Source organism: Jiella marina (genome assembly GCF_024359545.1).
In the GTDB taxonomy this organism is placed as follows: Bacteria; Pseudomonadota; Alphaproteobacteria; order Rhizobiales; family Rhizobiaceae; genus Jiella.
On sequence record NZ_JAKQZG010000005.1, the window covers coordinates 284,123 to 336,990 of the forward strand.

A 52,868-nucleotide genomic window follows, 5' to 3' on the forward strand; every position below is an offset into this window, starting at 1 on the left:
GATTCCAGCTGCGATCCGTCAGGCGGGCGGCGATGTCGACTACCTTGGGATGCCCGTCGATCCCGGCAATCTGCTGCTTCTCGGACAGATCGAGGGACGTTCGGTGCTCGGCGCGCCGGGCTGCGCCCGCAGCCCGAAAGAAAACGGCTTCGACTGGGTTCTCAACCGCTTGCTGGCCGATCTTCCGGTGACGGGTAAAGACATTCGGAAGATGGGCGTCGGCGGTCTATTGATGGAGATCGCCTCGCGTCCGCAGCCGCGCGAGGCCGACGGCGACGACGCGGCCGATACGGGCGACCCCATCGTTGATATTGTCGTCCTCGCCGCCGGCCGGTCGAGCCGCATGGGCGGGCCGAACAAGCTGCTTGCGACCTTTGAAGGCGTGCCCCTGATCCGCCGTTCGGTGGAAACGGCGCTTGCGGCGAGGAATGCCGAGACCGTCCGCGTGGTCGTCGGCCACATGAAGGACGAGATCGTCGCTGCGCTCGAAGGGCTCGCCGTCGAGATCGTTGAAAACCCGCTTTTCGCTGATGGTCTCTCCACTTCGCTCAAGGCCGGCTTTGCGGCCTCGGAACAAGCCGACGGCGTGCTCGTCATGCTGGCTGACCAGCCGCTTCTCACGCCTCAGGACCTCGACCGTCTGATCGCGGCCTTCACGGGCGAGGGGCGTGGCGCGATCGTCGCCGCGGCCGATCGCGGCAAGCGGCGTAATCCCGTCATTCTCTCGACCGGGTTTGCCCCGGCGATTCACGCCTTGGTCGGCGATGTCGGAGCCGCCCGCATCATCGCGGCCCATCCCGACGCGCTGACCGAGATCGATATCGGCGTGGCCGCTAGCACCGACGTCGATACGCCCGAGGCCCTGGAGGCGGCTGGCGGCAAGGCGGGGCAGGACTGATCTTCCCTGGGGACCACTCGCGCGAATGTTTTTGCGAGCCTTGGAGGGCGTATGGAACGCTCGGCCCGTTTCCGGCCTTGTCCCGCTGGGGTTCGGTCGCGGAAGGCTGGACGTCCTGGCAAGAAACTCTGAACGAAATGGACTGCCCGCATGGACACTTTCGTCCGCACGATGATGGAAAACTTCGGCGTTTTCGGCATCGGCTTTCTGATGTTTCTGGAGAACATCTTTCCGCCCATGCCCTCCGAACTGATCATGCCTCTGGCCGGCTATCAGTCGGCCCAGGGGCAGATGTCGCTCTTCGCGGTGATCGCGTCAGGGACCGTCGGATCCCTTTTGGGGGTGATCCCGTGGTACTATGCGGGCCATTATCTTGGAAAACGCCGCATGAAGCGTCTGGCGAGCCGGCACGGCCGCTGGCTGACGCTCTCCCCGGATGATGTCGAGAAGGCCGACGCCTGGTTTCGCCGGCGCGGTCCGATGGCGGTCTTGTTCGGCCGCCTCGTGCCGACGGTGCGCACGCTGATTTCGGTCCCGGCAGGCATCGCCCACATGCCCATGACCACCTTCGTGGTCTATTCTGCCATCGGGGCCGCGATCTGGACCGCCTTCCTGACCGTCGTTGGCTATCTCCTCGGGCAGCAATACGATCTCATCTCCGACTATGTCGGCCCGGTGTCGAACGCCGTCATCATCCTCATCGTCCTCTACTACATCTACCGCGTCGTCACCTTCGATGGCGACCGGAATCAGGAGGGCGACGCGCGGGAGCAGGAATAGGGAGGAAGGGCCTGGCCCCGGGGTCCGCGCCGCCGGACCCGGAGCGGGCAGGCATTTTCCGGGTTGCCTGGCATCCGCCGGCGAGCGACAAGCTTGGGGCGACAACCAAGAGGCGCCCGATGAGCCAGACGACCCTGCCGGTCTTTCAGGGACCCGTGATTCACAGAGCGAGGCGGCTGGAGGGCCGGCTTGCCGGTCTCTTTCGCACGACGGACGAGGGCTTTCAGACAAGCCCCGTCGAACGCCTCGAATTGTCTTTCGGCGGGATTCCGGGTGATCGCCATGGCGGCACCACGCGCCTGAGCGGTGGACGCGAGCCTTGGTATGCCCGCGGCACTGAAATGCGCAACGAGCGCCAGCTCTCGATCCTTGCGCCAGACGAACTGGCCGCCGTCGCTGCGGATATGGGAATTGCCGAACTGCGGCCCGAATGGATCGGCGGCAATCTTCTGGTCGAGGGCATCCCGCAGCTTTCCTTCTTGCCGCCACGGACGCTTCTGTTCTTCGAGCGCGGCGTGACGATCAAGATCGATGGCGACAATGCACCCTGCCGCTTCGCCGGCAAGGCGGTCGCAGAGCATGCCGGCGGCGGCGTCGACACGGAGCTTGGCTTCGTCGCAGCCGCGAAACGCCGCCGCGGTCTGGTCGGCTGGGTGGAAAAGCGCGGAACGGTCACGATTGGGGAGCGTTTCGAGGCACGTATTCCGGAACAATGGATCTATCCCGGCTGACGCAGGGCCACGCCTGGAACGGGGCGGCTCCCCGTAGCGGGAAGGGGAGGCGGCCCTGACATTTGGCGAGCGACTGTCTTCCCTCTGGCGCGAGGTCTTCACCCTCTCGGGCGACCCCATGCCATGGCGCGCCGTGGGGGCGACGCTTCTCGCCGTGGCCTTGCCGCCGGTCGTTTGCGGCGTGTTCTTCGGGCGCGAAGCGGTGGTCGCGCTGATCGCCGCCATGTCCGCCTACCTGGCCTCGAAAGATGTACGCAGCGGCGCGGCCGGCCTGATCGTCTTTTCGACGGGCCTCGCCGGCTTCGTCTGCCTCGGTGCGCGGGAGATGACGCTTCTCGTCACGCCCATGGTCGCGCTGGCGGCGGCCACTGCCGGCCATTACGGGTATGCCCGGCCGGTCATTCGCGGCCTGATCTTCTGGACGATCTTCACGAGTTCGCTTCTGCCAGCCGACCGGCCCGAAGCGCTTTTCGTCGTCTACTGCCTCTCGATGATCTGGAGCCTCGCCGTCACCCGGTTCGCGGGCCTTTCGGCTTCCATGCCGCCGGAAGAGAAGGAAACCACCCGCTATGCCGCCGTGTTCGGCGTCGTCTTCGCAACGGGGCTGACGGCGGCGGTTTATGTGGGTCAGCATTATTTCGGCCGCCACGGCTTCTGGTTTCCGCTGACCTTCGTGGCGCTGTGCCTCCCGCCCCATGGCGCGCTGTTCTCGCGAACCTTTCAGCGCGGGATCGGCACGGTCGCCGGCACGCTGCTCCTGTTCGGTCTCGGGATCGCGGTGCCCGATCCATGGTGGACCGTCCCCATCGGCGTTCTCGCCCTGCCGATCGGCTTTCGCATCTTGCCGATGAGCTATACCGGTTTCATCACCTGTCTGACGGTGGCGGTGCTGGCCTTCCTCAACATGGCGTCCGACATCGACACGCTGGCCTTCGAGCGTCTGGGAACGATGGCCGCCGCGGCGGCAATGACCGTCGGGCTGGCGGGGTTGGGCGCGCTGGCTCTCTACCTCATCGAGCCACGGGCCCTGCGTTCGCTGCAACGGGGGTAGGATTAGCGCTCGCCCCGATCCGTGGTGCTTTCGAGACCTTCGTCTTCGGCTTCCGGATCGACGTGGCGTGTCGCGCCCCAGCGATCGAGCACCGCGTTTATGTCGTCCGCGACGAAGAAGCGGGCCGCATCGCGGTCGTAGCCGTCGTCGAGCAACACGTCGTAATCCGTATGGACATGGCGGATATAGGCAACGGCGGCGAGCCACAGGGCGTTTTCCGGCGTCAGGCTGCGCATGTGCTTGGCACGCGCCGCCTCCCGGATCGCTTCGGCGTCGATGAAGGGTGCACGGGGGATCGTCGCCGTCAGGGCCCGAGCAATGCGCTTCTGCCGTTCGGTCGCCATCAGGCCGTCCTCAATTCTCGTGCGGCATATCGACGGAGGCATAATAGGGCTTGATGTCGAGAAGCGGCGTGTTGTCCAGCACATCGACGGCGTCGAGCTTCACGTGCCCGGCGGCGATATCGATCTCCTCGATCCGCGCGAGATGCATGCCGATCGGATTGGGCCGCACAGGTGAGCGCAGCGAAAACGTGCCGCGCGGCTCGTCGAGATGCCGCGGCTTCTGAAGAGCGAGATCGCGCTCCGCCCGGTCCAGCCAGGTCAGGCAGAAGACGTGGTCGCCGACCTTGAGACCTTGCAAGGCAGGCCGGAACCGCGGGGCGATTTCAAGGCTTCCGGTCGCTTTCACCTCGCGTGCAGCACGCCGGTTCTTGGCGCATCCCTCACGCGTCACGAAAGGCGAGCGGACGCGGCCAATGAACACCAGGCCTGCGTCGTCATAGCGGGGGGCGGGACCGCTGAATGCCTGCTCTCCCGGTCTGGTGGCGGTTCGTTCGGACATGAGGTCTTCTTTCATCGGCAGTTGCTGGTTCGGAGGTCTGGAGTGAGCCGGGTCGATATTCGGCTTGCCCTGGCCGGTCGGCGCGAGCCGAAAAAACGCCCTTCGGCCCCAAAAGAGGGGCTTGCTCGCTTCGCCGTTTCCATATAAACATATGTTTATATCGTGATTGAGTGTGGTGATGCTGGATACCCGGAAATTCCGTTTCGAACCGTTGGTGGATGCGCTGCGTGCCGTGGCGGAGCCGACGCGTTTGCGGCTTCTGGTGCTGCTCTCCCATGCCGACCTGACAGTGAGCGAGCTTACGACGATTCTCGGCCAGTCGCAGCCGCGGATTTCCCGGCATCTCAAGCTGCTCGCCGAAGCAGGATTGATCGTGCGCTATCAGGAAGGGTCCTGGGCCTTCTTTCGCCTGGCCGACGATGCGACGAGCCTCGGACTGGTCCGTTCGGTTGCGGGCTGGGTCGACCGTGGCGATCCGGTGCTGAGCCGTGATGGCGAGCGGCTGGACGAGATTCGTTCCCGCCGTGCCCAGCGTGCCGCGGACTACTTCGCCCGCAATGCCGGCGAATGGGACCGTATCCGGGCGCTCCACGCAGCGGACGCCGATATCGAAGGCGCGCTGATCGAGGCGCTGGGGCGCAAGCGCATTGGCACGCTGCTCGATGTCGGCACCGGTACGGGGCGCATGCTGCAGGTGCTGGCCCCGCGCTGCGAAAAGGCCGTCGGCATCGACAATTCCCGCGAGATGCTGGCCGTCGCACGTGCCAAGCTCGACGAGAGCGGCGTCGCCAACGTGTTCGTGCGGCTCGGCAACATCTATCATCTGCCGGTCGATCGCGGAGCGTTTGACCTCGTGCTGATTCACCAGGTCCTCCACTATCTCGACGATCCGGCGGGGGCGGTGCGCGAGGCTGCGGCAGCGCTGGCGCCGGGCGGGCGGATGGCGATCATTGATTTCGCACCCCACACGCTTGAATTCCTGCGTTCCGAACACGCACATCTGCGGCTCGGCTTCTCCGACGATACCTTGAAGACCTATGTCGAAGAGGCCGGCCTCGAACCGGTCTCGCTCACCCATCTCAAGGCGAATGCCGAGGGAACCGGGGAACTCACCGTCACCATCCTCGTCGCCGAGGACCAACGTCGTCTCGTTGCCGGGTATGAAGCGGCAACGTCACAAACTGCAAACTGAGGAAACAGTCCCATGAGCCAGACCACCGGCCCTTCGAATTCGGGTATCGACGTTTCGTTCGAGTTCTTTCCGCCGAAGACGGAAAAGATGGAGCAGAACCTTTGGCGCTCGATTGAGCGACTGGCGCCGCTGCAGCCGAAATTCGTCTCGGTGACCTATGGCGCCGGCGGCTCGACCCGCGAGCGGACCCACCAGACCATCGCGCGCATTCTCAAGGAGACGGATCTCGTTCCGGCGGCCCATCTGACCTGCGTCGACGCATCCCGTGAAGAAGTGGACGAGGTGGTGCGGCAGTACCGCGATACCGGTGTGAAGCACTTCGTGGCGTTGCGCGGTGACAGCCAGAGCGGCGTCGGCGAGGCCTACATTCCCCGCGCCGACGGCTATCGCAACGCCGTCGAGCTGGTGGCCGGCCTGAAGGCCATCGACGATTTCGAGATCTCGGTGGCCGCCTATCCCGAAAAGCACCCGGAGAGCTCGGACTTCGCCACCGACATCGACCTGTTGAAGCGCAAGGTCGACAATGGCGCCACCCGCGCCATCACCCAGTTCTTCTTCGAGAACGACGTGTTCGAGCGCTATGTCGAGCGCGCGCGCCGGGCGGGCATCTATATCCCGATCGTACCCGGCATTGCGCCGATCCATGACTTCACCAAGATCGCCCGCTTCGCCGGCGCTTGCGGCGCAAGCATCCCCTCCTGGATGGCCGAACGCTTCGAGGGGCTGGAAGAAGACGAGATGACGCGCTCTCACGTGGCTGCAGCGCTCTGTGCCGAGCAGGTGCTCGACCTCAAGCAGCGCGGCTTTTCCGACTTCCACTTCTATACGATGAACCGGGCCGATCTCGTCTACTCGATCTGCCACATCCTCGGCCTGCGCGGGCGCAAGCCGGGTGCAGCCGACGCCGAGGCGGAGTCTTCTGCCGCTGCCGCGTAACGGCAGCAAGTCCGATCACGACCGCGTCGCCAGACAACTCGGCGATGCGGTCCGTTCGATCGAAAGATGGGACAGGCATCGGTCGGGGTCATAGGCCCCAGACAAGAAAAAGGCCGGGATTTGCCCGGCCTTTTGTCTTTCCTCCCGCCTTAACGCGGAACTTGTTGTCCCCCGCCTCTCAGGGCAGGTAGCCCGCCACCATCGCGGCGAGAAATGCGAACGAACCACAAATCATGATGAAGTTCAGCGGACGCGTGAGTTCCATTGCTAAAGGCTCCTCCTTGCATTCCGAGAAGCAGAGTATTCATCATGAGAGTCCCGTAAAGAGACAATCGTTGTTGCATTGCGGGATCGAAATCGGCGGACCGGCCGCAACCCCAATGAAACGAGGCGATGCGGCTGCGAAAACGCAGTGAAATTTTTTGAAATCTGGCGTGATGGATCGGGCTCGGCCCTGCTGTTCGGGTGAAAAATCTCGTTCGTGGTGAAAAATCACGCAGCCCGAATGAGCGCTTCCAGAGCCGAAGCGACTGCAAGCGCGCGGGCATCGCGGCCGAATCGCGCGATGATCGACAGGCCGAGTGGCAGTCCGTTCGAAGCGGCCAGTCCGGGAACGTTGACGACGGGGTTGCCGGTCAGCGTCCACAGCTTGTTCATCAAGGGGTCACCGGTGCTTTCGAGGCTCTCCGGCGCCGGACCCAGCGCGGAGGGCGCCAGCAAGACGTCGGCCGTCTCGAACAGCGCCGAAGCCGCCTTGCGGCCGATGCGCGCGACACGGCGGGCGTCGTCGTACGACGCCGGTTCAACTTGCGCCGCCTCGTCCAGGATCGCCGCCACTTTCGGGCCGAGAAGCGAGCGGTGGGTGCGGTATTCGTCGGCGAGCGCCAGGGAAGCCTCGAAGCCCTGGATCGTCCCATGTGCGTCGCGGGCGGCGGCGAGTGCAGCGGGCTCTTCGACGTCGACGAGGCGGGCGCCCGCCCGCTCCAGGAACCGCGCCGCTTCTTCCCATGCTGCGCGCATCTCCGGATCCAGCCGATTGTCGATATGGCTGCGATAGAGGCCGACGGTCAGCCCGCTTGCCTCGGTCCTGCCGTCGACGGCAAGCGGCCGGCGGGCGAGAGCCTCGCCGGCAAAGGCGACGTCGGCGACGCTGGCTGCGAACAGGCCGGGCGTGTCGAGCGTATAGGCGAAGGTCTTCATGCCGACGGTCGGCAGCAGGCGAAAGCTCGGCTTGAACCCCGCGACGCCGCAGAAGGAGGCGGGCCGGATCACGGAGCCGCCGGTCTGCGAACCGCAGGCGAGCGGCACCATGCCGGCGGCGACGGCCGCCGCCGAACCGGCCGACGACCCGCCCGGCGTGTGCCCGAGATTGTGCGGATTGCGCGTCACCGTCGGGTCCATCGAGGCAAATTCCGTCGTCGTCGCCTTGCCGATGACCGTCGCGCCAGCGGCCCGCGCCATGGCGACGACCGCCGAATCGGCCACCGGCCGGTGATCGCGATAGATGGCGGAGCCGTGTTCGGTGGGCATGTCGCGCGTGTCGAAGATATCCTTGACGGCGAAGGCGATTCCGGCGAGCGGCCCGCTCGCCGCCTTGACGGTGGCCCGATCCGCAACACGGGTGAAAGCCTTGATCTCGCCGTCCGTTGCCGCGATCCGGTCGAACGCTGCGGCGATTTCACGGTCCGGGTCGCTGCGCCCATCCGCTATTGCTTGTAGTATGTCGAGGATGGAGGAGGGGGCATGCGAGTGACGATTCATTGCTTGAAGGCTCCAGGGCAAGACCGCGCCCACAGCGAACATCGGTGAAGCGGCGGGACAGACATTGCGGCCAGCCTTAGCGGCTCTCCCGACCTTCCTCCAGCCCGTGTGTCCAAATCGGCTGAGCGGAGACGATCGATAAGCGTCGCGCGTGCCGATGCTGGAAAGCGGCGATTGCATCGTCCTGCGCTATCGCTCGGCACTGACCGGTCGACGGCTGCGCCCTTTGCTCCATTTTTCGGATCGGCATTTTGCGGGGAGACGACAGCTTGCAGACATTTGCGACCGCCAGGGACGCGGCTTTGACGCTGCGACCCGACGCGCCGATCTATTGTTTTCGCCCATCGGTGCTCACGGCCGATGCAAAGGCGTTCCTCGCCGCCTTTCCGGGCGAGACCGCCTATGCGGTGAAGACCAATGGCGAGCCGATGGTATTGGAGACTCTCGCTGGGGCGGGTGTTTCGATCTTCGACGTCGCGTCGCCGGGCGAGTTCGCCGCGGTCAAGGCGGCAAAGCCCGATGCCGAGATGCTCTACATGCACCCGGTCAAGGCCCAGTCCGACATTCGGCTGGCGCTCGAGACCTACGGGATCCGCGTCCTCTCCCTCGATCACGAGGATGAGGTCGCCAAGATCCTGCGGATCGTGCGGGCGCTCGACATCGATCCGGGTACCATCACCCTGTTCATCCGCATCCAGACCAAGGGCCATGCGGCCTATGAGCTTTCGAAGAAGTTCGGAGCCGCGCCCGCCCACGCGGTCGAGCTCCTGCAGCGCTGTCACCGGGTCGGGTTCAAGGTCGGCATCTGCTTCCATGTCGGCTCGCAGATCGAGGACCCGGACACCTACGAGCGCGCGCTTGCCTCGGCCGACTGGGTGCGCAACCGGGCCGACGTGCCGCTGGCCGGGCTCGACGTCGGTGGCGGATTTCCAGCCGAATACGGCCACGACCCGCGCCGCAAGAGGCGGGAGATGCCGGGTTTTCCTGAAATCATGACCCGGCTGAAGGCCGATATCGACGAATGGGGGTTCGGCGATCTGCCGCTCGTGGCCGAGCCCGGACGCGTGATCGTCGCGCGGGCCTTCTCGCTGATCGTCCGGGTGCTTCTGCGCAAGGGCCGACGGCTCTACATCAATGACGGCATCTGGGCGTCACTGTCGGATTCCTGGACCGGCAAGATCACCCTGCCGGCGCGCTTCATTCCCGATCCTGCGCGCACCACGCGCAACGGCGATCCGCAGAAGATCGGTGCGTTCAAGGTCTGCGGAGCAACCTGCGATTCCGTCGACATCCTCTCGCGGCCGTTCTGGCTGCCGGAAACCGTCGACACGGGCGACTGGATCGAAATCGGCCATATCGGAGCCTATTCGCTGTCCCTCCGCACTCGCTTCAACGGATTTTACCCGGACACCTTCGTCGAGGTGACAACGCCCTTTGACGACGGCGAAGCCGCAGAAGGCTATGCGAGCCTGGAGACCATGGCGGATTGAGGCTGCAGCCGGATTTGCGCGGTTATGCAACCCATGATGTAATTCTGCTTCGACATCAGTGCGGGAAAAACGCATGCCTGTTGGAGCAGATCGGCACAATGGATCGGACGGAGAAGCCCAGCGCTTCTCCCGACTTGTCGAATGGTTGGACAGCAACGCTGACCTCCTGCTCGACAATCCCGACAACAATCTCGTCGCCGTCGGGATCGGCAAGAAGAGTGCTGGTCGTATCGACGATGACTCGCCATTCTGCATAACCGGTTTCGTCGAGGAAAAGCTTCCGAAGAAGGTGATATCATCGCGGCGTTTGTCGCTGTTCGCCGAAGCGGCTGCCGCCGTTTCTCACGTCGGCAGGCCACAGGAGCTGGATTTCGAGATCGATGTGGTCGAAACGGGCTCGCCTTTCCGGGCGCAGCCGGGGCTGAAGCTTCCTTCGGGCCAGCGAGGTCTGCACGGTGGTCCATTGCCGACCCTCAACCTCCAGAAGCGGTTCGAGGCCGTACGCAAGGGGATCGGCATCACCAATCCCCACCGCGCCTACCCCAATCAACTCTCCGTCGGGACGTTGGGTTTTTTCGTGAGAGATGACGACGGCCGGACATATCTCGTCTCGAACAATCACGTGATTGCCGATGGAAACAAGGGCAGGAAGGGAGATTCCATCGTCCAGCCCGGCACGCTTGACCTCACTCAGAGCGAACTGAACCTCATGCCGACTCTCACCAAGCTCAAGGCCGAGCTTCAGATCGCCACCCTCTCGGCTTTCGTCGACATCCAGTTCCACGATACCCGGGGGATCCCGTTCAACGAGGTCGACTGTGCGGCCGCCGAGCTCACGGACGGCCGGCGCGATTTTTCCGAGATTGCGCGTGTGGGACTCGGGGGGAATCTGAACGGCGTTGCCACCCCCTTTGCCCTGGATCCTCTGACCGGGAAAATCACGGGCGACACCCGGGTCTACAAGGCCGGGCGAACAACGGGCTGGACGGAGGGTGAAATCACGCAGCTCGCCGTCGTGACCGATGTCAGGTTTGGTACCAATCTCGCCCGGTTCCGCAATCAGCTTGGCATATTCGCCTCGCCGGACAATAGCGGCGCCTTCAGCCGTGCCGGTGATAGTGGCAGCGCAATCGTCAACAGCCGACAGGAAATTGTTGGCTTGCTGTTTGCCGGAAGCGAAAGCCGGACTTTGGCAAATCCCATCCAATCTGTCCTCGATGCGTTGCGAGGTCAGCTGGGGGTGCAGTCATTGACCGTGATTTGAAGGGAGCCTTAGCTGGATTCGTTGGCCAATCATGCCAATCTATTTCATTGAAAAGAGTAGCTGGATGGAACTGGCGCAGCCGGTTCCAGACGTCAGGAGGACGAGACCATGTCGAAGACGGCAGACTATGGTGACGTTCAGAGGGCCTTGCAGGCGGAAACCGAGCAGATTCTGAAGCAGATCCCGGTTTCGCCCGTCACCCTGTCCATGCCTGTCGACGGGGCAGGGCCCCGGATATGCGCCAGCGTTCATGACGCCGACGCGGGGAAGGTTCCCCGTTCAGTCAGTGTCGTTCACGACGGACAGACGGTCGAAATCCCGGTCGAGGTCATTGGGAGCTACGAAGAGTTCAAGGCACTCTGATTGCGAGCCGGATAATGAGGAATTTACTTGGCGGAGCGGTGGCAGCACCGGAATAGGCAGGCGTAATCGACCCGCATGCCCCCGGCCTTTGCTATCGCTTCGGCGTGATGTCCTTCATCGGGCGGATGTCACCGCGCTCGTCGATCAGCCCGTCCTCGTCGAAATGCTCGAGGATGATCGCGAGGTTCTTTCGGTTGGCCTTGAAAAAGACGTCGAATACGTCGCCCACGAGCGGAACCGTGCCGACCGCGACGTCGATGCCGAGATTGGCCAGCATTTTCGCGATCTTGTGCTGCGGCATGCCGAGGCGTCGGGCCTCATTCACGATCCAGAGAGAAACCACCGCGGCGCCGGCGTCGCCGACGCCCGGGATGAGACCGACGATCGAGTCGCCGCCGAAGCTGATACCCGTTCCCGGAATGCGGACGGCCGTGTCCATGAGCCGTGCCACCCTTGCTACGCGCCGCAAGCGGCGGACGTGGTCGATCTCCGCATAGGCGCCGGCGTCGGTGGTGCTCATCGGTTCTGGTCTCCTCGAGAATGGTGGTGCAATCCCTTGATCGCGTCGAAACTGCATATGGTGTTCGAGGCGGGGTATAAAAAGGCTCGGCGAGGCAGAGGGTTATCTGGCTCGCCTCCGCGTGCCCGGACCGGAGCATGTGCGAAGCTGGCGAATCCCTGAAAGTTTCGGTTTTCCCGGCGTTCAACAAAACCCGACCAAACTTCTCCCCCTGTATGGCAGGCGAACGATTCGCAGCGACTTGAGGGGACGGGGATTGGAAGAAGCCGCAGCCGGACACGCCACGGACCTTACGGCGATCGCCTTCGTCATTCTGGTCGCCGTTCTGGCGGGGCTGGGACTCATGCGCCTGCGGCAACCGCCGCTGGTCGGCTTCATCCTGGCCGGCGTCCTGCTCGGGCCCTCCGGGCTCGGCTTCGTCTCGACCTCCGACGAAAACGTCACGATGCTGGCGGAGATGGGCGTGCTGATGCTCCTGTTCTTCATCGGCATGGAGCTGTCTCTGAAGGCGTTCGTCGCGATGTTGAAGCCCGCCGTTCTGGTGGCGGGCGGGCAGCTCGCATCCGCCATGGCGATCACCTTCGGCCTGAAGCTGATCTCCGAGGCCACCTATGCCGAGGCGATCATCCTTGGCTTCATCATCGCGCTCTCGTCCACCGTCGTGGCGATGAAGATGCTGGAGGATATCGGGGAACTGAGAACCGAGCCGGGGCGGATCGCCGTCGGCGTCTTGATCGCGCAGGATCTTGCGGTCGTTCCCATGCTGATCATCGCGACCTCGCTCGGCGGCAGCGAGGAGATCGCCTGGACGGGCCTGATCGTGAAGATCGCCATAGCGGTCGCGGTGCTCGCCGGACTTCTGTGGTATCTCGGCCGCCGCCCCAAGCTGAAGCCGCGCTTTGCAGCGGCGGTCGAGGACAATGTCGAGATTCTCGCCCTCGGCTCGCTTGCCTTCTGTTTCGCCGCCGCGTCCCTCTCGGGCCTGATCGGCCTCTCTCCCGCTTACGGCGCCTTCATCGCGGGACTGGTCGTCGGGGCATCGAGCCTGCGCTCCCCAGTCATTCACGTGGTCGAGCCGATTCAGTCGATACTCCTCGTGGTGTTCTTCCTGTCGATCGGGCTTCTGATCGATCTGACCTATATCGTCGAGAACTGGGAACTCGTCCTGGTCGCCGCGTTCTTCGTCGTCATCGCCAAGACCATTCTCAATATCCTCCTGATCCGGCTCGCCGGGCTACCGCACAGAACGGCGGTCGAGGCCGGACTGTCCATGGCCCAGATCGGCGAGTTCTCCTTCGTCCTTGCTGCAGCGGCTTTCGCGTCGGGAGCCATCGGCGCGGATGTCTATCGTCTCGCCCTTGCGGTCACCGCCATCACGCTGCTCGTGTCACCGGCCTGGATGGTCGTCACCCGGCATATCGAGGGTGAAGCGCGCTTCGGCTACGAGGAATTTCGCAATGCCCTCACCGAGCTCTACGAGGGGCAGGTCGAGAATGTGGAGGATATGGGGTTCTGGCTGCGGGTCCGGGCCCGGGCGCTGCGCCGGGCCTTGCGGCAACGGCGTGATGCCAGGCGCTCCGCTGCCGATTCAGGAGCCACCGTCGCGCCGAGCCCGGATAAGAGGGTGGTCGAAGGCCGGCAGCCTGGCGAATAGCGCGCCCGCCCTGATGCTGCTCGGCAGGCGCGGATCGACGTGGCAGCATTGCCACACAGTGTTGCCACAATTGGCCGATGGCGACTTGAGCAATTGCTGCGCAAGGGTGGCAAGACTAAGCTGGCGGCGATCGGCAATGCAGCGTCTGCAGTCTCCAGCGATACGAGGCACGGGTTCCTATGAAGTTTCGTCTTTCCGCGCTTACCGCTCTGTTCCTGAGTGCGGTGACGGCACTTCCGGCTGCCGCGAAGGACACCTGGCCCTACGATTGGCTGGAATGGGACCGCAACGCCGATCTTTGGGAGATTCGGCTTGGCGCCGGCGCTTACGACACGCGCTTTTTCAGCGGCAAGGACTACGCGCCCGATGGTGTCGTCGTGAATGGCGAAGTCGTCGCGCCATCGCCGGAGGCGCTGCGCATCATTGGCTCGCCGCGCCCCTATATCGGTGTCGAAGGGGCGTTCGCGGACGACCCGATCCACGTCTTTTACGGTGGCCTGACTTGGCAGGCCTACTTCCTGGACAATGTGTACTACGGCTTCGGCCTCGGCGGTTCCGTAGTGTCCGATACCGACGTGACCTCCGATCGATCGCTCGGTTCGAACGTGCTGTTCCACCTGCAGTTCAATGCCGGCATCGACATCACGCCGCAGCACAGCGTGCAGTTCTTCATGAACCACTTCTCGAACGCGAACCTCGCCGACGACAATGAAGGGCTCGACACGACGGGCGGCCGTTTCGTCTATCGGTTCTGATTGTTCCTTCGCGGGGCGGCTAACCCCTGTCTTCTCTCGCCCGGAGAGGCGACGACACATAGGACGAAAGCGAACGTCGGATCATAGCGGCGATCCAGCTGGTGCGAGTTGCCGTCGCCCATCTTCCTTTTTCATTTCCAGTGCCTCAAACCGTCGGTGTGAGGCCGGGCTTTCGACTCTTTCGAACCGATCACTCGGCCCGCCGTCATCAGAACGAGCGTGAGAGCCGATGAGCCAAGATTTCCGTCCCGTGCTGCCGGAAGCTCTGGACCAGCACCCCAAACCGATCGACCGGATCCGAAAGCGTCTGCGCTCCAGCCTCGGCCTTTTCCTGAAAGGCAGTTACGGCTTCATCGGCGTCAGCCGGCATGCCATCCCGACCATGCCGCCCTGGAAGAAGCGGGCGATGTTCTTCGTCCGCGAGCCCGATCTCATCCGGGAGGTCCTGGTTCGTCGCCCCAGCGATTTTCCGAAGGGCGGCGTGATGGATGCAATGCTGCGCAAGCTCACCGGCTATTCGATCTTCGTCAGCAATGGCGAAGCATGGGCGCGTCATCGTCGCATCATCGACCAGGCGTTCACTCACGCAGGGGTGCGGAACGTGTTCTCGCTCATGCGGGACGCCAGCGACGCCAGCATCGTTCGGCTCTCCGCCCAAGCCGACACGAACGAAGCCGTCGCCATGGATGAGGAGATGACGCATTTTGCCGGCGACATCATTTTCCGCACCATCTACTCCGAGCCACTGACTTCCGAAGACGCCCATCGCATCTTCTCGGCCTTCGAGACCTTTCAGGGCATCGCCTTCGCGCAAGGGATGATCGGGCTAGCCGGCATTCCGACCAACTGGATCTGGTCGAACCGCCGGGCCAAGAAGATGGCTCGCGAGATCCGCGATGTCCTCAATGGCCCGCTGCAACGACGCATGAAGGCCGTCGCCGCCGGTGAACCGGTCCCGGACAATGATATCCTCTCCGCCCTGATGACTGCGGTCGATCCCGTGACCGGGACGCGCTTCGAAGGGGACGAACTGCTCGACCAGATCGCCATGCTGTTCCTCGCAGGGCACGAGACCTCGGCGGCCGCCCTCGGGTGGGCGCTCTACCTGATGTCCCATCGCCGCGACATCCAGGACGAGATGCGAAGCGAGGCGCGTGCGGCCCTTGGCGACAGGCCGCCGCAGTTCCAGGACATGAAGCGGCTGGAAAAGACGCGGAATGTCTTCCGCGAAGCCCTCAGGCTCTATCCACCCGTGGCGTTTTTCTCCCGCGACGCGGTGAAGGACGAAAGGCTCGGGGACCAGGACATCGCCCCCGGTGAACCGGTGGTCGTTCCGGCCTGGCTCATGCATCGTCATACCGAATACTGGAAGGACGCGAACGGGTTCGATCCCGCGCGCTTCTCTTCGCCCGAAACGCGGGACGCGCAACGCAACGCCTACATGCCCTTTTCCATGGGCGCACGGGTCTGCGTCGGAGCAGCCTTCGCGCTTCAGGAGGCGACGCTCGTGCTGGCCGAGATCATCCGGCGCTTCGAGGTGCTGCCGGTCCCCGGACACGAACCGCAACCGGTCTCCCGCCTGACCGTTCGCTCGGAGAACGGGATTCGGGTCTACCTCCGGTCGGTCGATTGAGCGTCACATTGATGCGGGTGTCAGGCGCGGCTCAAGCCCTGTCCCGCATCTCTTTTGGTTCTTTGATCCTGGTCCGCAAGGTGCCATGCCTCACCGCTTCGCGCCGGTAGGTAGTTGACGAACCATTAAATCCTGCCACCATAGCTGAACAGAAGTGCATGCCTTTCGTTTGAGCAGCGAGGCAGTGTTCGTTCAGCGTCAATGGGCGCCGTTCGATTCGGATGTCCCGGTCTTCTCGTTGCGATCATCTCCGTGCCTGACGACGGTCGGGCCGATCGGTCGGGAAAGGACCTCGCATGTCTCTCACCATGAAGATCCTCGTGGGGATGCTGGCCGGCCTCGTCGTCGGTGTCTTCTTCAACATGATCGACGTTGCCTTCATCAACGAGCACATCGTTGGTGGCCTCTTTGCCATGATCGGCACGATGTTCGTCAACGCTTTGAAGATGCTGGTGGTGCCGCTGGTGGTCTTCTCGCTCCTGTGCGGCGTGACAGGAATCGGCGATATCCGGCTGCTCGGCCGCGTCGGCGGCAAATCGTTCGGCCTCTATCTGATGACGACCGCCATCGCGATCGGCACGGCGATCATCCTCGCGCTGCTCATTGGGCCTGGTCAGGGCTTCGACATGCAGGGCATCGACGCGAGCGGTATCGAGGCGAAGGAAGCGCCCTCGGTCTGGAGTGTCTTCGCCAGCATCGTGCCGACCAATCCGATCCAGGCCTTCGCCTCGGGCGAAATGCTGCAGATCATCTTCTACGTCATCGTCGTCGGCATCGCCGCGGTGATGCTCGGCGATCAATCCGCGCCGTTCGTCCGGGCCTGCGAATACATGAACGAGCTGATGATGAAGATCGTCTCCATCGTCATGGCCGCAGCTCCCTATGGCGTCTTCTGTCTCATCGCGAAGACCTTCGCGGAGCAGGGGATCGAACTGTTCATTCCGGTGCTTGCCTATGTCGTCACCCTGGTGGGAGCGCTGCTCCTCCATCTCTTCGTGACGCTGATGCTGCTGCTCAAGGTGTTTTCGGGCCTCAACCCCTTCACCTTCATCAAGAAGATGCGGCCGGCCCAGATCTTCGCCTTCTCGACCGCAAGCTCCAATGCCACCATCCCTGTCACGCTGCGCTGCGTGACGGAGCGGATCGGCGTCAACAATTCGGTCGCATCCTTCACCGTGCCCTTCGGCGCCACGATCAACATGGACGGCACCGCGATCATGCAGGGGGTGGCGACGGTCTTCCTCGCCAATGTCTACGGCATCGAACTCGGCATCAGCGGCTACCTCATGGTCATCGCCATGGCGGTGCTGGCCTCGATCGGCACAGCGGGCGTCCCGGGCGTCGGCCTCGTCATGCTGACCATGGTGCTCAATCAGGTCGGCCTGCCCATCGAGGGCATCGCCCTGATCCTCGGCGTCGACCGGCTGATGGACATGATCCGCACGGCCGTGAACATCACCGGCGACGCGGTGGTTTCGACGATCGTTGCCAGCCAGGAAGGCGAGATTGATCGAACGGTCTTCGAGGATCCGAATGCCGGGATGGCGGAAGACGAGGATCTCCACATCGACACGGCCGCCGAAGGACGGCTGGCCGAGGAAGTCCGCCATCGTCCGCATCCGGCGGAGTAGAAACCGGGTCGGGGCGTGCAGCGCCCCGGCGCCTGCGGCCTATCGCACAATCAGCGTTCCGGCGCCGTGCTCGGTCAGGAGTTCCAGAAGCACGGCGTGGCGGGTCTTGCCGTTCAGGATGACGACGCCTTCGACGCCGCGGTCGATCGCCTCGATGCAGGTCTCGACCTTGGGGATCATGCCGCCGGAGATAGTCCCGTCGCGGATCAGGGCGCGGGCTTCGGCGACGGAGAGCTCCTTGATCAGTTCCCCGGACTTGTCGAGGACGCCCGGCACGTCGGTCAGGAACAGGAGCCGCGACGCCTCAAGGGCGCCGGCGATGGCGCCGGCGAAGGTGTCGGCATTGATGTTGTAGGTCGCGCCGTCGCGGCCGGGGGCGACCGGCGCGATGACCGGGATCATCTCCGAGCGGGCCAGAAGATCGAGCAGCGTGCGGTCGACCTCGACGGGCTCGCCCACGAAGCCGAGATCGAGCACGCGTTCGATGTTGGAATCGGGGTCGAGAATGGTCTTCTTGGCCTTTTCGGCGAAGACCATGTTGCCGTCCTTGCCGCAAAGGCCGATCGCCCATTCGCCCTCGGCATTGATCAGGGCGACGATCTCCTTGTTGATCGAGCCGGCAAGCACCATCTCGACGATCTTCACCGTCTCGGCATCGGTGACCCGCAGTCCGCCCTCGAAGCGTGACTCGATGCCCATCTGATTGAGCATCCGGCCGATCTGCGGGCCGCCCCCATGGACGACGATCGGGTTGACGCCGGACTGTTTGAGGAGAGCGACGTCGCGCGCGAAAGCCTGGCCGAGGGTCGCGTCCCCCATGGCGTGGCCGCCATATTTCACGACGACGGTTTTGTTCTCGTAGGCCTGCATGAAGGGCAGGGCCTCGGCGAGCACGCGCGCGCGAGTTTCGCCGTTGTCGGGGGTCCCATTTTCCGTCGTCATCGGCAGGTCGGGCATCAAGGGTCTCCGGCTGGGCGAGAGTCGATCCTGTTCGGTTTCGACGGCTTCTAGCGGGAAACGTGGCGAAGCGGAACCAGGAAGCATGGGAGAAGTCGGGCGGGCTTCGCGTTTGCTTCCTCACGCCCCGCCTCACGGCATTGTTGGCATGCCTGCAGTGGGCGGACGGGACTCCTGACTAAATTTGAACGCCGTGAGACAAAGCGCGGCGCCCCCTGCCGCCCAATGACCGGAGATGCCATGTTTCGCGACTTCATGCGGGTTTGTTCCGTCGCCGCCTTGTGGATCGGCCTTGCGGGCGCGGCCGCGGCTCAGGATGCCTTCGAGGCGGCTCGGGCGGATGATACGCATATCCTGATGCGCCATGCGATCGCGCCGGGCACGGGGGACCCCGCCGACTTTGCGCTGGATGATTGCGCCACGCAGCGCAACCTCTCCGACGAGGGGCGAGACCAGGCACGACGGATCGGCGAGCGCCTGCGCGAAAACGGCGTGGAGATCGATGTCGTCCTGACCAGCCAGTGGTGCCGGTCGCGCGATACGGCCGAACTCCTCGGCTTCCAGCCGGTCGAGGACGAACCGGCGCTCAATTCCTTCTTCCGGAACCGCGGCACCGCCGACGAGCAGACCGCCGCGTTGAAGGCCCGTATCAAGGCTCTCGACACGGCCGGTCGGAAGGCAGCGCTGGTCAGCCATCAGGTGAACATCACCGCCCTGACCGACGTCTTCCCTGCTTCGGGCGAGATCGTCGTCATCGCGCTGGGCGACGACGGCGAAGTCTCTGTCGAAGGGCGCATCAAGACGCAATAGCGCCGATAGCCTGGCGCTGCGGGTCAGCGCCCGGCGACGATCGCCTTGATCTCGTCGAGGGCAGCCGGATCCTCGATCGTGGCCGGCGTGTCGAAGGGCTGGTTCTCGACGATCGCCTTGATCGTCCGCCGCAAGATCTTGCCGGAGCGGGTCTTGGGCAAGCGGTCGACCACCATTACCGAGCGAAATGCCGCAACGGGGCCGATCTGGTCACGGACCATGGCGATCAGCTCCTTTTCGATGGTCGGCCGATCGGTCGTGGCGCCTTTCTTCAGCACCACGAAGCCGCAGGGAATTTCGCCCTTCACCTCGTCGCGCATGCCGATCACCGCGCATTCGGCCACTGCCGGATGGCCGCCGACGGCCTCCTCCATCTCGCCGGTCGACAGCCGGTGGCCGGCGACGTTGATGACGTCGTCGGTGCGGCCCATCACATAGACATAGCCGTCCTCGTCGATGAAGCCGGCGTCGGAGGTAGAGTAGTAGCCCGGGAACTCGCTCAGATAGCCCGATCTGAAACGCTCCTCCGCGTTCCAGAGCGTCGGCAGCGCTCCAGGAGGCAGCGGCAGCTTGATGGCGATGGCGCCCATCTCATTGGCCTTGAGGGGCTTGCCGCCGAAATCGAGAACCTGGATGTCGAAGCCCGGCACGGCAACCGTCGGGCTGCCGCGCTTGATCGGCAACAGGCCGAGGCCGAGCGGATTGGCGGCAATCGGCCAGCCGGATTCGGTCTGCCACCAATGATCGATCACCGGGCGGGAGAGGGCGTTTTCCGCCCAGATGATCGTCTCCGGGTCGGCGCGCTCGCCGGCGAGGAACAGCGCCTTGAAACGGGAGAGATCGTAACGGCCGGGGAATTCGCCTTCCGGATCCTCCTTGCGGATGCCGCGGATCGCCGTCGGGGCGGTGAACAGGATCTTCGCGCCGTGCTCGGCGACCACGCGCCAGAAGGTGCCGGCGTCGGGCGTGCCGATCGGCTTGCCCTCGAACAGGATCGTCGTCGCCCCACGCAGAAGAGGCGCGTAGACGATGTAGGAATGGCCGACCACCCAGCCGATGTCGGAGGCGCAGAAGAAGACCTCGTCGGCGTCGGTGTCGAAGATCGCCTTCAGCGACCAGTGGAGCGCGACGGCATGGCCGCCATTGTCGCGTACGACGCCCTTTGGCTTTCCGGTCGTACCGGAGGTGTAGAGGATGTAGAGCGGATCGGTTGCCTTGACCGGGATACAGGGGCTGTCCGTTCCCGCCTCGAGCTTCGCGATGGCGCCTGCGCGCAGCGTGTCCCAGTCGTGGTCGCGGCCTTCGACGAGGCTCGCCTCAAGCTCCGGACGGGCGAAGATGATCGTCGCGTCCGGCTTGTGGGTCGCGAGTTCGATCGCCTTGTCCAGAAGCGGCTTGTACTCGACCTTGCGGGTCGGCTCGATGCCGCAGCTTGCCGAAAGCACGAGCTTGGGCGCGGCGTCGTCGATCCGGGCCGCAAGCTCGCGCGCCGCGAACCCGCCGAAGACGACGGAATGGATCGCCCCGATCCGCGCGCAGGCGAGCATGGCGAAGACCGCCTGGGGGATCATCGGCATGTAGATGATGACCCGATCGCCCTTCGTCACGCCCTTTTCGGTCAGGACAAGCGCGAGCGCCTTCACCTCCGTCAGAAGCTCACCATAGGTGATATGCCGCTTGGCCCCCGTCACCGGCGAGTCGTAGATGATCGCCGGCCTGTCGCCGGCGCCATGCTCTACATGGCGGTCGATTGCGTTGTAGCAGGTGTTGAGTTCGGCGTCGGGAAACCACCGGCCATAGACCCCGGCTTCGGCGTCGAAAGCCTTCGAAGGCGGCGTCGCCCAGTCGATGCCCTTGGCCGCCTCCAGCCAGAATCCCGCCGGATCCTCGCGCCAGGCCTGATACGTCTGATGGTAGCGGCTCGTCGACATCTCATCCTCCCCGATGAAGCTCCCTTGCGCCATTCAGGCGCTTATCTCCTGACAATACTCGGCGCAATTATCCTTTATGACCAGAGCCGCAGAGAACTCGTGCCGAAAGTCCGTGTCTGGCCGGGTAAATCTTGAACTGGAAGGAAGGGTGGCGCTCGCGCGCCTCAAGCCGGGGGGCTGCGTTTCAGCAGTCGGGCAATGGAGTCGGCCAGCGTGTCTTCGTTGTAGGGCTTCGGCACATAGGCGTCGAAGGGGGCGTTGGTCCGGCACGGCAGCTGGCCCTGGGGAATGGCCGTGGTGACGATCGCCGGAGCCTCGTTTCCCTCGGCACGAAGCGCCGTCAACATTGCGATTCCATCCATTTCCGGCATCATGAAATCGGTGATGATCACGTCGATGGCCTCGGCACGAGCCTTCGCCAGACCTTCCCGGCCATCCGCCGCCATCACGACTTCATGGCCGTAATCCTCCAATGCGAGCGAAGCGAGCATGAGGATCACCGCTTCGTCCTCGACCAGGAGAATCCGGGCCATTAAACCGGCCTCCCCGGACGTGGCTTCAGGCCGTTGATGGTCCGTGTCGGTCTCATGAACCGTTGTCGCCCCCTCGGACTTAGTCGCTGCCGCATGGGCAGAAATCACCTGACGCAATGAGATTGTGAGGAAACTGTGGTCGCGTTAGGGCCGCACCCGCAAATCCACAAGTCGACGCGTTCGTCTTTTCAGAATTGCTGAGGTCGAAAACCAGGAAAGACTGCTCAACCCGTTGATACAAAACTGAAACCACACTCGCGCAGATCGGCAGCAAGCTTTGCGGAATCCTGAAAGTGAATCCCTTGCCAGCCAGCGGCCACGGCACCCTCGATGTTTTTCTTCGAATCGTCGGTGAATAGTGTCGAAAAGGGATCGAGGTCGAACCGGGCCACATGCAGGTCGTAGATCGCCCGGTCCGGCTTGAGGAGGCCGACTTCGCCCGAGACGGTGACACCGCGCGTCTGAGTAAGAAACGGATAGAGGCGCTGGGCTTCGCGAAACGTGTCCGGCGCGAAATTGGTCAGAAGCGTCACGTCGACCCCGGCCTCGATCAGTTGAATCATGATCGCGACGCTGTCCTCATAGGCGTGGGAGACCATGCGGTGCCAGTTCCGGCGGAAGGCCCGGATCTCGGCCTCGCGCTCGGGATATCGCGCGATCGCTTCGGCTTCGGCTTCGGCCCAGGAGCGGCCGCGATCCTGTTCGAGGTTCCACTCGTGGGAGCAGACTTCCGACAGAAAGAAGTCGCGTTCCGCATCGTCTGGAATGATCTCGCGGAAGGGAATGTGGGGGTCGTAGTGGATGAGCACGCGGCCGATGTCGAAGACCACGTGCCGGGGAGGATTGCCTGTCATGTTCGCGGGGTTCCTTCTTTGATCGTTGCACGCGGCGCATTCCGCACGCCCTGGACTCCGGCGGCCGCCAACACTTTACGCATCAGGGTCGGCAGGGCTTCCGCTTGGATCGCCTCGGGCGTCGACCACCATCCCTCGATGACGGTCTCGCCATCATGCTCGCAGCGCCAGACTTCGAGGTTGATGCGAAAATGGGTGAAGCCATGCTCGACTTCGCCTGCGCGCCGCCATGGGGCGGAAAAGGGTGCGGCTTCGAGGCCGGTCGCCCCATCTTGCCGGGCCGACCAGTCACTGGTCGGCGGCTCGCTCATGCCCGCGAGCATTCCCGCGCCAGGTCGTCGCCGCAGGAACACGGCGCCATCGGGACGGACTGCCACGAAGGCGGCGCCGCGGCGCTCCGGCACGGCGGCCTTCTTGGCCTTGACGGGAAAGCGCTCGGGATCGGCTGTCCTGGCGGCGGCGCAGAAGTCCCTGACCGGGCAGATGCCACAGGCCGGTTTCCTGGGCGTGCAGATCGTCGCGCCCAGATCCATCATCGCCTGGGCGAAATCTCCCGGGCGGCCATTCGGCGTGAGTTCCGCCACGCGCTCGCGAATGTCTCGTTTTGCCTGGGGCAGTGGCGTGTCGATCGCATGAAGCCGGGTGATGACCCGCTCGACATTGCCGTCGACGACGGGCGCCGCTTCGTCGAAGGCGATCGCGGCGATCGCGGCCGAAGTGTATTCGCCGATCCCGGGAAGTGATCTGAGGCCCCCTGCCGTCTCGGGAAACCGGCCGCCATGATCCGCCTGGACGGTACGGGCACAGGCGTGAAGGTTGCGCGCACGGGCGTAGTAGCCAAGCCCCGCCCATTCGGAGAGGACCTCGCTTTCGGGCGCGTCGGCCAGGTCGGTGACGCTCGGCCAGCGCTCGAGAAAGCGCGTGAAATAGGCCTTCACCGCAGCGACCGTCGTCTGCTGCAGCATGACTTCGGAGAGCCAGACCTGGTAAGGGTCCGGCCGTTCGCCGGCCTTCCGCCGCGCTGGCGGGATGCGCCAGGGCAGGTCGCGGTGGTGGCGATCGTACCAGGAGAGCATCGTCGAGGAGAAGGAGGAGGGATCGATCATTGGCAACCGATCTACTCGCCGGCTCGAGAAAATGCGAGGGGCGCGATATCAAACGGGCGGGGAGGGGGGCGGACGATCTCCATACCTGGCCTTCACCCACTCCCGAGAGATGATGAAAAGTGTTAGGCGGATGAGAATTCCAGGCATATCGCGCACTTGCCGAAACATGCGGACCTCGAGCACGAGACGGAACAACAAGCGGATGGACGCAAGGGCGACGTCGGATGAGTGACTGGAAAGCCAACAGTACGGGCAAGCCGCGGGCGACAAGCCAGCGCCGCGGCCCCCGTCCGCTGGCCGAACTCAGCGGCGAGGTGGTCGATCCGATCCTGCGGCGCAAGGCGGGCATGACCACCGGGCTCGTTGCTGCCTGGTCGGGAATCGTCGGTGATCGCCTGGCGCAGGCGACGCGACCGGAAAAGCTGCTCTGGCCCCGCGATCGCGGCAGCGACACCCCCTTTGAACCGGCGACGCTGGTTGTCGCCGCAGAACCGAAAGCGGCCCTGCGCCTCCAGCATCAGACGAGCGAGGTGCTTTCGCGGGTGAACGCCTTTTTCGGATTCTACGCCGTGGCGAAGATCAAGCTCGTGCAGAAGGCGGTTGCGGTTCCTGAGATCGATCGCCGCCCCAGGACCCGGCCCTTGAACCAGGGCGACCACGTCCGCATCGCCGAGATGGTCGATCGAATCGAAGACCCGAAGCTGAAGGCGGCGCTCGCGGCGTTCGCCGAAGCGACGCTCAGCCGTCTGCCGGCAAAATGACCTGTGGCCGTCAAACGTGGGACACATCCTCGTCAGCACGCGTCCGTTTGACGCCATAAGCCTTTAAAAATCCCGCCTTGTCCCGTACATCGCGACCGATACGCCCGAGCCGGAACCGAAGAGAGACCTCATTCATGTCACCTGTTCAGCCTGCCACCCGTCGCACCACGCGTCTTCGTCTCACCGTCATTGCGGCCGCCGTCAGCGGTCTCGCCTTGGCCGCCTGCTCGGATACCGAGGAAAACAGCGCAAACGCGCTCGTCAACGCAGAGCAGCCGATCAAGCTCGCCCAAGCCTCGTTGTCCGACAGTGCGACCTCGGAAACGGCGAGCACGGTCGAGGCACCGGCGTCCGAAGGCTCCGTCGACATGGAAGCGCTGATGGCCGAGGGACCACTGCCCGACATCGTGATCGGTGACGAGGACGCACCCGTGACGATCGTCGAATATGCCTCTATGACCTGCAGCCATTGCCGCGATTTCCACGAAAATTCCTATCCGGCGCTCAAGGAAGAATATCTCGACACCGGAAAGGCCAAGCTGATCGTCCGGGAATTCCCGTTCGATCCCCGCGCTCTCGCCGCCTTCATGCTGGCGCGCTGCGCTGGAGACGACGCCAAGCGCACGGCGATGGTCGACGTCATGTTCCAGCAACAGAGCGAGTGGGCCTATGCGGACAACGCCTCCGCCGCTCTGCTCAAGATCGCCCGGCTTGCCGGCATGTCGCAGGACGATTTCAAGGCCTGCCTGAACGACACCGAACTGCAGAAGAAGATCGTCGAAACCCAGCAGCGCGGCGAGAACGAGTTCGGCGTGAGTGCCACGCCGACCTTCTTCGTCAATGGCGACAAGTACGCCGGCGCGCTTTCGGCCGAGCAGATGGGCGCCGTGATCGAGAACCATATGTAGGCGGTTCGATCGTCCTAAGTGAGCCTTTGACAGGCCGTCGCGCTCGAATTCAGCGCGGCGGCCTTTTCATGTCGGACGGCATGGCGCTTGCCGTGCGAAGGTCGTGAAATCGTCGCCTATTCTGCAATGCAGCAATTGGCGGGGCCCGGATTTTGCTTTAGACCGTTGAAACCTGCCAAGCGGCCATCTTGATCAAGACGACAACGACGACACGGCACCAGATGCCCAAGCGGATTTTCACCTTCAGATGCGGGGAAGCGGACCGAACCGCCGACACGGTCGAGTCCCTCGGCATCAAAGGATCGAATCTCGCGCTCCTGGCGTCTCTCGGGGCGCCGGTTCCGCCGGGGTTTACCATTGCGACGTCGGCGTGGCGCGAGGCCAAGGGCGGGGCAGGCGAACTGCCGCAGGGTCTGCGGTCGGACCTCCGCACGGCGGTCGAATGGCTGGAAGGCGTCACCGATCGCCGATTCGGTGGCGACCAGCGTCCGCTCCTGATCGCTGTCAGGACCAGCGCAAGCTCGCAGATGCCGGGCCTTGCCGAAAGCGTGCTCGATGTTGGCCTGACCGATCGGACCGTCGAGGTGCTCGCTGCCGAACTGAACGACGCGGCCTTTGCCTATCGCAGCTATCGTCGCTTCATCGAGAGCTATGCGGGGCTCGTCTTCGATGCCGACCCATCCGAATTCGAGGATCTGTCGGATCAGGAGCGCGAGAAGGCCGGTTGGGAGTCCGAGCCCGCGGATGAGAGCCAGTGGCGGGCCCTGATCGCGCGCTATCACGACTATCTGGAGGAGGAACTCGGGGCCGTTGTCCCGCAGACACCGCTCCAGCAATTGACGGAAGTGGTCTCGGCGAGCTTTTCGAGCTGGCGCAATCCCGTCGCGGCCTCTCACCGCGTACTTCACGGCATTTCGGAGAATGCCGGACTGGCGGTCACCGTCCACGCCATGATCTTCAACGAGCGCAACCAAAATTCGGGCAGGGGGCGGGCCCTTTCGCGCGATCTTGCCACCGGAAAGGCGCGGCTGACGGGCGAGTTCGTCTTGGGTTCCACCCGTCACGGCGATCTCGGCGAAGCGGTCGATCCGCTCGATCTCGGGACTCTCGACAACGCTGGGAAAGCGGATTTTCCAGCCGATTTCGAGGTGCTCTGGCATTTCGTGCAGCGCATCGAGGCCCATATGGGCGATGTCGTCGAGGTCGACTTCATGATCGGCGATGGCGAACTCTTCTTCATGCAGTCGCGTCCGGCGCGGCGCAGCGCGGCCGAGGCGGTGCGCATTGCCGTCGAACTCGTCAAGGACGCGATCATCGAGGAGCAGGAGGCGATTCTGCGGGTCGATCCCGCCTCGCTGGACCTGCTCTTGCATCCGCGAATCGAGCGCGGACCGGACATGCGGGTCCTCGCGCGCGGCATGGGGGCCTCGCCGGGCGCTGCGACCGGCGAGATCGCGCTGACCTCGGACCGCGCCCAGGAGCTTGCGGCCGAAGGTCGGCCCGTCATCCTCGTGCGTAACGAGACTTATCCCGAAGACATTCACGGCATGCATGTAGCCGATGGCGTCCTGACCGTGCGCGGCGGGACCACTAGCCACGCGGCCGTCGTGGCCCGCGGTATCGGCAAACCCTGCGTCACCGGCGCGGGGGCCCTGCGCATCCAGCCGGACGCGCGGCTGGTCCATACCGGCGGCTCGGTGCTGAAGGAAGGTGACCAGATCACAATCGACGGCGCTTCGGGGGAAGTCATCGAGGGGGCCGTTCGGCTCATCCGCCCGACCCTTTCGGGCGATTTCGCGACCCTGATGCAATTTGCCGACCGCGCGCGCCGGATGGGCGTGAGGACGAATGCCGAGCGTCCGCACGAGGCCCGTGCCGCTCGCAGCTTCGGGGCGGAGGGCATCGGCCTTTGCCGAACCGAGCACATGTTCTTCGAGGGTGACCGCATCCAGGCGATGCGCGAAATGATTTTGGCGCCCGACGAGAAGGGGCGTCGTCGCGCGCTCGACAAGCTCCTGCCGATGCAGCGCTCCGACTTCGTCGAACTGTTCGAGATCATGGCCGGATTGCCAGTCACGATCCGCCTGCTCGACCCGCCGCTTCACGAATTCCTGCCGAAGAGCGAGGGCGAGATCGCCGAGACGGCGACGACGCTCGACGTCGACGAGAGCGTCGTGCGCCAGCGGATCGCCGCGCTTGAAGAGTTCAACCCGATGCTCGGCCATCGCGGCTGCCGGCTGGCGATCTCCTATCCGGAGATCGTGGAGATGCAGGCGCGGGCGATTTTCGAAGCGGCCATCGAAGCCGGCGAACGGGCGGGGGACGCGGTGGTGCCCGAGATCATGGTGCCGCTGGTCAGCCTTCGCCGGGAGCTCGATTTCGTCAAGGAGCGGATCGACGCCGTGGCGGCCCTGGTGACCGAGGAGCGGGGCCAGCATTTCAACTACCTCGTCGGTACGATGATCGAACTGCCCAGGGCCGTCATCCGGGCCGACACGATCGCGGATGTCGCCGAGTTCTTCTCCTTCGGCACCAACGACCTCACCCAGACCGTCTATGGCATTTCGCGGGACGACGCGGCCAACTTCCTGTCGAACTATGTACGGCAGGGAATCCTGGAGCGCGATCCCTTCCAGACCGTCGATGTCGAAGGCGTCGGTGAGATGATCGCGCTCGCGGTCGAGAAGGCGCGCAAGGTGCGGCCCGACATTTCCCTTGGCGTCTGCGGCGAGCAGGGGGGAGACCCCGCCTCGATCGCCTTTTTCGAGGAAACGACGCTCGATTACGTCTCCTGCTCGCCCTATCGCGTGCCGATCGCGCGGCTTGCAGCCGCGCAGTCGGCCATCCGGGTCAACCGGGCGGGTCGCAGCAGGGCACGGCGCTGACCGCGCCGGGGCCCGCAAGTCCCCTCCGCATGGCCCGGTGGTGAGCGGAAATACGCGCCGCCCCTGCAGCAGGTCCGCTTGTCGATCTCGCCCGGTCCGCTCGGCCCCGAAACGATACCTGCCGATACGCCCGGCAAGAAAGGTGCGTTAACCCAAGCTTAAGACATTGCTTGCGGTGCTCGCTGCGAATCCGGCAGTTTCTGACAACTCGTGCCAGAGTATGAACCGGGGCAACTCTGAGGAGCAGAGGCTTGCACTATCGCATCATCGACTGCTGGCGTTTCGTGGCTGCGATGCTCGTGATGGCCTATCATTTCCTCTATTCCGCTCCCTACGGCATGGAGACGGGAACGGCGTTCCTTCATCGCCTGCTTCCGTTGCTCGACCTGTTCTTCATGATTTCGGGCTATTTCATCACGGTGCGCTATGCCGAGCGGGTCGTCGATCTACGCAGCTATGGAGCATTCCTGCGTCGGCGGCTGGCCCGACTCTACCCGCTTCATCTTCTCATCACGCTGTTCTTTGCGGCCGTCGCCCTTTATGCTTGGTCGATCGGTGCGAAACACTATCCCTGGGCGGCGGCGCTTGAAGATCTGCCGTTTCACATCTTTGGTCTGCACGCGCTGGGGCTGACTGACGAACTGGCGCTCAACTACGTATCCTGGTCGATCAGTGCCGAACTTTTTTCCTATGTGATGTTTCCCCTGATCCCCCTCGCATTGGGCATGGGCGGTCTGCGGGGCCTTGTCGGACTGGTCGCACTGTGGATCGTCGGATTGGAAGTTCTTTCCGCCAGCGGCTTCTTCCCCTCTGGGCATTGGACGACGGCCGACACGCACGGCGCCTATCGCGCCTTTGCTGATTTCCTGGTGGGAGGCGCCGTGGCCGTGTTCGTCCAGCGTCGCATCGTCCATGTGACCAGCCATTGGCCGAGCATAGCCTTGATCGGGGCTGCTTTGGCGGCGATGATCGTTCACATACCCTATTACGTCGTCTTTCCGCTGCTCGCCTCGGCCCTGGCCTGCTCGGCACTGGCCGAAACGGCGCGGCCCGATTCCACGGCATTCCTCGGACCGCTCATGCCCGTGACCCGGGTCTCCTTCGGAATCTACATCTGGCATCCGGTGCTGGAATTCTTCTTCCTTGAAGTTTTGTGGAGCCGCTGGCTCGTCTCTCTCAACGTTATCGACTTCTACGTCTATTGGCTCCTGCCGATGGCCGCCACGATCGTGGTCGCCATTCTGTCCGACAGGTTCGTCGAGAGCCGGCTGGCAAAGCTGGTTGCGCCTCCTCCGCCAAAGAAGCTCGATCATCGCGCTGGTCTCGCGGCCGCCTGAGCAGTCGGCCGGCCTCATGAAGCCGTTGTCGGCCTGCAAAGACAAGGATTCTGCATTTTTCCGGTGTGCAAAGGCGCCCACGGGTACTTTGCGCCCAAGGTTCCCTATGGTATCGGCGACCATCCGTTCCTAAATGTGGCATTCCGAAGCGGGTCACGACGCTGGAATCGACGAGTTTCAGGTGGCCGACGACGGGTTGCGGGCAGATCCTGCACGCGGCCGTCCCGCGAGCCGGAGTGCGGGGAGGCAGCGCCGTGAGGGCTCTTCTTTCCGGCACCGTCAGCAGAATGCCGAAGACAATCAATGGAAGCGTGAATGAAGGCCGATTACTACGAAATGCTCGGCGTGTCCCGGGATGTCGACGACAAGGGGCTGAAAAGTGCGTTTCGCAAGCTCGCCATGCAGTATCACCCGGATCGCAATCCCGGTGATACCGAGGCCGAGGTCAAGTTCAAGGAACTCGGCGAGGCCTATGAGGTCTTGAAGGATCCGCAGAAGCGCGCGGCCTACGATCGCTTCGGACATGCGGCCTTCCAGAATGGCGGCGCGGGTGCGGGGGGTTTCCGCGGCGATTTTGCCTCTTCGATGGCGGACATCTTCGACGACATCTTTGGCGAGATGATGGGTGGCCGCGGACGTGGCCGTCCGGGTTCCGGCGGACGCGAGCGCGGCTCGGACCTTCGCTACAACATGGAAATCTCGCTGGAAGAGGCGTTTTCCGGCAAGACTGCCGATATCGGCGTTCCGACGACGGTCCAGTGCGAGGAATGCACCGGTTCGGGTGCTCGACCCGGGTCAAGCCCGAAGACCTGCCCGACCTGCGCCGGCGTCGGTCGCGTGCGCGCCGCCCAGGGCTTCTTCTCGATCGAGCGGACCTGCCCCAACTGTCAGGGTCGCGGCCAGGTCATCACCGATCCGTGCGGGAAATGCGGCGGCGATGGCCGCCTGCCGGAAGAGCGCACGCTCTCCGTCAATATTCCGGCGGGGATCGAGGACGGCACGCGGATCCGGCTGGCCGGAGAAGGCGAGGCGGGCCTGCGCGGTGGACCGGCCGGCGATCTCTACATCTTTCTATCGATCCGGCCGCACGAATTCTTCCAGCGCGACGGCGCCGACCTGTTCTGCAAGGTTCCCGTTTCGATGACCACGGCGGCACTCGGCGGCAATATCGACGTCCAGACGCTGGACGGGAACACCAGCCGGGTGAAGATCCCGGAAGGCACCCAGACGGGCAAGCAGTTCCGCCTGCGCGGCAAAGGCATGCCGGTGCTCAGGTCTCAGCAATTGGGCGATCTGTTCATTCAGGTCGCGATCGAGACGCCGCAGAACCTTTCCAGGCGTCAGCGCGAGCTCCTCGAAGAGTTCGAACGCATTTCGTCCACGGACAACTCGCCACAATCGAGCGGTTTCTTTTCGCGCATGAAGGAATTCTTCGAAGGCTTGAGCGAGACCTGATCCGCTCCATTTTCCAGAGCAACAGGACGGTTTCCAAACGCCAGTTGGGCGCCGCTTCGATCGAGTGACCGTGCAATATCTGCCGCGGTCGTCTGGCAGGGACGGAGGACAGCCAGTGCTGGAAATACCGCAGCGGCGGCGCCAGGAAGCATTTCGCCCGCGTATCAAGGTCAGCGACGAAGCGCGGTTCTTTCGCGGTTGGCTGCAGCGACCGCTCGTGATGGGAGCGGTCTCTCCCTCCTCTCGGGCCCTTGGACGGGCCATGGCCTCCTATGTTCCCGATCCCGAGACGTTCAAGCCGAATTCGAAGGTTCTGGAACTGGGCCCGGGCACCGGTGTCGTGACGCAGATGCTGATCGAACGCGGCGTGCCGGAGCGCTCTCTGGTCCTCGTCGAATACTCGACGGAGTTCTGTCGCCTCCTGAAGGCGCGATTCCCGGCCGCCGAGATCATTCATGGCGACGCCTATGGCATCGGGGCCTCGCTGCCCGCTTGGATCGGCGTCGATCCCCTGGAGGCCGTGGTCTCCAGCCTTCCGCTCTTCACCAAGCCCGACGAGATGCGCGAACAGGTGATCGGCCAGTCGCTTGATCGGCTTCGGCCGGGCGCACCCTTCATCCAGTTCTCCTATGCGCTGACGACGCCGGTGAAGGCGAAAAAGATCGGAGCGAAGCTGGAGACGAGCCCTTGGGTCAAGCGCAATCTTCCGCCGGCGCGCGTCCTGGTCTACCGTTCCGATCGGACGGCCTCGCCGACGGCTCCCGCCGTCCGGCGAGCCGTCTGAGGGGCTGACCCATGTCTGCAAAGAACCAGCACTCGACCGAGGGTGATTGGCTGCCGTTCCTGGCCACCTGGGCCCGTCATCCGATCAAGATGGGCGCGGTGGCGCCATCCAGCCGAGCCTATTGCTCGATGATGGTCCGCCACGCAACGACGGAACTCGACGGTCCCATTCTGGAACTTGGCCCCGGCCTCGGCGTCGTGACGCGCACCCTGATCGAGCACGGCGTCGCGCCGGAGCGCATCACCTCGATCGAGTACGAATCGGAATTTGCCCAGAAGCTTCAACGCCGGTTCCCCAAGGTGAATGTGATTTGCGGGGACGGGCTCGATCTCGACAAGACACTCGGCCCGGCTGAGGCTTCGGAGAAATACGCCGCCATCCTGTTCGCCATCCCGATCGTCAACATGCCGCACGGCAAGCGTCAGGCGCTGTTCTCCCGCTATTTCGAGCGGCTTCGGCCCGGGGGAAATCTGACACAGCTTTCCTACATGCTGACCCCGCCCGTTCGCTCTCTACCCGGCGTCTTCAAGACGTCCTCCTCGCGGCGCGTCTGGGCGAACGTGCCTCCGGCGCGGGTGTGGATCTACAACCAGGACCGCCAGGAAGACGCAAGGACCGAGGCCGCGTGAGCGCCAACATCCTGATCCTGCCGGCTTCGCTTCGCCTTGCGTCCCACAATCGCAAGCTCGCCATGGAGGCGATGCGCCTCCTGTCCGTGACCGACGCGGTCGTCACCCGGCTCGACCTCGCAGACTATCCGCTTCCGATCTATGACGGCGATTTGGAGGCCGAGGGCGGCATTCCGCAGAATGCGCAGCTGATCGCGCAAAGGATCGCCGCGCAGGACGCGCTGTTGATCGTGACGCCCGAATACAACCACTCGATCCCACCGATTCTCAAGAACACGATCGATTGGGCGAGTCGCGTCAGGAAGGTGCAGGGCCGGCCGGTGCACCCGTTCAAGGGCCTCGTCGTCGGGCTGGCCTCCGCTTCGCCTGGGCGGTTCGGTGGCATGCGTGCGCTCGAAGCGGTTCGGATCGTCATGAGAGCGCTGGGGGCTGACGTGATCACCCAGCAATGCACGCTTGCCAATGCCAGCTCGGGCTTCGACGAGAACGGTCAGCTCGCCGACGAGGTGGCCCGGGCAAATCTCGAAGCCCTGTGCGACAAGCTCCTGGACACCGCGCGCAGTCTCAGCCGCCACGCATGACGTCGAAGTCCTGACCGAGAGCCGTTCCCGGTTTCTCGGTCACGACGCACGGCCAACGTTCAGAACAGAAATCTCTCGCCGAAACCGGGCCCTCTGTACCGTAGAGCGCGGCGACGAGTTACCATTTCGCCATATTGGAACAAACCTTCCACTTTCCGGATTTTTCCGGCCGAGAGGCCAGGAATCCGTACCGGGAAAGGGGGTTTTCGATGTCGATCGAACCGGACAGGCTGACGCCGTCGAAGCGCCAGGAGGCGGTTGCTGCAGTGCGCCGCTATCTCCACGATCACTGGAAATTCTACGCGTTTCAGGGCGGGCTGATGATCGTCGTCGGCTTTCTGGCGCTGCTGGCGCCATTTGCCGCGACGCTGGCCACCACGCTGTTCTTCGGTTGGCTTCTAATCTTTGCCGGTGTCATCGGCATCATCGCTGCGTTCCGGTCCAAGGAAGCGCCCGGTTTCTGGTCGAACCTTCTCCTGTCGGTGCTGACGGTGATACTCGGAAGCATCATCCTCTTCGATCCGCTTGCCGGGACGGTGACGCTGACATGGGTCCTGGCGCTCTACTTTCTGTTGTCCGGTGTCTTCAATCTGGCAATTGCGCGCGCCGTCAGCCTCTCGACGGGCCGGTTCTGGCTGGTAGTCGTCTCGGGGATCGTGGACATCGCCCTGGCGCTGATCCTGATTCTTGGCCTGCCGGAAACGGCGATCTGGGCGGTTGGCGTCTTCCTCGGCATCTCCTTCATTACTTCGGGTTTCGGATTGCTGTTCACGGCACTCGACGCCCGCAACAATTCGCCAGGCGAAAGGGGCTGAACATGGCCGAGAAAAACAGCACGTCCGCAAGAGCGCTCGTCTCGACGCTGTTCGAGCGGACTGAGCGCACCTTCGCCGAGGAAATGGGACTCGACCTTTCGAAGAACACGCCGATGCCGCTGTTCCTTTGGCTTGTGGCAGCCAATCTGTTCTCGGCGCGGATCTCGGCCGAGCAGGCGTTGCAGGCCGCAAAGGCGCTCAAGGATGCTGGCCTGACGACGGCCGACCATATGGCCGAGGCCACCTGGAACGAGCGGGTTCTGATCCTGAACCGCAACGGCTACGCCCGGTTTGACGAAAAGACCTCGCGGTTCCTGCAGGACATGGCCGATCACTGCCTTGAAGCCTATCGCGGTGACCTCCGCCGACTGCGCGACAAGGCCGATCGCGATCCGGCTGCCGAGCGACGGCTCCTGAAGGAATTTAAGGGGATCGGCGAGACAGGCGTGGACATCTTCTTCCGCGAGGTGCAAATCGCCTGGGACGAGCTTTACCCGTTTGCAGACAAGCGGGCCCTCCAGGCTGGCGCCGAGTTGGGGCTTGGGGAGACAGCCGAGGAACTGGCCCGCCATGTCGAGCGGCCCGACTTTCCGCGCCTGCTTACGGCCTTGCTGAGAGCGGATCTGGACGGCGCTTTGGACGAGCTGAAGAGTTCATCCTGACCGTCTTGCCGTTGGCGATGGCGACCGTTTGTCGGTCCCGATTCAGACGTGCTGGCCGCCATTGATGTGAAGCTCGGAGCCGGTCACGTAGGACGATTGGTTCGAGCAGAGGAAATAGATGACATCGGCGACTTCCGCGGTCTGGCCGAGCCGGCGTAGCGGGATGTCCTCGATCATTTTCTCTGTCCCCGGCGACAGGATCGCCGTCTCGATCTCGCCAGGCGCGATCGCGTTGACGCGAATGCCGGCCGGGCCGAAATCCGCCGCCATCTCCCGTGTCAGCGAATTGAGCGCCGCCTTCGACGTCGCATAGGCCGTGCCTGCGAAGGGATGGACTCGGCTCCCGACGATCGAGGTGACGTTGACGATCGAACCCTTGGCGCTCGAAAGCTCCTTGAACAGGCCTCGCGCCAGGATGATCGGCGCGAAAAAATTCACCTGGAACACATCGCGCCAGATATGCATCGGCGTCTGGATCGAATCGAGCCGGGAGCCGCCATTGCCCTTGGGCGAGATCGCCGCGTTGTTCACGAGAGCGTGCAGGCGCGATCCATTGGCCTCCAACCGCCGGCGAATCTCCGAAACCGCATAGCCAACGTCCTCGGCATCGGACAGATCGACGCGGATGTGATCCTCCGGGCCGGCAGGCCAGGGACAATTTTCCGAGAAATCCTGACGCGAACAGGTGATAACCCGCCATCCTTCGCGGGAGAACCGCTTGACCGTCGCATGGCCGATCCCCCGCGATGCGCCGGTCAGCACCAGGGTCTTGCGTTCGTCAGACTCGGTCATGTGAGGCGTTCTCCACGGTCGCCCTCGGGGCGCCCGGCCGGGTTGGTTCGGTTGGCAGTGTCGGGCATCAATAGACTATCCGGCAGCCATTGGCACCTGAAGATCGGAATGATCTAACCGTCTGGCAATGGGTGAAACAAATTCGCCCTCAGCAGCGAAGCTCAATGGACGAAACCGAAGAGGCGGGAATTGGCAATGGGTTTGAAGCGGGTCGCCGCGCTCGCATGCGCGTTCGCTCTGATCGCGGGTTCGACGACATGGGCCGCCGAGGTCGATCCGACCGACTGGCCGGCGGTGCTGGAGGAGGCCGAGGGTCAGACGGTCTATTTCAATGCCTGGGGCGGCTCGCAGAACATCAACGACTACATCGCCTGGGTCGGCGACACGGTGAAGGAGCGCTTCGACATCACGCTCAATCACGTGAAGCTCGACGACACGGCCAATGCCGTCGCCACGGTCGTCGCCGAGAAGGCGGCCGGCAAGGACGAGAACGGGTCGATCGACCTCATCTGGATCAATGGCGAGAACTTCGTCTCCATGCAGGAGGCGGGCCTGTTGAGCGACGGGTTTGCGACGAAGCTGCCGAACTGGCGCTATGTCGATACGGACAACCCCAGCGTGACGATCGATTTCACTGTTCCCACCAACGGCCAGGAATCGCCCTGGGGTGGGGCGAAAATGGTGTTCTTCGCTGATCCGGCGCGATCCGGTCCGATCGAGGAGATGCCGGATTCGGCAGACGAACTTCTCACCTGGGCCAAGGAGAATCCCGGCCGCTTCTCCTATCCGGCCCCGCCGGATTTCGTCGGATCGAGCTTCCTGAAACAGGTGCTGATCGAAAAGGTCGAGGATCGCTCGGTTCTGCAGGAGCCCGTCGAAGATGCCGAGTTCGAGACGGTTACGGAGCCGCTCTGGGAGTGGCTCGCTGCGATGCAGCCGCTGCTCTGGCGTTCGGGCCGCGATTATCCGGACAATTATCCGGCGATGAAGCAGCTTCTGGCGGATGGCGAAATGGAAATCATCTTCGCCTTCAACCCGGCGGAAGCCTCGGCGGGCATTGCCGCTGGCGAATTGCCGGACACGGTGCGCTCCTTCGTGTTTTCGGGCGGCACGCTGGGGAACACCCATTTCGTGGCGATACCGTATAATTCCGACGCGAAGGCCGCGGCGATGGTCGTCGCCGATTTCTTGATTTCGCCGGAGGCGCAGCTTCGAAAGGAAGATCCCCGCTATTGGGGCGATCCGACCGTGCTCGCCATGGACAAGCTCGAGCCGGCGGACCGCGATGCCTTCGCGGAAGTCGATCGCGGCATCGCGACACTCCCGCCGTCCAAGCTCGGCCCGGTGCTTGCCGAGCCGCACGCCTCCTGGATGACGCGGATCGAGGAGGAGTGGAAGAAGCGCTACGGAAGCTGACATGCGAGCGGCCGTCCCGGCCACCACGTCTTTCCCGCGCTTTTCGAGGGTGGTTCGCCCGGGCTTTTCCGCTTGGGCGATCGCCGGCCTTCTCGCGCTTCCGGTTGGCGTGGGTCTCGCGGGCGCGATGCTGCCCGCGGTCGGCTACATGCCGGCGCTCGGTGGAACTACGTTTTCGCTGGCGCCTTTTCGCGCCCTCTTCGCCCAGCCGGGGCTCGCCGCCTCGATCGGTCTCAGCCTGGCGAGCGGACTGCTGACGACCGCGGTCTCGACCCTTGGCGTCGCACTGTTTCTCGCTGCATTTCACGGCACGATCGGACATCGCGTCGCCCGGCGCGCGCTGGCGCCGCTCCTGGCGGTGCCGCACGCGGCGGCGGCTTTCGGGCTTGCCTTTCTCATCGCGCCGTCCGGTCTCCTGTTCCGCCTCCTCGCGCTTCCGTTCGGCTTCGACCGGCCGCCGGATCTTCTGATCCTCGGCGATCCGCTGGGTCTTGCCATGATGGCGGGGCTGGTCGCCAAGGAGATGCCGTTCCTGCTGCTGGTCGCGCTGGCCGCGCTCAGCCAGGCCGATCCGGATCGGCGCATGGCGCTCGCCCGCTCGCTCGGCTATGGCAAGGCCGCCGCCTTTCTGATGACGGTCTGGCCGACGGTCTATCGGCAGATCCGGCTGCCCGTGCTTGCCGTGACCGCCTATGCCTCGGGCGTGGTGGACGTGGCGCTGATTCTCGGACCCTCGACGCCGGCGCCGCTGGCGGTCCGTCTGCTTGGCTGGATGAACGATGCGGATCTGTCCCTGCGGTTCATGGCTTCGGCCGGTGCGATCCTTCAGGTCGCGGTGACCGGGGCGGTTCTCGGCATCTGGCTTCTCGGCGAGCGCCTGACCGGGGCGATGCGGCGCCAAGCCGCCACGACGGGCCATCGGTACCGCCGCGACACCGGTTTCCGGATTGTCGGGTCGCTCCCGGTTGCCCTTGCCGGCTCGGCCGTCTTCCTCGGCCTGTTGCTCCTGCTTGTGTGGTCCTTTGCGGGATTCTGGGGTTTTCCGGACGTGCTGCCGCCCAGCTACAATCTGACCACATGGGAACGGGTCCTGCCCGCTGCTGCGGGGCCGATGGCCACGACCTTCCTGGTCGCGATCCTCGCCGCGTCTGCAGCCCTCGCGCTCGTCGTCGTCCTGCTGGAATCCCGCCGATGCCAGTTCCGGGCGGCCGCCGGTCGCGCCATACGCTTGCAGCCCGCGATCGCGGGGCTGATCTATCTGCCGCTGATCGTGCCCCAGATCGCCTTCGTCTTCGGCCTGCAGGTTCTGGTCATGGCGCTCCGGTTGGAGCCGACCATCCTTCTGCTCGCCGTCGTTCATCTCATTTTCGTTGCGCCCTATGTCGCCCTGGCGCTCGCCGATCCTTGGTACGCGCTCGATCCGCGCTACGAGCAGGTCTCGGCCAGTCTCGGCCATGGCCCCATCACGCGGCTTTTCCGGGTGCGCCTGCCGATGCTGACGGCCCCGGTGCTGACGGCGGTGGCGATCGGCTTTGCCACGTCCGTCGGCCAGTATCTGCCGACGGTGTTGATCGGGGCAGGGCGCTTGCCGACCATCACCACTGAGGCGGTGGCACTCGCATCAGGCGGAAACCGGCGCATCATCGGGGCCTATGCCCTTCTGCAGACGCTGCTGCCGTTCCTCGCCTTTTCCCTGTCGGGCATGCTGCCCCGCTTGCTCTCGCCGCAGAGGCGCGCCAAGAGGGCGCCATGAAACGCGACCCGTTTGTTCCGATGCCGGAGACCGCAGCAGCGAAGATCGCCGAAGACCACGGGCTGGTCCTTTCGAAGGTGGAGATATCCCGGGGGCCGCGCCGTCTCCTGGCGATCGACGGCCGCGTGGCTCCCGGGAGTACTTTGACGGTCATGGGGCCGTCAGGATCGGGCAAGTCGACGCTCTTCGCCTTCATCGCCGGCTTTCTCGATCCCGCCTTCGAGGCAAGCGGCGCCGTCCTCCTCAATGGGCGCGAGCTGACCCGGCTTCCAGCCGAAGAGCGGCATGTCGGACTTCTCTTTCAGGAAGCGCTTCTCTTTCCGCACATGTCCGTGGGCGAAAATCTGCTCTTTGCGTTGCCCGCGCGTCTGAAGGGTCGCAAGGCGCGGCATGCGGCGGTCGAAGCGATGCTGGCCGAGGTCGGGCTCGCCGACCATTTCCACCGCGATCCGGCGACGCTTTCGGGCGGACAGGCGGCGCGGGTGGCGCTCGCCCGGACGCTGGTCGCCGAGCCGCGGGCGCTTCTTCTCGACGAGCCGTTCTCCCGCCTCGATCAGGAACTGCGGGCAACGGTCCGCGATCTGGTCTTCACCCGGATCAGACAGCGTGCGATCCCGGCCGTGCTGGTCACCCACGACCCGGCGGACGCCGAGGCCGCCGGGGGCGAGGTGATCGACATCGGGGAAGGCGGCAGCAGGGACGCGCCATGACCGCCGCCAACGATGCCCGGATCGCCCTTGCGCCGCTCGGGCTCCCGGTGGAGGAGGTCCTAGGCGAGCTGTCCTCCGCGCTGGCCGAAAGACATGCGGCCGTCCTCGTCGCGCCACCCGGCGCCGGCAAGACCACCCTGGTGCCGATCCACCTGCTTTCGAGCGGAATCGAAGGGCGCATCATCCTGATCGAGCCGCGCCGCCTGGCCGCTCGGGCCGCGGCCCGGCGCATGGCTTCGCTCCTCGGCGAAGAGGTCGGCGAGACCGTCGGCTGGCGCATGCGCCTCGACACCAAAATCTCTGGCAGGACGCGGATCGAGGTGGTGACCGAAGGTGTCTTCACGCGGCTGATTCTCGATGACCCGGAGCTTTCCGGCATCGGCGCGGTGATCTTCGACGAGTTCCACGAACGCTCGCTCGATGGCGATCTCGGCCTCGCCCTGGCCCTCGACGTGGCGACAGCCTTGCGCGATGATCTGCGTCTCGTCGTCATGTCGGCAACGCTGGACGGAGCCCGGGTCGCGTCCCTGCTCGGCGATGCTCCGGTGGTGGAGAGCGCAGGCCGGGCGTTTCCTGTCACGGTCAAATATCGCGATCGTCCGGGTACACTATCCGTCGAGGACGCCGTTATTTCCGCCGTTCGTGACGCGATTTCGGAGGAGTCCGGCAGCGTTCTCGTTTTTCTGCCGGGCCAGCGCGAGATCGAGCGTGTGGCCGGCCGTCTCGAAAACCATCTTCCGGCGGACACGGCGCTTGCGCCCCTCTACGGCGCGATGGATGGGGCAGGACAGGATCGCGCTGTGCGCCCTGCGCCGGCCGGCAAACGCAAGGTCGTGCTCGCGACCGATATTGCCGAAACATCTCTGACCATCGAAGGCGTGCGAGTGGTCATCGACGCCGGGCTGAAGCGGCGGCCGGTCTTCGAACCCGCTACGGGCCTGACGCGGCTGGAGACGGTGCGGGTCTCCCGAGCCTCGGCCGAGCAGCGGGCGGGTCGCGCGGGGCGAACCGAGCCGGGTATGGCGATCCGGCTGTGGCGCGCCGAGCAGACGGCGGCGCTGGAGCCCTTCGATCAGCCCGAAATCCTCGCGAGCGACCTGTCAGGCCTGCTTCTCGACTGTGCCGCCTGGGGTGTGCAGGAACCGGGAGAACTGGCGTTTCTCGACCCGCCGCCGGCGCCGGCCCTGGAAGAAGCGCGTGCCCTTCTCGAAGAGATGGGGGCGCTTGGCGCGGATGGGCGTCTGACCCCGGCCGGCCATGCGATGCGGCGGCTTCCCCTGCCGCCACGGCTCGCCCATATGGTGGCCGGCGCCGATGCCGGCGACAAGGAAGCCGCGGCCCAGCTTGCTGTCCTGATGACGGAACGCGGGCTGGGAGGCACGGATGTCGACCTCGCCGAGCGGCTTCGTCGTTTGCGAGTCGATCGCGACCCCCGATCGAAAGGCGCCAAGGCGCTCGCCAGTCGGATCGCCAGAACCGCTGCGTCGACAAAAGCGAAAAATAGCGGCGACGGCGGGTGGCCCACGGAAGGTGATCTCGGGCTGATCCTTGCCCTCGGCTTTCCTGACCGGATCGCCATCGCACGCGGAGCGCCCGGACATTTCGTTCTCTCCAATGGCCGCGGCGGCGTGGTGGACGCCAGTGCGCGGTTGGCAACCGAACGCGCGCTCGTTGCCGTGGAACTTCAAGGACAGGCTCAGGCGGGACGTATTCTTTCGGCTGCCACGCTGGACAAGGCGGCACTCGCGCGCCTCGTGGAGGCTCGAGGCACCAGCGAGGAGATCATCGATTTTCACGGCGAAAGCGGGGCCATCAGGGCCTGGCGGGTGAAGCAGCTGGGCCGAGCGACCATCGAAAGCGTGCCGATACCGTTGCCCAGGGACGACCGGGTGCAGGCGGCTCTGGCCAAGGGCATTGCCCAGCAGGGCCTTCGAGCGCTGTCATTCGGCCGCCAAGGCGAACAATTCCTGGCGAGGCTACGGTTTCTTGCCAACGCCTATGGCCCGCCCTGGCCTGACCTCAGCGACGGGGCGTTGGCCGAGAGCGCTGCTGAATGGCTCTTGCCTTACTGCCCGAACGCCACGCGCCTCAGCGACATTGACGCAAGCGCAATCTCCGCGGCGCTCCAAGGACTGGTGCCGCAGGAGATGATGGGCCGGATCGACGAGCTGGCCCCAAGCCATTTCGACGCACCGTCCGGCTCAAGAGTGCCGATCCGCTACGAGGCGGACCAGCCGGTGCTCGCGATCCGGGTTCAGGAATTGTTCGGTCTGAAGGACCATCCGACAATGGCCGAAGGTCGTCTTCCGCTCACCCTCGAGCTTCTTTCGCCGGCCCATCGACCGATCCAGATCACCCGCGACCTGCCGGGGTTCTGGAAGGGCTCCTGGGCGGAGGTTCGGGCGGATTTGCGGGGCCGCTACCCGAAACACGAATGGCCGGAAGATCCGGCCATTGCAAAAGCGACGGCGGCGCGGGCAAAGCCGCGCCGGTAAGGCGCCTGTGGATCAGGCGGCCGCCTTGTTGATCCCGCCCGTCGCGAGTTCGGTCATGGTCTTGTCGCCATGCGCCGTCGCGTCAAGGCACTTCTCGAGCTTCTTGGCATCGTCGTCGAGGCCGAGCCGCTTGGCAAAGGCAACCAGGCAGCCATAGCCGGCGATGCCGTAATGCGCCATGCGCTGATACTGGGTGATGATCATGGCATCGCGGGCATCCGGATCGCTGATGCTCTCTTCGATGCCGTGGGACCGGGCTTCCTTGACGAGGCCCTCCATACCCTTGCAGAACTCGCCGGTCGGCTTGGCGCCATGCGCCGTGATGATATCGGACAAGGTTCGCCGGCCTTCCTCGATGCCATCGATACCCGACATCAGCGCCTTCTTCAGCCCCTCATTGTGAGCGACCTGAGCCAGTTCGTGCGTGGCCTTCGACGCCTGGGTGTCGGCGCTGAAGATGTCCTGCAGCTGGTCGATATAGATGTCCTTGAGGTTATTGAGAGCCATTGTTGTCTCCTTCTGTGCTCGGGCATTCGCCGGGGCGCGTGTGTCGCGCCACTCTGGCGATGCGTTACCGGGAGAACCCGCTCGCGGGGCTGCCGTTCCAATGGGCGGAGAGGGGCATGTATAGGCGGCTAATTATCTGGCCGTCCTGCGCTGCCGTGCCGCCTTTGCCAAAAGCCGGGGCCGGGTTACGACTGGGCGATGGAACAAAGAAGTCGTGACATTCTCCGCCTCCAGCTTCCCGCCTTCGTGACCAATATGCGCGAAAGCCAGCGGCTGCGCCTTGCGACGCTGGTTCGCCTGCGATGGCTCTCTGTGGCGGGTCAGACCGCCGCCTGCGTCTTCGTGGCCTGGGGGCTGTGGTGGCCGTTTCCGGTCTTCGCCTGCCTGTTCCTGATCGGGCTTTCGGTCGTCCTCAACCTGTTTCTGACCCATCGCTATCCGGCGAGCCGGCGGCTTTCATCCAGCGCGGCGTTTCTCGTCCTCACTTTCGACATCGTGCAGCCGGCGGGTCTTCTGTTCCTCACCGGCGGCATCCACAACCCGTTCACCGTGTTTCTGATCGTGCCGGCCGTGATTGCCTCGGCAACGCAGCCGCCCCTGACGGTCTTCGCGATCAGCGGTCTGGCAGTGCTCGCGACGACGGTGCTCACCTACTTCCACATGCCGCTTCCCTGGCCGGACGAGGGTCTCTTCGGCCTTCCCGCAAGCTATGTGGGCGGTCTGTGGTTCGCCATCGTGACCACGCTGATCTTCGCGGCAATCTACATCTACCGTGTCGCGGCGGAGTCGCGCGCTCTTGCCGATGCGCTCGCCGCCACGGAACTCGTGCTCCAACGCGAGCAGCACCTTTCCGCACTGGACGGGCTCGCCGCCGCGGCCGCGCATGAGCTTGGCACGCCCTTGTCGACGATTTCGGTGATCGCCAAGGAAATGCGCCGGTCGGTGGCGTCTTCCGATGTCATGCGGGAGGACATCCAGCTTCTGGCCGAGCAGGCGGAGCGTTGCCGATCGATCCTGCGCAGGCTGACCTCGCTCTCTTCTTCGAGCGAAACGCATCTGGCGAATCTCTCCCTTTTGTCGCTGATCGACGAGGTGGCCGAGCCACATCGCAATTTCGGTGTCGATCTGCGGGTCGAGGTTGTCGAGCGAGTCGGGCCCGAACCGACCGCCCGCCGGAACGCGGCCGTCGTCTACGGTCTGGGCAACATCGTGGAAAACGCGGTGGACTTTGCCGAGAGCCTCGTCTTCATCCGGGTTGGATGGAGCGACACGAGCATTCGCGTCGAGGTGCTCGACGACGGTCCGGGTTTTCCCGCCGACATTCTTGCCCGGATCGGGGACCCCTACATGTCGAACCGCGAAGGACGCGAAGAGGGGATGGGCGGAGGCCTCGGGCTGGGCCTGTTCATCGCCATGACGTTGCTGCAGCGTTCGGGAGCCACGGTCGAGATTGCCAACCGCCCTGGCGGCAAAGGCGCGATGGCCACAATCGTCTGGTCCCGCGCCGCCTATGTCTCGAATCGGCCGGTGGAGGCGCCCTGAGCACGTGGAGGTTGCGGTTGGTTTCGGGCGCCCGCGGACATGAGGGGAGGGCGCAGGATTCCTGGGAGCTTGCGTTCACGTTTTGCGTGACCTGTGCCGCGACACGTTGAAGCGCGGCAGGGAGAAGTTACATTTCGCGCGTGAACAATTATCGAATTGGGCTCGTATGATGATGCAAGACACTGCCACTCTGCCGAATGCGCCGCTCCCGGTCGCCGATACGACGCTGCTTCTTGTCGATGACGACAAACCCTTTCTCCAGCGGATGACCCGAGCCCTCGACCAGCGGGGGTTCAAGGTGACGACGGCCGAAGGCGTGGCTGAAGGCCTGGCGGCAGTGGAGCGTTCCGCGCCGGCCCATGCGGTCGTGGACATGCGCCTCGGCGACGGCAACGGTCTCGATGTCGTCGCGGCGCTGCAACGCAAGCGTCAGGACGCCCGAGCCATCGTGCTGACCGGCTATGGCAACATCGCCACCGCCGTCACAGCGGTCAAGCTGGGCGCGGTCGACTACCTTGCCAAGCCCGCGGACGCCGACGAGGTCACGGCAGTTCTGCTGCAGTCCGGCGAGGTTAAGGTTGAGATGCCGGAAAACCCGATGTCCGCCGACCGCGTCCGCTGGGAACACATCCAGCGGATCTACGAGATGTGTGATCGCAACGTGTCGGAGACGGCGCGAAGGCTCTCCATGCACCGCCGTACCCTGCAGCGGATCCTGGCAAAGCGTGCCCCGCGCTGAGCGGATTTCCGCTGGAGACTTGCCACCAAATAGCCGACGACAGTCGTACTGAAAGGTCGGGATCATGTTCCGACCTTTTTTATATTTGCTCGGTGGTCTTCTTCAAAGACTTGAAACCAATGGAATTCAGACGTCATCTAGATTAAATATAAAATTCTAATATGATTCTACCTATTAACCATCAAGATTAATCTGTGTTAACAGGGTCTCGCTAATTCTTCTCATTAATGCATCTTGTTAACTGTCCTTGATTTTCGGAGAGATGGTTATGTCGGCGATTGGGTTTACGGAAGAACGCTGGGTCAAGCCGGACCCCATGAGCAATCCTCAAAGTGTCGAGCGGCAGTTCCGGGCTCGCCGCTTTCGCCATATGCGGGCCATGATCGACGCCTGCCTTCGGGAGAAGGAAACGGTCGAGATTCTCGACCTCGGCGGCACCGAGGATTATTGGCGGATCGCCGAGGATTATCTGGCTCAGAATGCCGGCCGGATCCACATCACCATGGTCAACAATGAACCGGGGGTGCCGCCTTCGAGCGCCGCGTTTTCGGCGGCAGCCGGGGATGCATGTGATCCGGAGCTCTTCGCGGGGCGGCGTTTCGACATCGTGCACTCGAACTCGGTCATCGAGCATGTCGGCGACGAAGCGCGGATGGCCGCCTTTGCTGACAATGTCAGGCGTCTTTCGGATCGGTTCTTCGTCCAGACCCCGAACTACTGGTTCCCGCTCGAGCCGCATTTCCGCTTCGTCGGGTTCCAGTGGCTGCCGCTCGGGATGCGCATCGCGTTGATGCAGCGCTTCAACCTGGGCTTCTTTCCCCGCGCCCGGTCCTATGAGGAGGCCCACGCCAATGTGGCCGAGATCCGGCTCCTCGACCGGCGGATGATGCGGTGCCTGTTTCCCGAGGCCGCGATCGTCGATGAAAAGATCTTCGGCCTGACGAAGTCGCTGATGGCGATCCGCGGCAAGGGTCGCGACTGAGTGGCACGAGTTTGAAGGACGGGTGTCGCGAGCCCCGCGTGGCTCTCGTCATTCCTCCTTGAGGAAGACCTCCACCGTCCCCTTCAGCTTGACCGTCAGCGGCTTGCCCTTTCGGTCGAGCGCTTTTCCGGCCTGGACCCGGATCCAGCCTTCGCTCACACAATACTCCTCGACATTGGTCTTCTCGGCGCCATTGAAGATCACGCCCACGCCCTTGGCGAGGAGCTCCTCGTCGTAATGGGGGCTGTCGGGATCGATCGAAAGGCGATCGGGCAGGGTCTCTGACATCTCAACTCTCCGAAAATCTGCGCGGCGTGCTGCTTAGGCCATCGCGGTCCTGCAGGAAAGGCCTCCGACTTGTGGGGCCCGCGCGGTCGGGTCGCCCCTTGGCCATTTTCATGTCCGGTTCATGTGCCAAGGTTCAGAATGGCTCGAACGTATTAGATGGGCCGGTGAAGGACCGCGCGGGCCCCCGACGTGGGAACTGGCTTCCTTGCAGATTTCGGAAGCCTCCGGCGCGGGTCGTTGCGCGGGCACTCGGAAGAAGAGCCGCAAGCGGGCATGACGGCCGCCGGGGCGGTGCGCGAGCGTGTTCGGTCGTTCGCGCAGGGCTGGCTCGTCCGCGGATCGTGACGGCAAAGGACATTCGGACTGATGAAGACACTTGCATTCGGATGCATGATCGCGGCGGCGGCCTGGTCGGCGGCAGGCCCGGCCCTTTCGGCCGAGCCGTCAGCGGCATCGCGGGAGGCCGAAGCGCCCATCCTGCTTGCCCAGGCCTATGACAACTGGCCGGAAGGCACGGTCGAGGTCTATGAGGACCAGTTCGGCCAGCGGCTCTTCATCGATCGCAATGGCCGGATCATCGGCGTGGAAGGCGAGCGCAATCGTTTCCGTCGTCGCTCCGACGATCGCGGCGGTGAAGTCATTTTCGGACCGCCGCCGCCCGGCGCCGTGCTGGAAGGCCGGGTCGGCGAAGACCCGCGCGGTTTGCGCGACCGGCGTCAGCGCGATTTCGATCGCCCTCGCACGATCGACCCCTATGACGACCCGGTCTACGACGACCGCGCCTTCGACGACGACCCCGTCCAGGCATCGCTACTGCCGGCGCCGAACGATCGGCGCGACGACGTGGGCGATGTGGTGAGAGAGGCGGAACTGCCGCGAGACTCACGGAGCCCGGCGACACCCGGCGATGATTTCGGAAATGGCCGGCTGCCGAGCGCCGACCCGCTCCCGACGGAAGGCCAGACGATTAAAGAAACTGATCCGGCCCCTCAGATCGTCGCGCCGAGCGGAAAGAACGCGCGGGCCGAGGTGGCCGCGCTGCAGGTCCTGCTCGACCGCGCCGGCATGTCGCCCGGGGTGATCGACGGCCGCATCGGCTCGAACGTCAACAAGGCGGTCGCCGCCTATCGCGAAAAGTTCGGCCGCACGCTCCCGACTGGCGACGCCAAGGCTCTCGCCGAGGAACTGGACGACACCGGCGGTCCCGCCATCGTGGAATACGAGATCACGTCCGAGGACGTCGCCGGACCTTATGTCGCCGCGATCCCGAGCGACTATGGCGAGAAGGCGAAGCTCCCGGCGCTGAGCTTCACGCGAGTCTCGGAGCGCCTGGCCGAGAAATTCCACATGGACGAGGATTATCTCAAGGAGATCAATCCCGGGGCGGATTTCGACCGGCCCGGCACGCGGATCAAGGTGGCGAATGTCGGCAAGAACGTCACCGGCGAGGTGAAGCGGATCGTAGCGGACAAGGGTCGCGAGCAGGTTCGTGCCTATGCCGCCGACGGAACGTTGCTCGCCGCTTATCCGTCGACCATCGGCTCGGCCGACACGCCGTCGCCGTCCGGTGTCGTGCAGGTCAACCGCATCGCCTTCGACCCGAACTACACCTACAATCCGAAGGTCAATTTCAAGCAGGGCAACAATGACAAGGTCCTGACCATTCCGCCGGGGCCGAACGGTCCGGTCGGAACGATCTGGATCGCCCTGTCAAAGCCCACCTACGGCATTCACGGAACGCCGGAACCCTCCCGGATCGGCAAGACCAACAGTCATGGCTGCGTTCGCCTCACCAACTGGGACGCTTATGAACTCGCCAAGCTCGTCAAGCCGGGTGTCATGGTGGAGTTCACCGAGTAGGGAGCAAGGCGCGGTGTTCATACTCGCCCTTGCCGCACCACATGGGCCGCGCAGGCCGGCAACGTTTCGTTGACCATGTTCACGCGATGGGGGGAGCCAAGTGCTCCCTCTATCCGTTTCAAGGACTTGGCTTTATCCGAAACGGGGCATTTGATGAAAATTTTTGCTTACGCCGCCGCCGGCCTTCTCGGCTCTCTTTCCACAGGGCAGGCGCTCGCTCAGTCGTCGTTCCTGTCCGAATCGGTGATCGACAGCGCGACCTATGCAGATTGGCGGGCACGCCAACAAGCCGACAGCCAGATCGCTGCGAGCGCCGAGGCCGATCCTACGGTGCCCGAGATCGAGCCCGCCCCCGCCGGCGACGGCGCGACGCCTGGGACGGAGTCGCAAGGCCAGGCCAGCGATGCGGAACCGCCCAAAGTTCAGGTGCCGGGTGAGCCCGACATGGCGGTCGCCACACCCGACAACACCACCGACATTCCCGACGAGGCCGCCCTTCAAACCCTCGACGACCCGGACGCGCCCGACCCCTTCCTGATCAGACTGCAGGTCCTGCTCGACAGAGCGGATGCCTCGCCGGGCGTCATCGACGGATATCTCGGGGAGAACACCCGGAAAGCGGTCCGCGCCTACGAGGCGATGCGCGATCTCCCGGTGGATGGCGAGATCGATTCCAATTTGTGGAACATTCTGGTGGTCGACGAGGGTTCGGCGATGACGACCTATCGCATCACGGAGGAGGACGTCTCCGGACAATACGTGACGACCATTCCCGACGACTACGCCGAACTTGCCGAGATGGATTGGCTGGGGTTCCACGGCCCCGCCGAAATGCTGGCAGAGAAGTTCCATATGGACGAGGAGCTCCTGAAGGCGCTCAATCCGCAGGCCGATTTCTCCCGGGCCGGCGAGGAGATCCTGGTGACGGAAATCGGCGCGCCGGCATCGATCAAGGTCACGCGAATCACCGTCGACAGGGGCAGGGGCGCGTTGACGGCCTATGACGAGGAGGGCGCGATCGTGCTTTCGGCACCGGCCACCATCGGTTCCGAAGACAACCCGTCTCCATCCGGCACCGTCACGGTGAAGGGCGTCGCGCCCGATCCGACCTACAGCTACGATCCCGAGCAGAACTTCACCCAGGGCGACAACACGCAGGAACTGACGATCCCCCCGGGGCCGAACGGTCCGGTCGGATCGGTCTGGATCGATCTTTCCAAGCCGACCTATGGCATTCATGGCACCGCGCATCCGGCCCTGATCGACAAGACCGTCAGTCATGGATGCGTTCGGTTGACCAATTGGGACGCGGAGGCCCTGGCCGGGCTGGTCCGGCCGGGCGAGACCCAGGTCGAGTTCGTCCAGTGAGGCTCGCACTCTGCACGGCCGCAGCACTTCTGACCGGCTGGCCGACACCTTCGGGCTCCAGCGAGCCAATGGGGCGGGGTTCGCTGTTCGACAGCATATTTGCAGGCCCTGACGAGGCTCGTGCGCAATCGCGCCAGAACGGGCTCGATGCGGAGCGAGACGAGGCGGAACCGGCTCCTTTGCCGACCAATCCGCCGATACCCACTTCGCGGCCTGACGAAGGGCAGGAGCGCTCCGACGGGCTTCCCGAAGGTGGCGCGAGGGCACAGCCGGCAGGAGACTCCGATGAATCTCAGGACAGCCCTGCAGGGGAAGGAATGAGAACATCGGAGGGAGTCGACACGTCAGCGTCGGCGAAAGCCGCCGACACCGGGAAGGCCGAATCAACGCCGCCTGGCCAGATGTCCGAGGGGGAGGCAAGGCGCAAGAACCGTCAGGAGTCGGGCTCCAAGCGGGATGCGGACGCTGCATCCGCGCCGGGGGAGGGCGCACTTCCAACGCTTGGTCCGCTTCCGGACAAGCGGCCGGAGCGAGCAGCGGGCGCCACCGAACTCGGCGAAAGCGACGAATCGGCTCATTCAAGCGCGCCACCCGTTGCCTCACCGGCGGTGACTTTGCAGGAACTGCAAAGCATGACCGGCAAGATCACGCCAGCCGATGCCGTGCTGGCCGCCGCGGCAGTCAAGGATGCCCGGGCTTGCGAGGCGGAACTGTCGCGACGCGGCGTCGTATTCGAGGTTAAGGCGAGCATCAGCGAAGGGATGTGCGGCGTTCTGCGACCGGTCGAAATCAAGCGGCTGAGTTCGGGAATCGCGGTCGAGCCCGCGACGGAGATTCTCTGCCGCACCGCGCTGGCGCTCGATGTCTGGGCGAGCGAAGTGATCGTACCGGCGGCCAAGGCGTCGTTTCCCAAAACCAGTGTCGATCGGATTCGGCACGCCAGCACCTTTGTCTGCCGGTCACGCGCGTCGGGCGCGAAGATATCCGAACACGCGCGCGGCAGCGCGCTCGACATCGCTTCCCTCCATCTTGCATCTGGTCGCGAGCTAAAGGTCGTCGGGCGGGAGGGAAAATCGGCGATGGCGCGCTTCCAGCACGCGATCAGGGAAGGGGCCTGCGGGCCTTTCAAGACGGTGCTGGGGCCGGGCACGGATTCCGATCACGCCACCCACTTCCATCTGGACATCGCAGCGCGACGCGGTGGCGCCACCTACTGCCGCTGAAGCGGGCCCCCTTCGCGCGGGCAGATGTCGTGACGGCGAAAGCGGTCAGTTCGCGGCAATCAGCGGCGTGTCGATCCGCTCCTCCAAGAGCGCGTCGATTCGCTCGCGTTCCTTCTGGAAAGTTGCGAGATCCTCGCCCTCAAGCACCTTGCCGGCAGGCAGCTTGATCCGCATCGGGTCGACGCGCTTGTCGTTCACATGGACCTCGTAGTGGAGATGATTGCCGGTCGAGAGTCCGGTGGAGCCGACATAGCCAATGATCTGGCCCTGGCGCACTCGGGCGCCGGCCTTGATGTTCTTGGCGAACGAGCTCTGATGGGAATAGGTGGTTTCGTAGCCATTCGCGTGGCGCAGGATCGTCTGGCGGCCGTAGCCGCTCGACCAGCCGGCCTTCTTGACGATGCCATCACCCGCGGCGAGGATTGGCGTCCCCCTGGGGGCGGCCCAGTCCACGCCCCAATGGGGCCGGCGATAGCCGAGCACCGGATGGCGGCGGCTCGGCGAGAAGCTCGAGGTGAAGCGCGCGTTCGGAACCGGCTTTCGCAGCAGGAACTGGTCGGCGCTCCGCCCGTCCGGATCGAAATAGTCGGCGCGCTCGGAATCCTCCGGGCGGAAGCGGTAATAGCGCTTCACCATCTCGCCCACATGGATCTCCACATAGAGCATTTCGGCCGGTAGCGGAGCCTGACCCTCGCCGACTTCCTTCATCGAGTAGAACACGGCAAGGCGGTCGCTCGGCGAAAGCTTCGACTGGAGATCGACATCGCTGCCGAGCATCCTGACCAGCTGTCGGCAAAGGCGGATGTCGAGCCCGTAGGAGAGAGCGGCCTGAAAGATGCCGTCATAAACTGTCGGCATATCGTTTCGTATCGGCGCTTCGTTCTCGTTGACGTCGATGGCGTTGGCAACCGAATCGGCCATCTCCGGAGCTTCGGCGGGGTCGAATATGCCTTCTTCGGTCGCGGCCACCGTCGCCAGGTGGCGTTCGCCGCGATAGGCGGAAAGTCGGACGATCTCGGAGCGGGGCCGCTGCGGTCCCATCGTTTCGCCCACCGGAGCCGTTGCCGTCTCGACGCCGATTCGCAAGGCGTCTCCAGGCTTCAGCTCATTGGTGTCGAGAAGCGTCGCGAGCGCTTCCACGGCGGATTCGGCGGACGGGCCGTCATGGCCGGCGCGATCGAGCATGTCGAGCAGCGCGGCCGTCTGGCGGAACGGGACGATCTCCTCGTGGAAGCGGCTGAACCCGATTTCGCCGATGTCTGCCACGGCCGTCGAGACGTTCTGGGCGACGACCCGGAAGGCGGAGCCCGGTTCGTATTCGGCGATCTCCGCATTGAGGCCGAAGCGAAACGGATCGACGACGCCGAGCGAGGCCACCCGCACCGGCTTCTCGTCGAGCCTCGAGGCGACCGAGCGCACGAGGCCTTCGGCGGAATTCGCGTCAATCTCGACGGTGCGCTCGTAGTTGGCCGGCTCGAAGTCGAACGGCTCGACCTTGAGCCGCACCTCCGATTCGACCCGGGCGCCATAGATCTGAGCGGGCTCGTCGGGGTCGCTGTCCCCTTCTTCATCGGCGGTGGCGAAAATCTCGAGGGGATCGAAGCGGGGATATTCGGCGGTGGCCTGGTAGCGGGCGGCCAGCAGCATGTTCACATAGCCGAAGGGGAGGGTGCGGATCACCTCGCGGTCACCCTCGCGCGCGAGGGTGGAGAGTTCCATGATCTGACGGCTGCGCGCGACTGGCATCGCCGTTGCCACGACTCGCGTTCCCTTGGCGGTCTCGCCCGGCGCGATCTCGCCGCGGGCCAGGAGTCCAGCCGGCTTCGACGCGCCATGGTGACCGTCCAGCGCGGCCGAGAGCGCGATGCCCATGAGAGCGGTCGAGGTCAGGCCGGTCAGCAGCGTTCCCGCCAGCCAGCGTGCCGAGACCTGCCGCTTGTCAGGTCGGCGACGCCGATCCGCCAGCAGCGCCGGCTGATCCCCAAAGGCCGGTGCGAAACGCGATTTGTCATCAGACGAACGGCTCATCCCTCTCTCCCGGCTCGCTACGAGCCGCTTCTCCCCGCGTTTTTTCCACTGATGCCCGCGTCCCCTGCGCCAGCACCTGAAGTTCCCTCTGTGCGAACAAGGTGGCAAAAACCGGGTCGGGCCCAGGATTTCCTGCAGTCCGTTATCCGCTGCAGGGGGCTACATACGGCATAGCCCAGCGGGGAAGGGGGCTCAAGCCGCGGTCCCGTCCGCACCCTCGCATGCGATCGGGAACGGCTCAGCGAAGAAGGAGATCTGCTGCCGGGTGGGGTATGAGGGGAGGTGAAGCCATCGGCCGTGCCCGCCGATCACGAACCGAGTGTCTCCTGTAGAACCGCCGCGCGGCCGTTGGGGCGCAAGGCCTCGAGGATGGACGCTGAGAGGCGGAATCAGGCCCCGACGAGTTTTTTGAAGTTTTTGCGAATGAGGCCGTTGACAGGGGGAACGGACGTCCCCTATATGGCGCTCATCAACGACGGCGGCGGCGCCGAGACGCTCTGAAGAGAGCGACACACCACTGGCTCGAAAATGAAGATTTTCGGCCGGAGGGATTTCGCGCCCCGATCGTCGGCATCTTTGAGTTTTGTCGATGAGTTCGGCCTTCCACCGAGGGCATGGATTTCTTCGCTTCTCTCGTCGCTTCGTTCCTTCGAAG

The 52,868-nt window shown here is 64.3% G+C and carries 48 protein-coding genes (1 of these 48 cut by a window edge); 34 read left to right on the top strand and 14 right to left on the bottom strand.

All coding sequences use genetic code 11. The annotated features are described in order from the left end of the window. The 4 genes from MF134_RS11635 to MF134_RS11650 form a co-directional block, all read left to right on the top strand. Positions 1–898: the 3' portion of an NTP transferase domain-containing protein gene (locus tag MF134_RS11635; protein ID WP_255339619.1), read on the top strand. Its footprint begins 725 nt before the window's first position; 898 of the gene's 1,623 nt are visible here — the last part of the coding sequence; its start codon lies off the left edge, out of view; the stop codon is at positions 896–898. Positions 899–1,048: 150 nt separating this feature from the next. After that, on the top strand, positions 1,049–1,678 hold the full coding sequence (locus tag MF134_RS11640; RefSeq protein ID WP_255339620.1) for a DedA family protein: 630 nt from the start codon (positions 1,049–1,051) through the stop codon (positions 1,676–1,678). A 119-nt stretch (positions 1,679–1,797) separates the two neighbouring features. Beyond that, positions 1,798–2,409, top strand: coding sequence for an MOSC domain-containing protein (locus MF134_RS11645; protein ID WP_255339621.1), 612 nt, complete (start codon positions 1,798–1,800; stop codon positions 2,407–2,409). Between the two features lie 118 nt (positions 2,410–2,527). Beyond that, the gene (locus MF134_RS11650) at positions 2,528–3,460 is read left to right on the top strand and encodes an FUSC family protein (protein WP_255339622.1); all 933 of its coding nucleotides are present in this window, start codon (positions 2,528–2,530) and stop codon (positions 3,458–3,460) included. Between the two features lie 2 nt (positions 3,461–3,462). Here the strand turns inward: MF134_RS11650 and MF134_RS11655 are convergent, their stop codons facing one another. Both MF134_RS11655 and tsaA read right to left on the bottom strand, forming a co-directional pair. After that, positions 3,463–3,804, bottom strand: coding sequence for a DUF2293 domain-containing protein (locus MF134_RS11655; RefSeq protein WP_255339623.1), 342 nt, complete (start codon positions 3,802–3,804; stop codon positions 3,463–3,465). Between the two features lie 10 nt (positions 3,805–3,814). Further along, the gene (gene tsaA, locus MF134_RS11660) at positions 3,815–4,303 is read right to left on the bottom strand and encodes a tRNA (N6-threonylcarbamoyladenosine(37)-N6)-methyltransferase TrmO (protein ID WP_255339624.1); all 489 of its coding nucleotides are present in this window, start codon (positions 4,301–4,303) and stop codon (positions 3,815–3,817) included. Between the two features lie 178 nt (positions 4,304–4,481). On the opposite strand from tsaA, the gene MF134_RS11665 reads away from it, so the two are divergent. Together MF134_RS11665 and metF are read left to right on the top strand one after the other, a co-directional pair. Beyond that, complete coding sequence (locus tag MF134_RS11665) at positions 4,482–5,495, top strand: ArsR/SmtB family transcription factor (protein ID WP_255339625.1); 1,014 nt, start codon at positions 4,482–4,484, stop codon at positions 5,493–5,495. Between the two features lie 12 nt (positions 5,496–5,507). Continuing rightward, positions 5,508–6,431 (top strand): methylenetetrahydrofolate reductase [NAD(P)H], encoded by a 924-nt coding sequence (gene metF / locus MF134_RS11670; RefSeq protein ID WP_255339626.1) that lies wholly within the window; start codon positions 5,508–5,510, stop codon positions 6,429–6,431. 492 nt (positions 6,432–6,923) lie between these two features. On the opposite strand, the gene MF134_RS11675 is transcribed toward metF, so the two are convergent. Continuing rightward, on the bottom strand, positions 6,924–8,192 hold the full coding sequence (locus MF134_RS11675; RefSeq protein ID WP_255339627.1) for an amidase: 1,269 nt from the start codon (positions 8,190–8,192) through the stop codon (positions 6,924–6,926). 269 nt (positions 8,193–8,461) lie between these two features. Here MF134_RS11675 and MF134_RS11680 point away from each other — a divergent pair, with 269 nt between their 5' ends. The 3 genes from MF134_RS11680 (at position 8,462) to MF134_RS11690 (ending at position 11,309) form a co-directional block, all read left to right on the top strand. Beyond that, the gene (locus MF134_RS11680) at positions 8,462–9,682 is read left to right on the top strand and encodes an alanine racemase (RefSeq protein WP_255339628.1); all 1,221 of its coding nucleotides are present in this window, start codon (positions 8,462–8,464) and stop codon (positions 9,680–9,682) included. A gap of 73 nt (positions 9,683–9,755) precedes the next feature. Further along, on the top strand, positions 9,756–10,946 hold the full coding sequence (locus MF134_RS11685; protein ID WP_255339629.1) for a S1 family peptidase: 1,191 nt from the start codon (positions 9,756–9,758) through the stop codon (positions 10,944–10,946). Between the two features lie 108 nt (positions 10,947–11,054). After that, the gene (locus tag MF134_RS11690; RefSeq protein ID WP_255339630.1) at positions 11,055–11,309 is read left to right on the top strand and encodes a hypothetical protein; all 255 of its coding nucleotides are present in this window, start codon (positions 11,055–11,057) and stop codon (positions 11,307–11,309) included. Positions 11,310–11,400: 91 nt separating this feature from the next. On the opposite strand, the gene MF134_RS11695 is transcribed toward MF134_RS11690, so the two are convergent. After that, complete coding sequence (locus MF134_RS11695; RefSeq protein ID WP_255339631.1) at positions 11,401–11,829, bottom strand: DUF4112 domain-containing protein; 429 nt, start codon at positions 11,827–11,829, stop codon at positions 11,401–11,403. A gap of 256 nt (positions 11,830–12,085) precedes the next feature. Here MF134_RS11695 and MF134_RS11700 point away from each other — a divergent pair, with 256 nt between their 5' ends. From MF134_RS11700 to MF134_RS11715, 4 genes are all read left to right on the top strand, one after another. Beyond that, positions 12,086–13,483 (top strand): cation:proton antiporter, encoded by a 1,398-nt coding sequence (locus tag MF134_RS11700; protein ID WP_255339632.1) that lies wholly within the window; start codon positions 12,086–12,088, stop codon positions 13,481–13,483. A gap of 179 nt (positions 13,484–13,662) precedes the next feature. Next, on the top strand, positions 13,663–14,238 hold the full coding sequence (locus tag MF134_RS11705; protein WP_255339633.1) for an acyloxyacyl hydrolase: 576 nt from the start codon (positions 13,663–13,665) through the stop codon (positions 14,236–14,238). A 229-nt stretch (positions 14,239–14,467) separates the two neighbouring features. Continuing rightward, on the top strand, positions 14,468–15,871 hold the full coding sequence (locus MF134_RS11710; protein WP_255339634.1) for a cytochrome P450: 1,404 nt from the start codon (positions 14,468–14,470) through the stop codon (positions 15,869–15,871). 296 nt (positions 15,872–16,167) lie between these two features. Beyond that, the gene (locus tag MF134_RS11715; protein WP_255339635.1) at positions 16,168–17,502 is read left to right on the top strand and encodes a dicarboxylate/amino acid:cation symporter; all 1,335 of its coding nucleotides are present in this window, start codon (positions 16,168–16,170) and stop codon (positions 17,500–17,502) included. Between the two features lie 39 nt (positions 17,503–17,541). Here MF134_RS11715 and argB read toward each other — a convergent pair whose 3' ends face one another. Beyond that, the gene (argB, locus tag MF134_RS11720; RefSeq protein ID WP_457589979.1) at positions 17,542–18,444 is read right to left on the bottom strand and encodes an acetylglutamate kinase; all 903 of its coding nucleotides are present in this window, start codon (positions 18,442–18,444) and stop codon (positions 17,542–17,544) included. A 255-nt stretch (positions 18,445–18,699) separates the two neighbouring features. Here argB and MF134_RS11725 point away from each other — a divergent pair, with 255 nt between their 5' ends. Then, entirely contained in the window at positions 18,700–19,269 is a 570-nt protein-coding gene (locus tag MF134_RS11725) for a histidine phosphatase family protein (protein WP_255339637.1), read from the top strand. Positions 19,270–19,292: 23 nt separating this feature from the next. On the opposite strand, the gene MF134_RS11730 is transcribed toward MF134_RS11725, so the two are convergent. The 4 genes from MF134_RS11730 to mutY form a co-directional block, all read right to left on the bottom strand. Next, positions 19,293–21,233, bottom strand: coding sequence for a propionyl-CoA synthetase (locus MF134_RS11730; protein ID WP_457589975.1), 1,941 nt, complete (start codon positions 21,231–21,233; stop codon positions 19,293–19,295). A gap of 131 nt (positions 21,234–21,364) precedes the next feature. Then, the gene (locus tag MF134_RS11735) at positions 21,365–21,733 is read right to left on the bottom strand and encodes a response regulator transcription factor (RefSeq protein WP_255339638.1); all 369 of its coding nucleotides are present in this window, start codon (positions 21,731–21,733) and stop codon (positions 21,365–21,367) included. 224 nt (positions 21,734–21,957) lie between these two features. After that, positions 21,958–22,587: an HAD family hydrolase gene (locus MF134_RS11740; RefSeq protein ID WP_255339639.1), complete on the bottom strand. Its 630-nt coding sequence runs from the start codon at positions 22,585–22,587 to the stop codon at positions 21,958–21,960. After that, on the bottom strand, positions 22,584–23,690 hold the full coding sequence (gene mutY, locus MF134_RS11745) for an A/G-specific adenine glycosylase (protein ID WP_255339679.1): 1,107 nt from the start codon (positions 23,688–23,690) through the stop codon (positions 22,584–22,586). Before mutY ends, MF134_RS11740 begins: the two co-directional genes overlap by 4 nt. Positions 23,691–23,917: 227 nt before the next feature. Between mutY and MF134_RS11750 the strand changes: the two genes are divergently transcribed. The 10 genes from MF134_RS11750 to MF134_RS11795 all read left to right on the top strand — a co-directional run bounded on the left by MF134_RS11750 (position 23,918) and on the right by MF134_RS11795 (position 34,510). Further along, a complete protein-coding gene (locus MF134_RS11750) occupies positions 23,918–24,454 on the top strand; it encodes a DUF721 domain-containing protein (RefSeq protein ID WP_255339640.1) in 537 nt (178 codons plus the stop codon). Between the two features lie 134 nt (positions 24,455–24,588). After that, positions 24,589–25,362 (top strand): DsbA family protein, encoded by a 774-nt coding sequence (locus MF134_RS11755; RefSeq protein WP_255339641.1) that lies wholly within the window; start codon positions 24,589–24,591, stop codon positions 25,360–25,362. 221 nt (positions 25,363–25,583) lie between these two features. Then, the gene (gene ppdK, locus MF134_RS11760; protein WP_255339642.1) at positions 25,584–28,247 is read left to right on the top strand and encodes a pyruvate, phosphate dikinase; all 2,664 of its coding nucleotides are present in this window, start codon (positions 25,584–25,586) and stop codon (positions 28,245–28,247) included. A 251-nt stretch (positions 28,248–28,498) separates the two neighbouring features. After that, positions 28,499–29,584, top strand: a complete 1,086-nt coding sequence (locus MF134_RS11765; RefSeq protein ID WP_255339643.1) for an acyltransferase family protein — start codon at positions 28,499–28,501, stop codon at positions 29,582–29,584. A gap of 315 nt (positions 29,585–29,899) precedes the next feature. Continuing rightward, positions 29,900–31,039: a molecular chaperone DnaJ gene (gene dnaJ, locus MF134_RS11770; protein WP_255339644.1), complete on the top strand. Its 1,140-nt coding sequence runs from the start codon at positions 29,900–29,902 to the stop codon at positions 31,037–31,039. Between the two features lie 115 nt (positions 31,040–31,154). Further along, a complete protein-coding gene (locus MF134_RS11775) occupies positions 31,155–31,823 on the top strand; it encodes a class I SAM-dependent methyltransferase (RefSeq protein WP_255339645.1) in 669 nt (222 codons plus the stop codon). Between the two features lie 11 nt (positions 31,824–31,834). Beyond that, the gene (locus MF134_RS11780; protein ID WP_255339646.1) at positions 31,835–32,452 is read left to right on the top strand and encodes a class I SAM-dependent methyltransferase; all 618 of its coding nucleotides are present in this window, start codon (positions 31,835–31,837) and stop codon (positions 32,450–32,452) included. Then, complete coding sequence (locus MF134_RS11785; protein ID WP_255339647.1) at positions 32,449–33,033, top strand: NADPH-dependent FMN reductase; 585 nt, start codon at positions 32,449–32,451, stop codon at positions 33,031–33,033. Before MF134_RS11780 ends, MF134_RS11785 begins: the two co-directional genes overlap by 4 nt. A gap of 209 nt (positions 33,034–33,242) precedes the next feature. Further along, positions 33,243–33,848 carry an HdeD family acid-resistance protein gene (locus MF134_RS11790; RefSeq protein WP_255339648.1) on the top strand — a complete coding sequence of 202 codons (606 nt, stop codon included), beginning with the start codon at positions 33,243–33,245 and terminating at the stop codon, positions 33,846–33,848. A gap of 2 nt (positions 33,849–33,850) precedes the next feature. Further along, complete coding sequence (locus tag MF134_RS11795) at positions 33,851–34,510, top strand: hypothetical protein (RefSeq protein ID WP_255339649.1); 660 nt, start codon at positions 33,851–33,853, stop codon at positions 34,508–34,510. Between the two features lie 42 nt (positions 34,511–34,552). Here MF134_RS11795 and MF134_RS11800 read toward each other — a convergent pair whose 3' ends face one another. Next, entirely contained in the window at positions 34,553–35,302 is a 750-nt protein-coding gene (locus MF134_RS11800; RefSeq protein WP_255339650.1) for an SDR family NAD(P)-dependent oxidoreductase, read from the bottom strand. 195 nt (positions 35,303–35,497) lie between these two features. Between MF134_RS11800 and MF134_RS11805 the strand changes: the two genes are divergently transcribed. From MF134_RS11805 to hrpB, 4 genes are read left to right on the top strand one after another with little or no spacing between them, the layout of a single operon-like run. Continuing rightward, entirely contained in the window at positions 35,498–36,718 is a 1,221-nt protein-coding gene (locus MF134_RS11805; RefSeq protein ID WP_255339651.1) for an ABC transporter substrate-binding protein, read from the top strand. A gap of 1 nt (position 36,719) precedes the next feature. Further along, positions 36,720–38,471, top strand: coding sequence for an ABC transporter permease (locus MF134_RS11810; protein ID WP_255339652.1), 1,752 nt, complete (start codon positions 36,720–36,722; stop codon positions 38,469–38,471). A 20-nt stretch (positions 38,472–38,491) separates the two neighbouring features. Further along, positions 38,492–39,181 (top strand): ATP-binding cassette domain-containing protein, encoded by a 690-nt coding sequence (locus MF134_RS11815; protein WP_255339680.1) that lies wholly within the window; start codon positions 38,492–38,494, stop codon positions 39,179–39,181. Then, positions 39,178–41,676: an ATP-dependent helicase HrpB gene (gene hrpB / locus MF134_RS11820; protein ID WP_255339653.1), complete on the top strand. Its 2,499-nt coding sequence runs from the start codon at positions 39,178–39,180 to the stop codon at positions 41,674–41,676. The genes MF134_RS11815 and hrpB overlap by 4 nt, the downstream gene beginning before the upstream one ends. A 12-nt stretch (positions 41,677–41,688) precedes the next feature. On the opposite strand, the gene MF134_RS11825 is transcribed toward hrpB, so the two are convergent. After that, positions 41,689–42,183, bottom strand: coding sequence for a YciE/YciF ferroxidase family protein (locus MF134_RS11825; protein WP_255339654.1), 495 nt, complete (start codon positions 42,181–42,183; stop codon positions 41,689–41,691). A 198-nt stretch (positions 42,184–42,381) separates the two neighbouring features. Here MF134_RS11825 and MF134_RS11830 point away from each other — a divergent pair, with 198 nt between their 5' ends. The 3 genes from MF134_RS11830 (at position 42,382) to MF134_RS11840 (ending at position 45,446) form a co-directional block, all read left to right on the top strand. After that, positions 42,382–43,725, top strand: coding sequence for an ActS/PrrB/RegB family redox-sensitive histidine kinase (locus MF134_RS11830; protein ID WP_255339655.1), 1,344 nt, complete (start codon positions 42,382–42,384; stop codon positions 43,723–43,725). Between the two features lie 172 nt (positions 43,726–43,897). Further along, positions 43,898–44,464: an ActR/PrrA/RegA family redox response regulator transcription factor gene (locus MF134_RS11835; protein WP_255339681.1), complete on the top strand. Its 567-nt coding sequence runs from the start codon at positions 43,898–43,900 to the stop codon at positions 44,462–44,464. 316 nt (positions 44,465–44,780) lie between these two features. After that, positions 44,781–45,446 carry a class I SAM-dependent methyltransferase gene (locus MF134_RS11840; RefSeq protein ID WP_255339656.1) on the top strand — a complete coding sequence of 222 codons (666 nt, stop codon included), beginning with the start codon at positions 44,781–44,783 and terminating at the stop codon, positions 45,444–45,446. Positions 45,447–45,494: 48 nt separating this feature from the next. On the opposite strand, the gene MF134_RS11845 is transcribed toward MF134_RS11840, so the two are convergent. Next, complete coding sequence (locus tag MF134_RS11845) at positions 45,495–45,734, bottom strand: DUF3297 family protein (protein WP_255339657.1); 240 nt, start codon at positions 45,732–45,734, stop codon at positions 45,495–45,497. Between the two features lie 366 nt (positions 45,735–46,100). On the opposite strand from MF134_RS11845, the gene MF134_RS11850 reads away from it, so the two are divergent. From MF134_RS11850 to MF134_RS11860, 3 genes are all read left to right on the top strand, one after another. Beyond that, positions 46,101–47,594, top strand: a complete 1,494-nt coding sequence (locus MF134_RS11850; RefSeq protein WP_255339658.1) for a L,D-transpeptidase family protein — start codon at positions 46,101–46,103, stop codon at positions 47,592–47,594. Positions 47,595–47,747: 153 nt separating this feature from the next. After that, positions 47,748–48,962, top strand: coding sequence for a L,D-transpeptidase family protein (locus MF134_RS11855; protein ID WP_255339659.1), 1,215 nt, complete (start codon positions 47,748–47,750; stop codon positions 48,960–48,962). 632 nt (positions 48,963–49,594) lie between these two features. Then, positions 49,595–50,185, top strand: a complete 591-nt coding sequence (locus tag MF134_RS11860; RefSeq protein WP_255339660.1) for an extensin-like domain-containing protein — start codon at positions 49,595–49,597, stop codon at positions 50,183–50,185. A 45-nt stretch (positions 50,186–50,230) separates the two neighbouring features. Here MF134_RS11860 and MF134_RS11865 read toward each other — a convergent pair whose 3' ends face one another. Both MF134_RS11865 and MF134_RS11870 read right to left on the bottom strand, forming a co-directional pair. Next, positions 50,231–52,213 carry a M23 family metallopeptidase gene (locus MF134_RS11865; protein WP_255339661.1) on the bottom strand — a complete coding sequence of 661 codons (1,983 nt, stop codon included), beginning with the start codon at positions 52,211–52,213 and terminating at the stop codon, positions 50,231–50,233. Positions 52,214–52,668: 455 nt separating this feature from the next. Continuing rightward, the coding region (locus MF134_RS11870; protein WP_255339662.1) for a hypothetical protein at positions 52,669–52,868 on the bottom strand (200 nt) is incomplete at its 5' end.

What these genes read in the sequence shown, in the direction of transcription:
- MF134_RS11735 (WP_255339638.1), bottom strand. Translation starts at nt 21,733, where the DNA reads ATGGCCCGGATTCTCCTGGTCGAGGACGAAGCGGTGATCCTCATGCTC.
- MF134_RS11810 (WP_255339652.1), top strand. Translation starts at nt 36,720, where the DNA reads ATGCGAGCGGCCGTCCCGGCCACCACGTCTTTCCCGCGCTTTTCGAGG.
- MF134_RS11805 (WP_255339651.1), top strand. Translation starts at nt 35,498, where the DNA reads ATGGGTTTGAAGCGGGTCGCCGCGCTCGCATGCGCGTTCGCTCTGATC.
- MF134_RS11715 (WP_255339635.1), top strand. Translation starts at nt 16,168, where the DNA reads ATGTCTCTCACCATGAAGATCCTCGTGGGGATGCTGGCCGGCCTCGTC.
- MF134_RS11650 (WP_255339622.1), top strand. Translation starts at nt 2,528, where the DNA reads ATGCCATGGCGCGCCGTGGGGGCGACGCTTCTCGCCGTGGCCTTGCCG.
- MF134_RS11860 (WP_255339660.1), top strand. Translation starts at nt 49,595, where the DNA reads ATGACCGGCAAGATCACGCCAGCCGATGCCGTGCTGGCCGCCGCGGCA.
- tsaA (WP_255339624.1), bottom strand. Translation starts at nt 4,303, where the DNA reads ATGTCCGAACGAACCGCCACCAGACCGGGAGAGCAGGCATTCAGCGGT.
- MF134_RS11710 (WP_255339634.1), top strand. Translation starts at nt 14,468, where the DNA reads ATGAGCCAAGATTTCCGTCCCGTGCTGCCGGAAGCTCTGGACCAGCAC.
- MF134_RS11685 (WP_255339629.1), top strand. Translation starts at nt 9,756, where the DNA reads ATGCCTGTTGGAGCAGATCGGCACAATGGATCGGACGGAGAAGCCCAG.
- MF134_RS11640 (WP_255339620.1), top strand. Translation starts at nt 1,049, where the DNA reads ATGGACACTTTCGTCCGCACGATGATGGAAAACTTCGGCGTTTTCGGC.
- MF134_RS11690 (WP_255339630.1), top strand. Translation starts at nt 11,055, where the DNA reads ATGTCGAAGACGGCAGACTATGGTGACGTTCAGAGGGCCTTGCAGGCG.
- MF134_RS11740 (WP_255339639.1), bottom strand. Translation starts at nt 22,587, where the DNA reads ATGACAGGCAATCCTCCCCGGCACGTGGTCTTCGACATCGGCCGCGTG.
- MF134_RS11840 (WP_255339656.1), top strand. Translation starts at nt 44,781, where the DNA reads ATGAGCAATCCTCAAAGTGTCGAGCGGCAGTTCCGGGCTCGCCGCTTT.
- MF134_RS11705 (WP_255339633.1), top strand. Translation starts at nt 13,663, where the DNA reads ATGAAGTTTCGTCTTTCCGCGCTTACCGCTCTGTTCCTGAGTGCGGTG.
- MF134_RS11730 (WP_457589975.1), bottom strand. Translation starts at nt 21,233, where the DNA reads ATGGCGCAAGGGAGCTTCATCGGGGAGGATGAGATGTCGACGAGCCGC.
- MF134_RS11855 (WP_255339659.1), top strand. Translation starts at nt 47,748, where the DNA reads ATGAAAATTTTTGCTTACGCCGCCGCCGGCCTTCTCGGCTCTCTTTCC.
- MF134_RS11845 (WP_255339657.1), bottom strand. Translation starts at nt 45,734, where the DNA reads ATGTCAGAGACCCTGCCCGATCGCCTTTCGATCGATCCCGACAGCCCC.
- MF134_RS11835 (WP_255339681.1), top strand. Translation starts at nt 43,898, where the DNA reads ATGCAAGACACTGCCACTCTGCCGAATGCGCCGCTCCCGGTCGCCGAT.
- MF134_RS11780 (WP_255339646.1), top strand. Translation starts at nt 31,835, where the DNA reads ATGTCTGCAAAGAACCAGCACTCGACCGAGGGTGATTGGCTGCCGTTC.
- argB (WP_457589979.1), bottom strand. Translation starts at nt 18,444, where the DNA reads ATGACGACGGAAAATGGGACCCCCGACAACGGCGAAACTCGCGCGCGC.
- MF134_RS11695 (WP_255339631.1), bottom strand. Translation starts at nt 11,829, where the DNA reads ATGAGCACCACCGACGCCGGCGCCTATGCGGAGATCGACCACGTCCGC.
- MF134_RS11755 (WP_255339641.1), top strand. Translation starts at nt 24,589, where the DNA reads ATGTCACCTGTTCAGCCTGCCACCCGTCGCACCACGCGTCTTCGTCTC.
- hrpB (WP_255339653.1), top strand. Translation starts at nt 39,178, where the DNA reads ATGACCGCCGCCAACGATGCCCGGATCGCCCTTGCGCCGCTCGGGCTC.
- ppdK (WP_255339642.1), top strand. Translation starts at nt 25,584, where the DNA reads ATGCCCAAGCGGATTTTCACCTTCAGATGCGGGGAAGCGGACCGAACC.
- MF134_RS11790 (WP_255339648.1), top strand. Translation starts at nt 33,243, where the DNA reads ATGTCGATCGAACCGGACAGGCTGACGCCGTCGAAGCGCCAGGAGGCG.
- MF134_RS11725 (WP_255339637.1), top strand. Translation starts at nt 18,700, where the DNA reads ATGTTTCGCGACTTCATGCGGGTTTGTTCCGTCGCCGCCTTGTGGATC.
- MF134_RS11865 (WP_255339661.1), bottom strand. Translation starts at nt 52,213, where the DNA reads ATGAGCCGTTCGTCTGATGACAAATCGCGTTTCGCACCGGCCTTTGGG.
- dnaJ (WP_255339644.1), top strand. Translation starts at nt 29,900, where the DNA reads ATGAAGGCCGATTACTACGAAATGCTCGGCGTGTCCCGGGATGTCGAC.
- MF134_RS11645 (WP_255339621.1), top strand. Translation starts at nt 1,798, where the DNA reads ATGAGCCAGACGACCCTGCCGGTCTTTCAGGGACCCGTGATTCACAGA.
- MF134_RS11665 (WP_255339625.1), top strand. Translation starts at nt 4,482, where the DNA reads ATGCTGGATACCCGGAAATTCCGTTTCGAACCGTTGGTGGATGCGCTG.
- MF134_RS11675 (WP_255339627.1), bottom strand. Translation starts at nt 8,192, where the DNA reads ATGAATCGTCACTCGCATGCCCCCTCCTCCATCCTCGACATACTACAA.
- MF134_RS11655 (WP_255339623.1), bottom strand. Translation starts at nt 3,804, where the DNA reads ATGGCGACCGAACGGCAGAAGCGCATTGCTCGGGCCCTGACGGCGACG.
- MF134_RS11815 (WP_255339680.1), top strand. Translation starts at nt 38,492, where the DNA reads ATGCCGGAGACCGCAGCAGCGAAGATCGCCGAAGACCACGGGCTGGTC.
- MF134_RS11795 (WP_255339649.1), top strand. Translation starts at nt 33,851, where the DNA reads ATGGCCGAGAAAAACAGCACGTCCGCAAGAGCGCTCGTCTCGACGCTG.
- MF134_RS11830 (WP_255339655.1), top strand. Translation starts at nt 42,382, where the DNA reads ATGGAACAAAGAAGTCGTGACATTCTCCGCCTCCAGCTTCCCGCCTTC.
- MF134_RS11825 (WP_255339654.1), bottom strand. Translation starts at nt 42,183, where the DNA reads ATGGCTCTCAATAACCTCAAGGACATCTATATCGACCAGCTGCAGGAC.
- MF134_RS11850 (WP_255339658.1), top strand. Translation starts at nt 46,101, where the DNA reads ATGAAGACACTTGCATTCGGATGCATGATCGCGGCGGCGGCCTGGTCG.
- MF134_RS11750 (WP_255339640.1), top strand. Translation starts at nt 23,918, where the DNA reads ATGAGTGACTGGAAAGCCAACAGTACGGGCAAGCCGCGGGCGACAAGC.
- metF (WP_255339626.1), top strand. Translation starts at nt 5,508, where the DNA reads ATGAGCCAGACCACCGGCCCTTCGAATTCGGGTATCGACGTTTCGTTC.
- MF134_RS11800 (WP_255339650.1), bottom strand. Translation starts at nt 35,302, where the DNA reads ATGACCGAGTCTGACGAACGCAAGACCCTGGTGCTGACCGGCGCATCG.